This window comes from Bacteroides sp. ET489 (assembly GCF_030518095.1).
Lineage (GTDB): Bacteria > Bacteroidota > Bacteroidia > Bacteroidales > Bacteroidaceae > Bacteroides > Bacteroides ndongoniae.
In genome coordinates, this window is record NZ_JAULLJ010000019.1 from 1 (window position 1) to 57671 (window position 57671).

Here is a 57671-nt window from a genome sequence, read left to right on the forward strand (position 1 = left end):
GATGCCAGTTTTGCAAGTTTTTTTCCCAGTTAGGAAAAAATTATTTCCCAGTTAGAAAAAAAATTTTTCCTAACTAGGGAAAAACAGGCCGTTTCTACAGCCGTGATGAGTGCAAGAGCCTGTCGGGTGAAGTTTCACCGCAAGCATCTGAATATAAACGAATTGTGGTGAATGATGGATACGCGGACTACACGGACGAGGCGGATGAACGCGGATTTAATTATTAATTTTCCCTTTTCTCCTTTTTATCCATGCTTATCCGTGTTCGTCCGTCCCTCTCCGCGTCGTCCGCGTATCCATCCTTCACCCGTTTTTCATTTTTCATTATTCACTTTTCATTCGTAACTACCTACTTTAGCAGTGTAACATCAATAGTAATTCAACGTAACAAGCAATGTTCACGAATAATACAAGTACGGCTCGCGAGCCGTGCAAGTGTTGCTCGCGAGCCATGCAAGTGTTGTTCGCAGTCGAAGCCTATTCCGCCCGAAGCAGGACTTCGGCTCCCTGAAGCAAAGGCGAAGTGAAACGGATGCGCACGTCGCCCTTCTGCCCCGTAGTCTGCACGTAAGCCAGCAGACGGCCTTGGAATACGCGGCGATGGCGGGCGGTGTAGTCGCTCATGTCGCTGTTGTTCGAGTTTTCAAGTCCCAGGAGACGTGCCGGACCCTCGATGGTGCAACGAATATCGTTGTCGGCCAGCTTCACCACGATGCCTTGTTCGTCGACCACTTCTACCGTCAGATGGGCCGTAGCACGGTCGGCCGACAGCGACGTGCGGTCGGCACTGACACGGATAGCATACGGACGACCAGACGAACGGATGCTATAGGACGACAGCACCTGGCCCGCCTCGTCGCAACCTTCGGCACGCAGTTCGCCTGCCTGATAGGGAATGTCCCAATGGATGATGCCGCTTTGCGGGTCGTAAGGTTTCAGGGCTCCCACTTCCTTGCCGTCGAGCAGCAGGCGTGCCTGCGGAGCGTTGGTGTAACACACCACGCGCACCATCTGCCCCGGTTCGTAGTTCCAGATGTCCCAGGCATCGGGCGACAGATAGTCGGCCTTGGGATAGGTGCCGATGTAGGTCACCGGATGTTCGCACCACAGCGAAGCACGATGATGTCCGCGGGGCTTCGGAAGACTGGAAAAATCAAGCAATCCGGTTCCCAATCCACGTGAAGGCCATGCACCGGCCTCACCCAGATAGTCGGTACCGGTCCAGATGAACTGACCGAATATGAAGTCTTTATTCTTCACAGCATACCAAGCATCAATGCCCGAACCCGTCTCGCTGCCGTAGATGACACGGTCGGGGTATGTGGCGTGGTCTTCATCATAACGGTTTTCGGTGTAGTTGTAGCCCACCACGTCGACAGCTTCGGGATAAGCCGTCTGGTTGGACATCACCACACCAGCCAAAGCACCTGTCACCGGACGGCTTGTGTCCACCGCCCTCACACAAGCAGCCAGCCGCTGCGCAATGACGCCGATACGCATGGCATCGGGAGCATCGGGCTTGTAGCCACCAAACATGGGCTGATTAATGGTACTTCCATCCAATATCGGATGTGAATAAGGATCGTTCGGATAGTCCACCTCATTACCTATGCTCCACAGGAAAACGGAAGGATGATTGCGGTCGCGCCGTACCATGTCCGTCACATCGCGCTCAATCCATTCTTCGAAGAAGTCGAACGAACCTTGGAAAACCGGTTCTCCCTTATTCCAACCTTTTACCCATTTCCGCTTGGGAAACTCCCACTCGTCCGAAGCCTCATCCATTACAAGCAGGCCTAGACGGTCGCACAAATCATACACAACAGGAGCCTGCGGGTTATGGCTCAGACGGATAGCATTGGCACCTAAATATTGCTTAATATTGAGCAGACGGCGTTCCCACACTTCGGGCGGTACTACGGCACCCAGCACACCGGCATCGTGATGCAGGCAGACGCCTTTCACCTTCATCCAACGACCATTCAGCGCAAATCCTTTGTCGGGGTCGAACTCCAGCGTACGCAGTCCGACTTTCGTTTCGCTGCCGTCCAGACGTTTGCCGTCAGACAGCAATTCCGTTTTCAACGTATATAAATAAGGTGTATCAAGGTTCCACCGATTAGGACGGTTCACCCGTAAGGTTAACGTCTGTTTGGAAAGCCCAATCTTACCGTCAGTCACACGTCCGGAAGTCTGAGCCACACAACGGCCTTCGGCATCAAACAAAGCCGTCCGCACTTCCATCCGTCCTGTGGCCTCCACATGCTTTTCCACCTCCACGTCAACGGCAATCACCGCCCTGCGATCGGTCAGCGAAACGGCATGCCAGCCAATGCCCCATTGTGCAAAATGAACCTCTGGAGCCGACACCATCCACACGTCGCGATAGATGCCCGAACCCGTGTACCAGCGCGAATCGGCCGACCGGCTGTGGTCCACGCGTACCGCCAGCACGTTGTCGCCTTCCTTCAGATAAGGAGTCAGGTCGTACATGAAGGAAATGTAACCGTTCGGACGCTTGCCCAGCAGATGCCCGTTCAGATAGACTTCGCTGCGGTTGTATACACCCTCGAAGTAGATGTAATGACGTGCCGCATCGTCGTCGATACGGAAATGCTTGCGATACCAGCCCACGCCGCCGGGCAGATAGCCGGTACAGCTGGCCAGCGAAGGTGACAAATGATGTTCAACCGACCAGTCGTGAGGCAAATCGAGCCTGCGCCAGCGGGCGTCATCGTAGTCGGTAGAGGACATCAACGAATCGTCGGAGAGCGTGAACAGCCATCCGTCGTTAAACTTACCGGCTTTGCCAAAGGATACCTGGGCAGCGGCCGGAATCACTGGAGCCCAAACAAAGAACAGCCCCAGCAGCAAAGTAATCAGCCTGTTTTTCATGATAAAGAAAAATCGTTTAATCGTATTCTATAATGCAAAGATATAAAAACTTCCATCGGCAAAATAAAAGAGGGTGAGTCAAAACAAAAGTATCTGAAACTCTCCTCCTTCCAGAAGGAGGGGAGTTTAAATAATACTTCTTAATTTTGACTCGCCCTCTGCTGTATACTCAGAGCCTTCCAGCAGAACGTCTGCCTTTAGAATCCGTAAGCGTAGATTTCGCTGAGCGAAGCATTGTTGCCACGGTAGCTGGCTTCGATTACGACCTTAAAGTAGCGTCCTTCGGTCGGAATCACACCAAACGTCTGGGCAGTCATTACCTGCTGCATGGAGAAGCTGCCTACTTCGGTCCACTCTTCCTTATCGGAGCTGACGTAGAACTTACCGTAAGCGGTATCCATATAGCTGTCGTGCTGGCGCTGAACCAAAGCAAACTGCGAGAAAGTATGCTCGGACTTCGTGTCAACAATGATTTCGTAAGGCATACCCGGATTGACTCCACTATTCCACATAGAATGCCAGTAAGTGCCTAAATCACCATCGAGAGCACAATCAGCTTTACCGCTTGGAAGCTCACCTACAAGCTCTTCCGTATTGGCTTCGGCAGTCCAACCGGTACGATCCAGTTCGGGAGCCATGATGCGGATAGCCAGCGGATAAACGGCATTGCTAGACGAAATAGAGAACTGCGAAACGCTTTCGATGCGGATAGGCAACATGTAGTCGCCCGGTTCCAATGCACTGGCGCTCACGGCAACCGAGATGCTCGAATTGGTGATACCTGCAGCCAGCGTTACCGACTCGGGAACGGTATAGGTTCCTTCGGGCAGCATCTGATAAACGGTACCGTTTTCTTCGTTGTACTCAGCTATGTAGGCTTCGTCTACCACCAACTGTCCTGTAATGTCCCACTTGTTGTCGGTATCGAGTCCGATACCAATGTTCTTGTTAAGATCCGGTGCCGAACCGTAATTGTATTGGTCGACAGTTACTGATGTACTGGTAAAGCCCAGTGCCGGCATAATAACATCCATAATCTGCAAGAACAGTTCATCCTTATTGGCATTGATAGAGTCGCTCTCACTGGTCACATGCAGAGGCAACACCCATACCGACTCAGGATCGGTCGCCATCAACGCTTTCACCTGTTGTGGCTTCAGCGCGATGTCTACCAGTTTGTAACGGTCGTCGACCGAGAAATCCAGATGAGTAGTGCCAAGCGAGTAGCAGTCGGTACTCAGCACTTTGTAGCTGACACCTTCCAACTGACTGTATTCGTTGTCCACTTCTTCCTGCGACAGGACATTGACATCGACCGAAGCCGTCTGATAAGGGTCACTGCCCGCCTTGAACACCGAGAAGGAGTACGTATTATCTTCCTCCGTATCGAACAGGGTAAGTTCCTGCTTGCCACTGTTGTTCACGTAAAGAATCTTATGATATTCCGCCGGAACCAGATTCTCCAGATCGTATTCCGACTCGTTGCAGGCTGCCAACAGAAGCAATCCGCCTGCCAACCATATATTTTTAATTTTCATAGAATGTGTTGTTTATAGTAAGACGATTAATATCCCGGAGCCTGTACCATCTGCGGGTTGCTGTAAAGTTCATCATAATCACTTCTCGACCATACAGGAAGCAGATATTGCTTGGTATCCCATTTGAAAGGCTGGTCGATGAGCATCGGAGTATTGAACTCCTCGAAAGTCGGATTCAGCGTCAGACCGTTCAGGGCAAAGCGTGTACCCGCTTTCAGTTTGTCGGGAGCAATCGCCCAACGACGCAGGTCGTAGTAACGGTGTCCTTCTTCAAACAGTTCCACGAAACGTTCGTTGCGAACCCAGTCCATCAGGCTCATTTCCAAAAGATCGGCCGACGTCAGGTCTCTGATACCGGCACGTTTGCGGATGATATTCAGATTGTTCAAAGCCTCACCTTCCTGATTCAGAGCAGCGTAGCATTCGGCCAGGTTCAAGTACAACTCAGCCATACGGATGTACGGACGACGGGCAGCAGCATGATTGGTCGAACCGCTCGTTGTGTAGTTGATAGCCGGATCGATGAACTTCTTCGAAAGGTAACCGGTTCCTGAGATATTACGCGAATCGGAAGCACGCCAACCATTGGTATTCGTGTTCTTAAAGTTCAACCACAGCGGGTTTCCGTTGTTAATCTTCTTGGCATATTCGCATCCGTCGTAGGCAATCCAGGCATAGAAACGGGCTTCGCGCTTGGCATTCAACTTGATAATATCGTTCTTGACATCTTCACCATCCAAATCGGTTGTAAGCGACGGGCTGGAAGCTCCTTCATAGAAACGCGTATACCACTCGCTCTGCGGGAAGAAGTCAGGATCGTCCTCGGGCAATTCACCATTCTCGGTATAGAAATGCTGTACAGTGTACAAAGTCGGTGCAAATCCAGACCAACCACCGTTCCAGCTTCCGTCACTTTTCTTCACTACACGGTTCGGCAGACGGGCTGTGGTAGCTTCACCACTGTTGGTTCCGTCAGAGTCGATACGTTGGCCCCAAATCAGTTCCTTGTTATTGTCGCCCTCGGTAGCAGTTACCAGATACTGGAACATACGGACACGCTGTTTGAACAGGATGTTCTCTTCCGTATCTTCTTCACGTCCCGGAATGAACGGCAAGTCGATGCCGTCACGTTCTGCCTTCTCATTGGCTGTTTCAATATCAAAAAGTTGGTAACCGGCAGCCTGAGCAGCACTCAAAGCTTCCTGACAGGCAGTCAGCGCACGCGTCCACTTCGTTTCATCATAAGAAGAGCTGACCAGTTCGTAACCGTAGCCCGGAGTCTCGTAATTGGTATTCTTCCAACTCGGTGTAGGGAATGAACCGTTCCATAACGGAGAAGCTGCATACAACAGTACACGAGCTTTCAGACACTTGGCGATGGTAGAAGTTGCACGTCCCAGGTCAGCCGTTTCGCGGACGGCGGGAAGTACGGCAGCTGCATCGTCCAGTTTCTGAACAATCCAGTCCACACAATAATCGAAGTGGGAACGTCCCGGAATCTCTTCGTTCGTAATGTTCGGATCTACTTTTTCAGGAATAATCGGACACGGACCAAAAGCCTGCAAGACACGGAAATGATAGTAAGCCTCCAGGAAGTAACACTCAGCCTTGTACTGGGCCTTATCCTCCTCGGTCACACCCGTCGGTTGCAGCTCGTCAATCAGACTGAGGAAATGATGAACATAACCAATCCAGTTGTAGCTGGGAGTCCAAATGTTGAAATCGTCCGAAGTCTGACTGCCGCTCCACACTTTATAATAAGAAGGCGATATTGTTCCCCAAGCCATTTGCTGACCGTACATGTCCCAATCCTTCGGGAAGATTACTTCATCGGCCGACAATTCGTAAGCCTTGAAGTCGTAAACCTGACAACGGGGTACATAACCGTAACAAGTGTACAGGAAGCTTAAGGTAGCAGCCTCATCTTTCATCGTATCGTCGAAGTCGGCCTGTGCAGGCGGAATGACATCCAGATAGTTGCACGAAGTGAGCAGGCAGCACGGTATCAGTAAAGCCTGCGTTATATGGGTTATTTTCTTTAGAAGTTTCATATCTTTATATACAATGTAAGTTAAACCAACTTTTTTAGAATGTAAACTGAACGCCTAAGTTAAATGTACGTTGCAACGGATAAGAGTTCCAGTCAAGTTCAGGATCCCACAACTTAAAGGGACTGAATACAGCCAGATTATCACCGCTGAAGTAAACACGACACATCGGGAACCGGTAACCGATTTCGAGTGTCTTAAAGCGCAGGAAGTTACCATTGCGCAACCAGTAAGAGCTAGGCTGAATGTTGTTGTTGATGTCGGCACTTGTGATACCCAGACGCGGATAAGCGGCATTCGGGTTGGGGTTGTCTACCGACCAATGATCATCAGCAATCCACTGCATCAGGTTTCGTTCCAGACTTTCTACGTTCGATCCGTCACCACCACCCGACAAGAAGGGAGCATAACCACTGTTGATCATAATCTTACGTTTAGCCGATCCGTTAAAGAATACGCCGAAATCGAACTTCTTATACGAAACGTTCAGTCCGAAACCGTACTGTATGCGGGGGATTTCATCGTAAGGCGACAACATAACCTGGTCTTCGGTCGTAATCTGTCCGTCGCCGTTCACGTCACGATACTTGATATCACCCGGCATGATGTTGGCACCCAGCTGTGACTGGTCGGCCCAGTTGTCTATTTCCTCCTGACTTGAGAACAAGCCTTCGGCAATGTAACCTGTCTGTACGTTCAGCGGTTTCCCAGTCTTAGTCTGCCATACATACGGATATTCAGGTTCGTCTACATACTTATATTCGTTCTGGTTATAAGTGAAGTTTCCACGGAAATCTACCGTCCAGTCTTTACCGAACTGTTTGGTCCAGTTGACGCTTAATTCCACACCTTGATTCACTACTTCACCAATATTACTCCAAGGTACCGAACCCCAATATCCCAACAGATTAGGCCATGAAGAACGAGCCATCAGAATACGGTCACGAAGGTCGTGGAAATAATCAAATGTGATGTTCACCTGATTCAGAATTGACATATCCACACCGATATCAAACTTCTTTACGTGTTCCCAACCGGCATTTTCAACAGCCAATACATAGAAGGCAGGACCGCTACGGAAAGTTTCGTTGGTAGGCAGACCCGTCCAGAAATTATGTCCGGCACCGATGCTGATGTTATTTTGGTACAAGAAGTGAGGAGCACTTCCGTTAAACTGGTCACTACCTACCAGACCGTAAGATGCTCTGATCTTGAAGTGATTGATATACTGAGAAATCGGTTCCCAGAATTTTTCTGCACTTGCCACCCAACCGATAGAAGCTGCAGGGAAGAACTCGAAACGCTCGCCGGCGGCCAGACGTTCGGAACCGTTGTAACCAAAGTTGAACTCAAACAGATACTTGTTGGCATAGTCGTAAGTCAGACGGCCGGAATAACCCTGATTACGGTTAGGCAATACATCACTACGATATTCACGCATCATGTACATCAACATCGCCGACAGGTTATGTTCACCGAAGCTGCGCTTCCAGTCGGCACGAACATCAAAGTAAAATGTCTGATCGGCCGATTTGGTGACTCCGGACTGGCTAACATAGTCAGTACCTGTTTGCAGCAGTTCCAGGTCATAAGTATCTGTAGCCGGATCATAAGAACCATCTTTTACTCTATAATAATAAGGTGTCAGTGAACGGGAATAATAAGACTGAGACCAGTTCTTAAAATTCACCAATGCCTTCACACTCAAACCTTCTGTAATAAAACTCAAATCTTGAGTCAAATTCAGCGAAGTGTTCAATGTGTTATAGTTGGTTTCCTTGAATGAACTCATCATATAAGCATAAGGGTTCGTACCATACACACCCGATTTTACTTCTGCATTACCAAAATAGATGTGCTCATCATCACCGGGGAAATAAGCAGGGAATGAAACGGGATTGGCAGACATAACAGCCTTATACAAATCGGAAGTTGAATAGTTAGGACCTTTTTGGTTACCGATCTGAGCCATCATGCGCAAGTCGACCGTCGTGGTATTGGTCAGCTTATATGAAATATTATTCTGGAAGTTATATTCCCAGTTATTAATGTTCGGATTGTAGTAATAATCAGTCGGAGCATCCAGCAAACCGGTATCGTGATTGGCCTGTAAACTTAAATAATAAGATACACGCGATCCACCACCCTGAACATTGATATTGGCACGCTGGTTATAGTTACCATCCCTGAACAGCAGGTCGTACCAGTCCACATCGGGATAGACATACGGATTCGTGCCGTTGGCCGTATTCTGTATTTGCTCTTCCGTATAACGGGGAGAAGTAATGGTTGTAGCACTTCTTGCCTGTGCAGCTTCGTTATAAGTACGCATATAAGTAGCACCGTCGGCAAATTCTACAACATTCATCGGCTTGAAATAAGAAGCTTCCAAAGATACGTTTACCGTAGCTTTCGTATTCTCAGCACCCTTCTTGGTGGTAACCAACATGACACCGTTCGCACCACGGTTACCATAAATAGCTGTAGCCGAAGCATCCTTCAACAAGGAGAAACTCTCGATAGACTCCGCCGGAATACGGTTCAGGTCAGTTGATGAAATTTCCACACCGTCCAACAGAATCAGCGGAGTAGCTACACCACCAAAGGTATTGATACCACGAATATAGAATTCAGAAGCAGATCCCGGCTCACCGCTATTGGTCATCGAAATGATACCCGACAACTTACCGGCCAAAGCATTGGTCAGTGAAGATGACGGAGCCTTCAGAGTAGCACCCTTAATGGTAGTAATAGAACCTGTAACTGATACTTTCTTCTGAGTACCTTGTCCTACAACAACAACTTCGTCCAGCACTTCGTTGTCCGACTCCATTTTAATGGTCATGACACCCAGATCGCCAACAACCAGTTCTTGCGATTTATAACCGATATAAGAAACCAAAAGTTCCGATTTGCTGGTAACTTCGATAGAGAACTTACCATCTATATCGGTAATGGTTCCCGTATCCGTTCCTTTCAACCGGATGTTTACACCAATCAACGCTTCACCGGTCGAAGCGTCGACTACAGTACCAAGCAGTGTACGCTTGGGATTTGTCGTACTCTGAGTGACCCCCTGTACGGAAAGATCACCCGAACCAGCAACTGCAACAAGAGGATTACCGCTAATGAAACCAGCACAAAGGAGCAGGCTCATTACCAGTTTTCGATTGTTTTTCATTAGTTCTGAATCCATTTGCTAATAGATTAAAGTTAATATAAAAATTGATATTATTTTGGAATACAAAATTATCCCACAGAGCACGAAAAAGCAACTCGAAATCGTGATTTGGACATATACAAATCATTCAATATATGTTCTAAACATGCCCTGTAGGCTATTCTGAGCGTTATAAGCTTCATTTTCCGACCAAGACAACGCCTCCTTGCGGAAGAATGTAGAGCTGGACTTTTTTATCAGCTTTTACTTTCAGTGACTCACACATCGGTTGCTGTTTTTTGTCATCCTTGTAGCAAGAAACTGTTTTGCCGGACAACATAGGCAAGTCTACCTTCAGCTTCAACGGCTCTTGGGTGGCATTGATACCAGCCACGTACCACGTATCACCATGACGGCGTGCCAGAACGACATACTTGCCCGGATAACCGTCGATGAAGCGGACTTCGTCCCACGTAGTAGGCACCTGCTTCATAAAGTCGATGCACAGCTGCGGAGCATCGGTCAGATTGTTGGGAGCCAGTGCAAAGTTCTGGATCGGATTCTGGAACAGTACGGCAGTAGCCAACTGGAAGACATCGGTCGTGCGACGGGTAGTGCCACCATCGTTACCACGATTCAGACGTTTGTTGAGGAACGTACCGCCAAACTCCATACAGCCCACCGTGTTGCGGATAAACGGATGCAGGCAGGCATTAAACGCCTCGTTGTCGCAGAAGTGTTGGTTGAAAATCAGGTTCTCGGAAGCCAGTACCGCTTCGCTACCCACATAGTTGGGATACATGCGTTCCCATCCGCGTGGCAAAGTACATCCGTGGAAGATAACCATCAGTCCGTGGTCGTCGGCGTCGCTCAATATATCTTCGTACAAGCGCATCGTTTCTTGCTTGTCACCACCAAAGAAGTCCACTTTAATACCTTTTACACCCAACTTCTGCATCCAGCTCATCTCCTGCTTACGGATAATGGCATTATCCATTTTGTTGATAGGGCTTTGTTCGATGTCGTTCCAATAACCGCTGGAACTATACCACAAGAAGATTCCTATTCCTTTGCTACGGGCATACTCCACCAGCTTTTCCATCTTCTGATATCCCATATTGTTATCCCACCAACTGTCTACCAATACGTACTCATATCCTAACGCCGCAGCCAAATCGACATATTTCACCTGATCGTCGAAGTTCGAGCTGTCATCCTGCCACAGAATCCAGCTCCACGTACTGCGTCCCATGCGATAATCTTGCTTCGTAGTGTAACGGGGTTCTACTAAGTCCCAAGAAACAGTTGTTTCAACGATAGGTTTCAGGCTTTCGCCTACAGTAATCGTACGCCAAGGGGTACTACCAGGTAAAGCAAACGCCGGCTCTACTGTACCATTGCCGTTGTTCTCCTCGGGCATAGGGAACGCTATACGGTATAAGCCGTTCTCGGCATCACTGAGGTGAGACGCACAATAGCGACTGTCCACACCGGTTTCGCTGACCAATACCCAACCTTCGTCGCCCACACGGAACAGACAGGGGAAAGTATATCCATGGCCATATTGCGAACGGTCGCTCATGGGCGCATCTACTTTATATTCTTCTTCGTAACTGGGTTTCGTCCGCTTCCAGCCAATCATGGCATCGCTTTGCGGACACAAGAATGTAGTAGTCTGTTCCGGAAAATGGAAGCCGGTGGCTTCGGACATGATACGCACACTTCCTGTGCCGTGCTGACGAGGTAAAGAATAACGAAGTGCTACATCATTGTTGCTGACACGAAAGGTGACAGCCATCTGCCTGCCTTCGGCATTCGTCAGATGACAAGTCAGTTCATTAGCTTGATAATGAATGCGCGACGCTTTGATACGCGACTGTTCGTAGACTGTATCAATAGAATGAATCTCGTGACGCTCCAGTTTCAGACCTTTCACAAAACTTCCCATGTTGGTTTCAAGTCCCAAAGGAGAATTCGCCAACATTGTTTTTCCATCGTACACGACCGAATAAGCAAGCCCACCGTCGGTCTGACAGTCAAAAGCAACTTGCAACCTCTGATCCGGTCCGCTTACCGTTACATCCTGAGCGGCAACCGAACAGGCATTCAGCAGTAATAATAATGCCAACTGATTTACATTTTTCATGGTAAACTATTTAATTAATTATGAATCGGGGTTAAAAGAAAGAATAAATCATATTCTTCAAATCGAATGCAAATATATCCTACAGCAAACGAATGAGACACTCGAAATCGTGCAATGAATGAATACAAATCGGTCAATGAACGATCCGTATACACGAACTAACGAATTTATTCGTATTTTTGGCTGACTGAACAAGAAGTGCATGTAACAATGAAAAAAGTCTTATTCACCTTATGTATCCTGCTGCCACTTACTGCAACAGCGCAGCCTTATATTATAAAACATCTAGGCATCAAGCAAGGATTGTCCAACAACCACGTCGTAAGCATCGCTCAGGATAAAAGGGGCGTATTATGGTTTGCGACGGAAGAAGGATTGAACCAATTTGACGGTGTCAACTTCTCTTCCTATTATAAAGAAGAAAACAACAGCCGACAAAGCCTTGCCGGCAACGAGTTGAACTGTGTACTTGACGATCCTCAGGATTCCATACTCTGGATAGGAACACAACGCAACGGACTGAATGCATACAATTATGCCCAAAACACCTTTACCGTCTACCAGCACGATCCCAACAATCCGGAAAGTCTTATCACAAACGACATAACCCGCATTATAGCTGCCAATGACAGCAATCTCTTCATCAGTACCTATTGGAGCGGCATTGAGTATCTGGATAAAAAGACCGGTAAATTCACCCACTACAATTCGCAAACCGTACCCGGCTTTCCCTGTAACGGTATTTGGGCCATTGAGAAAGGAGAAGATGGAATCCTTTATGTCGGCCATGCTGAAAACGGATTCAGTATCTTGTCTACCAAAGAGAAAACTATCAAAAACTTCACCCACGACCCCAACGACGCCAACAGTTTGCCTTCCAACGAAGTAGGAAGCATATGCAGAGACCGCAACGGAAACATCTGGGTAGGAACAGGAAAAGGACTTGCCTTATTCAATCCGGAAGCAGAAAAGTTCATCCGCTTCAACGATAAAGACAAAAACCTTTCGCACCGCATACACGACATAAAACAGCTGAACGACAACCAGCTGTGGATAGCCATGGAGTTCGGTGGAATTGCCATAATGGACCTCTCACAACACATGTTCCATGCACCCGATCACAGTAATCTGACAATTATCAAAGAAGAAAACAACGAGTATGGCTTGTCCAAAGCAACCATCCGCTGCCTGTTTCAAGATACATACAACAATGTATGGGCCGGCTCTTACGGCGGTGGAATCAACTTCATCAACCGCAGCCAGCCATTATTCTCCGTATACAAGTATTCTCCTTTCCCTTACACGGATAACCACCTGACCAGTAAAATTGTGTCAAGTGTCTGTGCCGATCGTCAAGGTAATCTATGGATAGGTATGGACGAAGGCGAAATCGACTTGTTCAGAAAGGGAAAACAGGTAGATTGCTATAACAGCCGGAACAAGAATTTGTCCGGTGCACCCATACAGGCATCTCTGTGCGATTCGAAAGGAGGACTATGGTTCGGCCTTTTTTATGGAGGCATCCTCTACTACGATGCACAAATCCGCAACTTCAAACAGATACTTCCGCCTGCACAAAGTCATGTCGATGTCAGAGCTTTCCACGAGGACAAAGAAGGGAATATATGGACCAGCACCAGCGAAGGCATTTACCAGATTGACCGCAATACACACAAGATAAAAGCACACTACGGCTCGACAAACGATCTGGTACGGTGCATTGTAAAGGACTCGGAAGGACAGCTTTGGGTAGGCTACTTCGGAGGCGGGCTAACAATATTTGACGAATCGTTCAATCCCATAGCTTCTTTCAACGTAGCCAGCCAGTTTCCGTCGAACACCCTCAATGCTCTTTACGAAGACAGTAAAGGCCGCATGTGGGCTGCCACCGGCGACGGACTGGTATGTTTCCCTTCACTGAAAAAGCGGGATTACAAAGTATACAGACGCGAAGACGGACTGGTTAATACACACATTCAGGCCATCAACGAAGACAAAGAGGGCAATATCTGGTTCAGCACCAACAAAGGCATCAGCTGCCTGTGCAACGATGGAGACACCCTGTACAATTACGACCAGCACGATAACCTGCCACTAGGCAACTTCAGCCATAACTGCACGGCAACCGATTCGGTAGGACGCCTGTACTTCGGCTCCATAGACGGATTGTGCTACTTCAACCCCGAACTGGTATTACAGAAACGTCAGTCGCCACCGGCATTCATCAATTATCTGGTTATCCACGAGCCCAGCGAAAACTTCGAAAACAAGCCTGTCATCATACCCTTAAACGGCAAAAAAAGCATAGAACTGGAACATTGGCAAAGCAGTTTCAGCGTAGCCTTCAACATTCAGAACTATGCCCTGACCGACCAGGTGGAGTATGCCTATATGCTAAAGGGACTCGAAAATGCATGGTACACCGTGACCGACATCCATAACCTGACTTTCCGCAACCTGTCGCCCGGAAAATACAAGTTGCAGATAAGAACACGTATGCGCAATCAGGAATGGGCCGACAACATGACTACGCTGGATATATACATCGACCCTCCCTTATGGCTTACCTGGTGGGCCAAAACGATTTATTTTGCCTTGGCCATCTCCATTCTGTCGGTGCTGCTCTACATCTACAAGAAAAGGTTGGATGCAGAAACCCTGTATAAACTGGAGAAACAGAACCTGCAACATGAACAGGAACTGAACAACGAACGTCTGCGTTTCTATACCAACATCACTCACGAATTGCGCACACCGCTCACCCTGATACTGGGACCGCTGGAGGATATGCAGAAAAACAATTCGCTTTCGGCCAAAGATGCTCAGAAACTGAGCGTCATACATCAGAGTGCCATACGCCTGCTCAACCTCATCAACCAGATTCTGGAATTCCGCAAGACCGAAACCCAAAACCGGAAACTTTGTGTCTGCCGGGGCAACATTGCCGCACTGGTACACGAAACCGGACTGAAATACAGAGAACTGAACCAAAAGCCAGATGTAGAAATCAAACTGGATATAGAGGAGGAAAACATAACGATGTATTTCGACAAAGAGATGATACAGTCCATATTGGACAATCTCATCTCGAATGCCATCAAATACACCGAAAAGGGCAGCATCACCATCGGAATACGCCTCGCCGAGCGTACCGGAATCTGCTACACCGAACTTTGGGTAAGCGATACCGGCTACGGCATTCATCCGGATGCCCTACCCCACATCTTCGAACGCTATTATCAGGAAGGTGGAAAGCACCAGGCATCGGGTACGGGCATCGGACTGGCACTGGTAAAGAACCTCGTCAAACTGCACGAAGGCGAAATCAGCGTCGAAAGCAAACTCAATCAAGGCAGCACGTTCCGCATCAGCTTGCTGACCGATAACTTCTACCCCAACGCCCTGCACACCGATATCCAGCAGAACGATGCAGAGAAAACCACGGAACAGGAGCCGGAACCGAATGCCGACGAACGTCCCATCCTGCTGGTCGTAGAAGACAACCAGGACATCCGCGACTACATTGCCGAATCGTTCAGCGAACACTTCGACGTACGTACGGCTGCCAACGGCAAGGAAGGAAGAGACATTGCACTGAAAATAATCCCCGACATCATTGTGAGCGACATCATGATGCCCGTGATGGACGGTAACGAAATGTGCCGTGCCCTGAAAAGCGATGTGCGCACCAGCCACATCCCCATCATCCTGCTTACAGCCAAAGACTCGCTACACGACAAGGAAGAAGGCTATGCCGTGGGTGCCGACTCGTACCTGACCAAGCCTTTCAGCGCCAGCCTGCTGCACAGCCGCATCGAGAACCTGATTCAGAACCGCCGCATCCTGTCGGAACACTTCCGCAGCAAGTCGGGTGAGGCGCCAAGCAAGTCGGCTGCTGTCATGGAGTCGCTCAACAAGCTCGACAACGAGTTTATCCATAAAATCAACGAACTGATAGAAGCCCGCCTGTCGTCGGACAAGATAGACGTAGGCTACCTTTCGGACAAGATGTGCATGAGCAGCTCTACCTTGTACCGCAAGATGAAGGCGCTGACCGGTATGTCGGCCAACGAGTACGTACGCAAGATGAAAATGAAATATGCCGAGCAATTCCTGCTTGAAGGGAAATACACCATCTCGGAGATAGCGGCCAAGGTTGGCATCAACAACCTGTTCTACTTCCGCCAATGCTTTAAGGAAGAGTACGGCGTAATACCGTCCGAATACCTGAAACAGCTGCGCGAAAAGGCCGGAGGCGAGCCATCCTAAGCGTCGCTTCCTCCGTCGATTAACGGTTCATTTCCAGTTCGATGCTTTTGATTTTCTCCAGCGTCTTTCCGGCCTCGGTCGAGGGGAACAGCTGGAGTACCTTCTGCAAGTAGGTACGGGCTTTGGAATAACTGTTCGAGAAGATGTCCGACAGGCTGTTACGGTAACGGGCATATTGCATCCGCGTAGGCGAAGCTATCTTTCGGTAGTCCTCGTTCAGCTTGTTTCGGGCACGCTCGGCCTGAAGGTAAAAATAATTGCCTAGAAAGATGTTGGCCTGAAGGTTCTCGGGATCGAGCGTCATCACTTGTTCGTAAATACGTTTTGCATCGTCCGACTCGCCCCGCATCAACTGTACCTCGGCACACGACACAAGAGTGGGCACATCCTGAGGATGCGCCTGCAACACTTCCCGATAGAAAAGATAGGCTTTATCGTAATTCCTGATTTTTTTGTAACGCACAGCCAGCTCCTGAGCCAGACGAGGAGCCACCGCAGCATTCTTGTTGACGTGGGTCCAGTAGAACATTTCCGTCTGCTCGGCATCGGCTACAGCCGACTGACGGAACAGGCTGACGGCATACTCATCGTTTCCCGAAGCAAGTGCCTCGGCAACCTTCTCCAGCAACACAGCGGCCGACTGGCCAAAGAGCGCCAAGGGGCAGCACAAAACAATAGATAGAAGCAAAGTTAAGGTTTTCATTGATGTAAGACTGATAGGTTTATATCCAGATTCCCCGTCTCGGGAAACCACCTACAAATGTAGATATTTCCATAACAACAAACAACGCGCCGAAGTTGAATTATTGTTAATCTTTCTGTCCGTTTTTTCCTTTTTTCTGTGTACTTTTGCCGCCCAAAGAAAAAAGAGGAAATTTCATGAAGCCCAGAGACCGCCAAATCCTGCAAATTGCCCTGCCGTCCATCGTGTCCAACATCACCGTGCCCCTGCTCGGCCTCATCGACGTGGCCATCGTGGGACACCTCGGCGCACCGGCCTACATCGGCGCCATCGCCGTGGGCGGAATGCTGTTCAACATCATCTACTGGATATTCGGTTTCCTGCGTATGGGCAGCAGCGGCATGACCTCGCAGGCACTGGGGCGGCGCGATCTGCCCGAGGTGGTTCGCATCCTGCTCCGCTCCGTAGGCATCGGCATGGCGGTGGCAGCGGTGCTCATCGCCCTGCAAGTGCCCATCCGTCAGGCGGCTTTCCTGCTGATACAGCCCACCGACGAAGTGCGCCGGATGGCGACCGTCTATTTTCATATCTGCATTTGGGGAGCTCCTGCCATGCTGGGGCTGTATGGACTGACGGGCTGGTTCATCGGCATGCAGAACTCGCGCACACCCATGTTTATCGCCATTACGCAAAACGTGGTCAACATCGTGGCCAGCCTCAGCCTGGTCTTCGGATGCGGCATGAAGGTCGAGGGCGTGGCACTGGGCACACTCATTGCGCAATATGCCGGCTTTGTCATGGGGCTGACACTATGGCTGCGCCAATATGGCAAACTGAAGAAGTATCTGCCCGGCAGACAAGGCGGTGGCTCGGATGCAGGTAGCAACGGATTGTGGGAACGCCAGGCGATGCGGCGCTTCTTCGCCGTCAACCGCGACATCTTTCTGCGCACGCTCTGCCTGGTAGCAGTCACCCTGTTCTTTACCTCGGCCGGTGCCGCTCAGGGAGAAATCATACTGGCGGTCAACACCTTGCTGATGCAGCTCTTCACCCTTTTCTCGTACGTGATGGACGGTTTTGCCTATGCGGGCGAGGCCATGAGCGGGCGTTACATCGGAGCGCGCAACCGTGCGGCATTCGGTGATACGGTGCGGCGGCTCTTCGTGTGGGGCTTCCTGATGGCGGTCCTCTTCACCCTGGCCTATGCCTTCGGGGGCAATGCCTTCCTGTGCCTGCTTACCGACGACCGACAGGTGACCGCCGCTGCCGACAGCTATTTCGGTTGGGCACTGGCCATTCCTGCTGCCGGCGTGGCGGCATTCATTTGGGACGGAGTGTTCATCGGTGCCACTGCCACCCGCGGCATGCTTCTTTCCATGGCTGCGGCTGCCGTCTGCTTCTTCGCCCTGCACTACGGGCTCCGGCCGGTACTGGGCAATCATGCGTTGTGGCTGGCTTTCATCGTTTACCTGTTTGTGCGCGGAGCCGTACAGACGGTGCTGAGCCGCGGAGTTGTGCGTCGTGCATTCGCCTCGCCGGCAGTAGGCTAAAGCCACCTTTGTTCCCCGTTTGCAGGACACTTGCACGGCTCGTGAGAGACACTTGTACGGCTCACGAGAGACACTTGCACGGCTCGCGAGCCACACTTGCACGGCTCAGCCCCCCTTCTCAGAGCCTTCCAGACGGGGGCTGACAGGCAGAACAACTCACATCTTTTAACAGCCACTCCCGACACAACGTCCTCCGTTTTCCGTATCTTTGCACCGCGAAAAGCCAAAAGAAGGATAACATGAGCAACAAGAATACCATTCAGAAAACCTTCCCTGTGATGGGCATGAGTTGTGCCGCCTGCGCAGCGCGGGTTGACAAGGCACTGAATCATCAGCCGGGTGTCCGGCACGCGGCAGTAAACTATGCCGCCGCCACGGCTACCGTCGAGTACGACTCCGATTGCTGCGACGAAGCATCCCTGCAACAGGCCGTACAGGCAGCCGGCTACGACCTGCTGATACACACCGACGAACATACAGCCGACGAAGTGGAGCAAGCTCACCGGCAGAAATACCAGGCACTGAAATTCCGCGCCACGTGGGCCATCGTCCTGTCGCTGCCCATCATCGTCATCAGCATGGTCTTCATGGACATGCCTTATGCCGGCTTGGTGACGGGCATACTGGCCACGCCGGTAGTATTCTGGTTAGGCCGAAGTTTCTACATCAATGCCTGGAAGCAACTGAAACACGGTGCAGCCAACATGGACACCCTCGTAGCCCTCAGCACCGGCATCGCCTACCTGTTCAGCGTCTTCAACTTGCTGTTTCCCGACTTCTGGCTGTCGCGGAGCATCGAGCCGCACGTCTATTTCGAAGCTTCCAGCGTCATCATCGCCTTCATTCTGCTGGGCCGTCTGCTCGAAGAGCGTGCCAAAGGCAACACTACCAGTGCCATCAAGAAGCTGATGGGGCTGCAGCCGAAGACGGTAACGCTTGTTGGGAATGAAGAACCCTATTTAAATGAAGAATTAAGAATGAAGAATGAAGAATTGGGCTGCGCAATGCCTGAACGTCCTCAAGAAGATTCTTCATTTTTCATTCCTCATTCTTCATTTTCCAAAGATTCTTCATTCTTCATTCTTAATTCTTCATTTAAATTGGAGCAGGTTCTTCCCGGCCATCTGCTGTTGGTAAAACCCGGCGAACGGGTACCGGTGGACGGAACAGTAGTCAGCGGCGAATCGTATGTGGACGAAAGCATGCTGAGTGGCGAGCCGGTGCCCGTCAGCAAAAAGGCGGGAGCTCACGTCTATGCCGGCACCATCAACCAGAAAGGCAGCTTCGTCTTCCGTGCCGAACAGGTGGGAAAGAACACGCTGCTGGCCAAAATCATCCACATGGTGCAGGACGCTCAGGGCAGCAAAGCTCCCGTACAGAAGCTGGCCGACCGCATAGCGGGCATCTTTGTGCCCGTCATCATGGGCATCGCCCTGCTGGCCTTTGCCGCATGGATGGTGTTCGACCCAGCCGGAGGCTTCACTCACGGCCTGCTGGCACTGGTCACCGTACTCATCATAGCCTGCCCCTGTGCTTTGGGACTTGCCACACCTACCGCCATCATGGTGGGTATCGGCAAAGGAGCCGAACGGGGCATCCTCATCAAGGACGCCGAAAGTCTGGAACGCGCCCGACGCGTGAATGCCGTCGTGCTGGACAAGACAGGCACCGTCACCGAAGGCCATCCGCAAGTGACGTCGCTCCGCTGGAAAAACGAGGACGAGCGTCTGGCCGCAGCCTTCTACGAACTGGAAAAACACTCCGAACATCCGCTGGCCGAAGCCATCGTCCGCTACTTGGAAAATATTTTTCCCCAGTTAGAGAAAAATATTTCTCCAGTTAGGCAATTTGAAAGCCTCACCGGACGGGGCATCCGCGGCACGGTGGGCACCACCCTCTACTACGCCGGCAACCGCCGTCTGCTGACCGAACAAGGTATCAGTGTCAGCCCGCAACTGAAGGAAGAAGCCGAACGACTGACGGCCGAAGCGCAGACCGTCATCTGGCTGGCCGACGAACACGAAGCACTGGCCATTGCCGCCATTGCCGACCGCATCAAGCCGACCTCGCGCCCAGCCATCGCCGCCCTGCAACGTCAGGGCATCGAAGTCCACCTGCTGACGGGCGACAACGAATCCACTGCCCGCGCCATCGCCGCCCAGGCAGGCATCCGCCACTACCACGCCGGCGTGCTGCCGCAAGAAAAGGCTTCGTTCATCGCCCGCCTGCAGCACGAGGGCAAAACCGTAGCCATGGTGGGCGACGGCATCAACGACAGTGCCGCCCTGGCACAGGCCGACCTCAGCATCGCCATGGGCACCGGTAGCGACATCGCCATGGACGTGGCAAGCATCACCCTGCTGACGGGCGACCTCGGCAAACTGCCCGAAGCCCTGCGCCTCTCGCACCTCACCGTGCGAACCATTCGCCAGAATCTCTTCTGGGCCTTCTTCTACAACCTGATAGGAGTGCCCATCGCCGCCGGTGTGCTCTACCCCGTCTGCGGTTTTCTACTCAATCCCATGATAGCCGGGGCAGCCATGGCCTTCAGCAGCGTCAGTGTGGTGACAAATAGTCTGAGGCTGAAAAACAAGAAAATAGGAATGAAAAACGATTCTGGCAAATACCCCGATAGCATCGAAACCGGGTTGTCAAACGAGATAGTTGAAACGGAAAGCAAAATAACAGAAACGAAAAACGAAGAAACGCCGAAAAAAGAACCTGCTGTATCGACTCCTGTTGTTTATAAAGTCGAAGGCATGATGTGCAACCACTGCCGCATGCACGTGGAGAAAGCCCTGAACAGTCTGGAAGGCATCCGTGCCACCGTCACCCTCGACCCGCCCGCAGCCACTATCGAATTCACCGACGGCAAAAGCTACACACTGGAAGAGCTACAGGCACAGATTACGAAGGAAGCCGGAGATTATCAGGTTCTGGCGGCTGAACAGGCCTAACTGTTCAGCCACAGCTTCAAGGCCGCTACCCGTTCCCGGCTCACCTGAATGCTGCCGTCGAAAGGAGGCGTAACGTGTACTACCTTTTTCCGTTGAAGTAAGGCTCCAGATCACGAATACAGTTGGCCGAAAGGATGAACTGGCGACTGACGCGGAAGAAGCGTTTCGGGTCGAGTTGTTCCTCCAGTTTGGCAAGTGGCAGGTCGATGATGTGCGTGCGGCGGTCGGCCGTCACGGCAAAGGTCACTTTCTCCTCCGAATAGAAGTAACATACCTCGTCCACAGCCAGGGTGTAAAGGTTGCGTGCACCGTTCACTAAGAAACGGGTACGATAGGCGCTTGCCTGATGTCCGGCAAGGGCACGAAGCAGTTCGGGCATATCGAGCAGACTGTTTTGCTGACGGATGCGGGGAGCCGTCAGGCGTTCAAACTTCAGGAGGGCATCGGCCAGACGCTCCCGATGGATAGGTTTCAGCAGATAATCGATGCTGTTCACGGTGAAGGCACGGACGGCGTACTCGTCGTAAGCGGTTGTGAACACAATCATGCTTTCGGGCTGTGCCTGCTCGATGAAGTAGAAAGACAACCCATCTGTCAGTTGTATATCCAGGAAAAGCAAGTCAGGATGAGGATTGGCAGCAAACCATTGTACTGACTCCTCTACCGTTCCGGGCAGCAGCAGGATGTCCCACTCGGGGCGCAGCTCTTTCAGCATGCCTTGCAGCAGCCGGGCGGCGGGCAGCTCGTCTTCGATGATGGCAGCCCTGATTGTCTTCTTGTTCATCAATTCATCCATCGGTATTCATTCATATAGTAAAGGAACTTTCACATCAAAACAATTCTCCTGCTTCTCCACAACAATCTCCTTACCACACAGCAGACGGTAGCGCTGCGCCAGGTTCTTCAGCCCATGTCCGCCTGAAACAGCTCCCAACTTGGGATGTACGGGATTCGACACACGCAGCCAGGCACTTTCTTCTCCGTCCGTCAGTGCCTCCACCGTCACAGTCATCGGGCGCGAAGGACTGATGACGTTGTGTTTCACAATGTTTTCGACCAGCAGTTGCAGCGTAAGGGGTGGCAGTTGGGCTTCCTCGCGAATGGCATCGGCCACTTGCCAGTCTACCGTCAGACAATCACCCAGACGGACACGGTGCAGCTGGACATACGTATCGACAAACCCCATTTCGTCGTGCAGACTCACCAGGCGCTTGTCCTGACACGTCAGGATATAACGGTAAACGTCGGACAGGTTCCGGGTGAAGCCGACTGCTCCCTGCGGATTGTATTCGATTTCGGCAATCAGCGTATTGAGGCTATTGAACAGAAAATGCGGATTGAGCTGACTTTGCAGTGCCATGTAGCGGGCCTGCAAGGCGCTTTCCTCCAGCTGTTGCGTACGGCGGTAAGCAAGCAGCAAGCAAGTCCCTGTAAAAACGGTTACTGACCGACTGACTGACAATGACCAGCTCCGTCAGCCACGTAATAAGCAACAGGCGTGTCCCCTTATACACCAACTGAAAAGGATGGGGAATGTCGAGCAGCAGTTTCACCGATACCAGCAGCAGATAGTTGAGGGCAAACAGAAACAAGGCCGACAGCACCAGAAAGAGCACCATCCGCCGCCGGTTGTCGAGAAAGGCCGGATAGCTGCTCCGCAACCGCAACCGGATATAACGCATTCCCAGTCCCACGCCGTTGAACAACAGCATCACAGCTACAAAGGCTTGGGGTGTCAGCAGCCGGTCCTGATGGCGCAAAGGAATGTCGGCAAAGCGCACCAGGAAGAAATAGGAAAAGCATCCCAATCCGGAATACAGCAAGATGTCCCAAATGTATGATTGTCTGGTCGGTCGCATACGAGTTCTGTTTTCGTTCATTGTACAAAGCCGGTAGCTTCGGCGTACAGTCCGCCTGCGCATCCGGATAATTTCCTGTACACCGGCGGCGGTACACCCGCAAATATAGCGATTTATCCTTCCCCACAAGCCCGCTGCAATGCACTTTTTGCCAGACAGGCGTTTAGTTTCGAACGGATATGGTTCTGCTGTGCCTCCAGATGATAGAGCTGTGCATTGATAACCTCTACAATGGAGACACTGCCTTCGCGATATTTATCCAGTGCCAACGTCTCACTTTCGGCCGCCTTGCGCAACGAACTTTCGGTCAGTCGCACCTGCTCCATCGCCTGCTGGTAGTTGCAACAGGCTGTTTCTACCTCCAGACGCAGCCCGTCGGCCACCTGCATACAGCGTTCACGGGCTATGTCTACCTGATAGCGGCCTTTGTTGCGGGTATGACGACGTTTGCCCCACTCAAAGATAGGCACACTGAGTTTGGCGTAAACCGAATAGTTGGGGTCGAGATCTGCCCGGAAGTCATAGCCCGGCGACGAGTAGTTACCATCCACTCCCACTGAAAGCGAAGGCAGATAACGGGCATTGGCCATGCGTGCGGCAGATTGCTGCACGCCGATGTTCGTCTCGGCCATCTGCATCTCGGGGCGACGCGACAGAGCATCCTCCACCTGAAAAGACAATCCGGCCAGAGAAGGAACTGCCACCAGCGTGTCTGTCAGTATCTGCTCCCCGGAGGGGATTCCGGCCAGAGCGTTGAGCGAGAGGCGAGCTACTTCGGCTTCGTTGCGGGCACGTTCCGACCGATAGTCGGCATCGTTCAGCCGTACTTCGGCCATCAGCAGGTCGTTACGGTCGGTATACTCCAGCTCCACCCGTTCGCGAACCACCGCAACCAACTGCGCTACCGACGTACGGTAACGGTCGGCTACAGACACCAGCTCGCACTGGGCCACACGGTTCCAATAACGTACGTCGGCCTCGTATCGCAGATCGTTCGTCACGCGACGCACTTCCTGACGGGCTATTTGGTCCTCGCCCCGTGCCTTGTCGTAACCTGCCTGCAAGGCACCGCCTGTATACAACGGTTGCGACAAGTTGAGCGAAGCGCCGTACTTCGTATTTCTTCCTTCGAAGGAAAGTACATCATCTGTGCCCGGCACGTTTACGTCCAGTTGCAACGGTTCTCCTGTATAGTTGAAGTTGGCCCCTCCCGAAAGCTTGGGCAGAAAGTCGGCACGTGCCATCTGCCGCGCTGCATCGCTTGCGCCCACGGCATGTTCGGCAGCCCGCAGGCCGGGACTGTAAGCCTGTACCTGGGCACGATAGGCATCGAGCAACGGATGTTCCTGTGCAAGTCCTTGCAGGGTACATGCCAACAAGGCACAACACATAGTGATAGAATATCTTGATTTCATACGATAATGGTTGTTAAATAAGTTAAGTCTTGCAACTGGCAGCCATAAGTCAAGGGGCTTACAAACACCTGACAAACAAGGCTGCATCAGTTTATCTTCTGTTTATCGGAAATAAACAGTCGGTTTATCCATAGTAAACTTCGAGTTTACCGGCTTTGAACTGTCGGTTTATCGGCAGTAAACTGAGAGTTTACCAAGGCTAAACTGACTGTTTAACCAGGCTAAAGCAGAACAATATCATCCGTAAAACTTGATTAAGGTGAATAATGTCTGATTAATGTTCTGTACAAAACAGCTCACTTCTTGGCTGCTTCCGGATAGAAAACTGCATAAAGAGCAGGTGTCACGAAGAGCGTAAGCAACGTGGCAAACGAAAGCCCGAAGACAATGGTAGCCGCCATACCGCCGAACACCACATCGAACAGCAACGGGATGCTGCCAAAGATGGTCGTGACGGCAGCCATCAGCACAGGCCGTGTACGCGACACCGTAGCCTCAACAATGGCATCCGAAGCTTTTACACCCGCCTTGCGTTGCAGGTTCACCTCGTCGACCAGCACAATGACGTTCTTGATAATCATACCCAGCAACCCCAGCCAGCCCGCAATGCAGAAGAAGCCAAACTGAAAACCTGTCACCAACATGCCTATCACCACCCCGATGACCGAAAGCGGCAGGATGAGGAAGATGAGCAACGGCTGGCGGAAATTGCCGAACAATGCCACGAGAATAAGTACCAGCAACACCAGTGCCAGGGGGAAATATTTCGTCAGTGCGGCCATAGCTTCTTTCTGGTCTTTGTATTGCGAGTCCCAGAAGAAGGTGTAACCCGGCGGCAACTGCATCTGTTCAATCTCGCTACGGATTTCGCCAAGCACTTCCTTCATCGTGTGACCGGGACGGACGTCGCACTGAGCCGCCATCGAAAGTTGCCGGTTGTAGGTCTTCACCAGCGGCCACTCCCAGGCAAGGGCAATGCTGTCGGTCAGCTGTGCCAGCGGGGCAGAGTTGCGTCCGTTCCATACAGCCAGGTCGCCCAAGCCGTCTTGCGACAGGTTGTTGCCACCCGCCGTGCGCAACAATACGGGTACCTGCTTGTCGCCATCGCGGTAGATGCCTACGGCTGTACCATCGCCCGTACTCTTTACGGCTGTCATCAGGTCGGCCTTGCCCAAACCCAGACGTCCAGCCTTTACAGGGTCGTAGGCTGCCCGAAACATCATGGCTTTGTTACCCCACTCGTTACGGGCATTCATTACTTTGGGATTGCGCCGCATCACGTCGATAGCTGCCTGCGTCAGCGAGTCGAGCACCCGCGGATCGTCTCCACAGAAACGTGCTTCGATGAGTGCCTGCGGAATGGAGTTCAGTTCGAAACGGTTGACACGTACCAGTGCGTCCGAGAAGCGTTGCGACAACTCATCCTGCAAGCCTGCCTGCATCTGCCGGGCTACAGAAGGACTTTCGGCCTCGACCAGACATTGGGCATAATTGCTCTGCGGACCATAAGCAGCGTTAGCCAGATAGTAACGCGGCGGTGTCTGCCCTACGAAAACCGATACATGTCTGACTCCCGCACGACGCATCAGCGTGTCGGCCAGTGCCTCGGCCTGACGGGCCGTCTCCTCCACGCGGGTACCCTCGGGCAGCCACATGTCTACAGAGAAATACTGTTTATTGAGCAAAGGCATGAACTGCTGGGGAATCATCCGGAAAGCCATGCCACTCAACAGAAGCAGTCCCAGCATACCCGCCAACACAGCATAACGACGACGGATGGTCCACCGTAAAGCACGGCGGAAACGGTCGTAAAGACGTCCCTGGAAGAGTTCACCTTTCAGCTCCTCCGGACGAGGACGGCGTACGAACTCCTGCACAAAGAATACATTCTGCGAAATGGCCAGTACCCAACTGAGCAACAGAGACACGGCAATCACAATGAAGAGTGATGAAAGCAGTTCGCCCGTGATGTGCGGCGAAAGGTAAACAGGCAGGAAAGTAAGTACGGCGATAAGCGTAGCTCCCAGCAAAGGCATAGCCGTAGTGCCTACAGCCGAAAGGATGGCTGTCCGCTTGCGCATGCCGCGCTGCATGTTGACCAACGTGGCATCGTAGACCACAATGGCATTGTCTACCAGCATACCCATTGCAATGATGATGGCTGCCAGCGACATGCGTTGCAGGGCGATGCCTGTACCATACATATATATCAGTGTACCGAAAATGGAGAATACCAGCCCGCTGCCTATCAGGATACCGTTCTTCATGCCGATGAAGAAAAGCAGCACAGCTACCACCGTCACCACCGAAATGATGAGGTTAAGAACAAAGCCATCGTTAGCAGCGGCAGATTCGCGGCCCTGATCGTAAACGACAGAGAGGTGATAACCCTCGGGCATTGCGTCGGCCAGCTTGCCGATGCGGGCAGCCACCCGTTCGGCCATATCCACCACATTGCCGTCGGCCACAGTCGAGATGGCAATGCCCACGGCCGGTACGCCGTCGGTCTGCATCAGGCTGCGTGCCGGGTGCAGATAGGCTTCGCTCACGGCAGCTATCTCGCCCAAACGGAAGTAAGCTCCGCTACGCGACACTACTGTCAGGTTCTCCAGTTCTTCCAATGTCGTGAAACTACCCGATGCCTCCACACGAAGGCGGTTGTGTGCCGTCTCTACCGCACCGGCATCTACTACACGGTTCTGGCGATCGAAGGCAGCAGCGATGTCGGCCATCGTTACCCCACTGGCAGCCAGCAACGCAGGATCGGCCTCTATCTCGATGGTACGGTTCTGCACACCAAAAAGTTCCACCCGGGCCACATCCTCCACATCCAGCAGTTCGTTCTTGATGCGTTCGGCCTGATCTTCCAGCTCGCGGTACGTACGTGTCGTGCTGCTCAGGGCATAGAACACGCCGAGCACATCGCCAAAGTCGTCGTTCACGACCGAAGTACCTGCTCCTGCAGGCAGCTTGCTTTGTGCATCGCCTACCTTGCGGCGCAATTTGTCCCAAAGCTGCTGCATGGCATCGGCACGTATCTCTTTCTTCACATAAACGGTAATCTTGGACAGACCGGCGCGGTTTTCCGTCTTCAGATAATAAAGCTCGCCCAGCGACTGTATGGCTTCTTCGAGCACATCGGTCACCTGCTGTTGCACTTCCAACGGCGAAGCACCGGGATAAGTCGTGGTCACTACGGCCTGCTTGATGGTGAACGGTGCGTCCTCCAGCTTACCCATACCGATGTACGAGATGATGCCTCCCAGCAATATCAGCCCCAGTAACAGCCGGCTCAGCGCTTTGTTCTTCAGGAAAAATTTAGCAATCGTCTTCATGCGATGTTCCCTCCTATTCTGCGGCATCAGCCTGTTCCACTACTACCTTTTCGCCTTCGTTCAGATAGGCCTGACGCGTCACGGCTACCTGCTGACCGGGCTTCAAGCCAGAAACAACTTCTACGCGGCTATCCTTCAGCAAACGGCCCAATGTAACCGGACAACGACTCACACTGCCGTCGGCCTGCACCGTCCAGACATAGCTGCCCCGGCGGTCGTCCTGACAGACAGCCGCCTGGGGAATGGCCAGAGAGGAGAGTGAAGCAGAAGTTGAGGAGAGAGATACAGAGAGACTCCCTGCCATTCCTCCAAGCAAGCTATTGTCCTGATTGTCCAGTAAAAGAGTGAGTCGGAAAGAGAGATTATTATCGGCTGCCGTCTGCGTCAGATAGGTTTCGGCAGGAGCAAACACCTGTCCAGGCAAACGGTCGAAGCGTACTTGAAACACTGAATCGGGCACCCCGCGGCGAAGCGATACGGCCATGTCCTCGGGCACGTAAGTTTCCAGTTTCACCTGCGAAAGGTCGATGAAAGTCAGCACGGGCTGCGAGGCTTTCACTTCCTGATGGCGTTCGATGTATACCTGCTGCACATAGCCATCAAAAGGGGCTATCAGCCGGGTATCGTTCAGTTCGTTCAGCGCCATGTCGTAATCGGCACGGGCGCGGGCATAGTCGGCACGGGCTTTCTCGTAAGCCGTGCCAGATACATTATTCTTCTCGTACAGGTTGAGTATAAGTCTAACTATTACGCAACACCAAAAGGTGCCAGATACATTATTCTTCTCGTACAGGCTGGCCGTACGGCGATAGTCGGCTTCGGCCTGACGGCAAAGGGCTTCGGCGCGCTCCTTGCGGACAAGGAAATCGCGCGGATCGATAGCGGCAATCAGTTGCCCCTTGCGGAAGAACTGACCGCTCTGTACTGTAAAGCTCTGCACAGGTCCGCCCACACGGAAGGCCAACTCAGTCGTGCGGCAGGGTTCGGAGATAAAGGTATAGTTGCGGCTGCCGCTGCCTGTCACGGCTTCGGCTTGCACCACGCTGACTACGGGCAATGCCCGGTTTTCTTCGGCCGGCCCTCCGCATGCTGTCAGCAGCAGAGCCAGACACACACCACAAAGTTCTGTTTTCATTTTCTTCTTCATAACTCGTTTACTTCTGCATATAATCACTGCTGCAAAAGTAAAGCGAAGCCGGAAGGATATGAGAGAATTCTTACCCAAGCGAAGTTTCGGGCGACTGAAACGGAGAAAATGCCAATCGAAAGAAGAACTTGCCTTTTTTCAGCACCGCCACGCAACAAATTCAGGAAGTCACTTACACCTGCTCTCGTTTTTTCTTCCTACCTTTGCCCCAAACCGAAAAACTGAATGAATTATGGCAATGTACAAAAGAATCTTACTGAAGCTCAGCGGCGAGAGCCTGATGGGCGAGAAGCAGTACGGCATCGACGAGAAGCGTCTGGCCGAATATGCAGCACAGATTAAGGAAATACACGCAATGGGCGTACAGATAGGAATCGTCATCGGCGGAGGAAACATCTTCCGCGGACTGAGCGGAGCCTCAAAAGGTTTCGACCGCGTGAAGGGCGACCAGATGGGTATGCTGGCTACAGTCATCAACAGCCTGGCGCTGAGCTCGGCACTGGTGGCCGCAGGTGTAAAGGCACGTGTACTGACAGCAGTACGCATGGAGCCCATCGGTGAGTTCTACAATAAATGGCGCGCCATCGAATGCATGGAAGCAGGCGAAGTAGTCATCATGTCTGCCGGAACGGGCAACCCCTTCTTCACCACGGACACAGGCTCTTCACTGCGCGGCATCGAGATTGAAGCCGACGTGATGCTGAAAGGTACGCGCGTGGACGGCATCTACACCGCCGACCCCGAAAAGGACCCGACAGCCACGAAGTTCCACGACATCACCTACGACGAAGTGCTGCGCCGCGGCCTCAAGGTGATGGACCTCACCGCCACCTGCATGTGCAAGGAAAACAACCTGCCCATCATCGTTTTCGACATGGATACCGTGGGCAACCTGAAGAAAGTCATCGCCGGCGAGGAAATAGGTACGCTGGTTCATAATTGACCATAAACAAGCTCTTACAGAATCTTTTTTAGGTACGGATTACAGGATATGCGAATATGTCACTTCATTCCCCCGACAGAAAACCAGCAATCCTGATAATCCGTACCTAAACTGTTTCTGTAGCTCCCATACAGGGACGTAATGAAACATAAACAGACCCTAAATCAATCTATATACCGAACATGAAAAGAGTCATATTCCTATGTATCTGTCTGCTGCTTTGCCTTACGAGTGTACAGGCAAAACGTACAGTGAAAATAGCCTGTGTCGGCAACAGCATTACTTACGGAGCCGGCATTGCCAACAGAGAAAAGAACAGCTATCCAGCTCAGTTACAATACTATTTAGGAGAAAACTACGAAATACGGAACTTCGGGCAAAACGGAACCACGGTCTTGACCCAAGGAGACCACCCTTACGTACAAACCAAAGTATACAAAGATTCTAAAGAATTTCTGCCGGACATCGTACTCATCAAATTGGGAACCAATGATACGAAACCCCAGAACTGGAAATACAAAGAGCAATTTGCGAAAGACTATCAAGCACTGATAGACACTTACCGGGCGCTTCCCTCTCATCCGCAAATTATTCTGCTCACACCTGTACGCTGTTTTCTGACCGCACAAAACACCATCAATCCACGCATCATCGAGAACGAAGTCAAGCCGGCCGTTGAACAGTTGGCCTATAAAAACGGACTTGGCATTATCAACCTATTCAACATCTTCGGCGATCAATGGGATCGTTCGCTGATGCCCGACCGCCTGCACCCTTCGTCTATCGGTGCAGGCATAATGGCACGAAAGATAGGCGATTATATTCTGAATGACGGTACAACCAGCCAAACAGATTTTATTCCAACCCAATCCACCCCCTTCAACTTTCACGGATATCAGGGATACGACTTCCGGACAGAGGGTATCTCCTGTAAGATAGTAAAGCCACGAAAAGAAGCCAAGGGGCGTCCTTGGGTGTGGCGAGCACGTTTCTGGGGACACGAACCGCAAACCGACATCGACTTATTGGAACACGGATTCCACATTGCCTATTGTGAAGTAGCCGATCTGTATGGTTCGGACAAGGCAATCGAACACTGGAACAAGTTCTACCAATTCATGACAGCTCACGGATTCCACCAGAAACCGGTGCTCGAAGGCATGAGTCGCGGAGGATTGATCGTATACAACTGGGCAGCCCGCAATACAGATAAAGTAGCATGTATCTATGCCGACGCACCGGTTATGGACATCAAAAGCTGGCCGATGGGAAAAGGAGCATATACCGGTTCGAAACAGGACATCGAACGGATGCTGAAGGCTTACGGCTTCGACAGTGAAGAAGAAGCGACCAACTGGAAAGGAAATCCGCTGGATCACGCCGCACGCATTGCGCAAGCCCGTATTCCCGTATTGCATGTAGTGGGAGACGCCGACGACGTAGTCCCAGTGGCAGAGAATACCGCTGTTTTCGAAGCTGAAATGCGACAGCTGAAATCGCCTATCACCGTGATTCACAAGCCCGGCATCGGCCACCATCCACACTCCTTAAACAATCCAGCACCTATTGTACGCTTCATTCTGAAGGCTACGGGACATTTTTCCAACCCTTGCACCCACGCCGTACCGGGCAACGAATATCGCTCGGCAGCTGGATGGGTAGAAGGTTCGGAATGGCACACAGTGGCACGCGACATCGAGACATCACTGGAAGGACGTAAACTGAAACTTCTGCTGCTTGGCAACTCCATCACACAAGGATGGGGAGGCAACCGGCAGCTGGTGACACATAAACCGGGCAAAGCAGCTATGGACCTTGCATGGGGCGAAGGCAACTGGGAAAGCGCAGGCATCTCTGGCGACCGCACTCAGAACCTGCTGTGGCGAGTAAAATACGGCAACTATAACAAATGCCATCCCGAATACGTGGTAATAGCCATCGGTATCAACAATCTGATAGCCGGACAAGACGAAGCCGACGACACGGCCGCAGGCATCATTGCCGTCACGGAAGAAGCATACCGCCAGTTCCCCGATTCGAGAATCATACTACTGGGACTCTTCCCCTCAGGAAAAGAAAAGAACAGCAATATACGGCAAAAGTGCGATCGCATCCACGAAGTGCTTCAGACGAGGACTTTCGGCGAAAGAGTAAAATACATCAATCCCACAGAATGGTTCCTGGATAAAAACGGAAGCATTCGCGACGGATTGTATGCCGGCGACTACATTCACCTGACCGGTAAAGGATACGAGTGTGTAGCCTCGCACCTGAAGAAAATAATCCAGACAGACCGCCAGCCGGAAACCGTCTGGTACAATCCGGCTACCGACTCCGTACTGCCCATCCAGGGACGCTGCTGGAATCAGGAAACGGGTGGACGCTACCAGCGACTGCCGCAAAGAGCCCAAGAAGTAGTCAGAAAACCAGTATGGAACTTATCTTTAGAGACAGCCGGACTGTACATCAAATTCTATACGAACGCAACTTCCATTCAGGTGAAATATCAGACAACAGGCGGACTGGCCATGCCCCACATGCCTGCAACGGGAGTAAGCGGAGTGGACCTTTACACCATGGACTGCGAAGGACGGCAATACTGGTGTGCCGGAAAATACCAGTTTGGCGACACCATACGCTACACATACGCCGATCTGACCTACCGCAATACACACAACAAAGGGAATGAATACACCCTGTATCTGCCGCTGTACAACGGAGTGAAATCGCTGCAGATAGGCGTACCCGCAGGCAGTCGTTTCGAGTTCGTACGTCCGTCGGCCGAAAAGCCGGTAATCGTATACGGTACTTCCATCGCCCAGGGGGCATGCGCCTCGCGTCCGGGCATGGCATGGACCAACATACTGCAACGCAAACTGGACATGCCGGTCGTCAACCTGGGCTTCTCGGGCAACGGACAACTGGATGAAGGCTTCTTCGGTCTGCTGGCCGAAACGGATGCAGCCTTGTACGTCATCGACTGCATGCCCAACATGACGGGCGAACGGACAGAACTGATACGTCCCCGCCTGGAAAAAGGAATCAGCATGATACGCAGCAAAAGCAACGCTCCCATTCTGCTGGTGGAACATGACGGATACATGGGCTACCGCGCCTCCGACAAGAAACGGGAAGCATTCGAACAGACGAACAAGCAACTGCGGGCCGTATACGAGAACATGAAGAAGGAGACCGACAACCTGTACTACCTCAGCTTCGACGAACTGGGTCTGAGCATGGACAGCCAGGTGGACGGCGTACACGCTACCGACCTGGGAATGCAACAGTATGCCGATGCCTACTACAAGAAGATTACCGGCATACTGTACGCCGGACTCGGCCCATCGTCGTTCGTACCGTGCCGGCAGCACCGCGACGCCAGCATATACCAATGGGGCAAGCGCCACGAAGAAGTGCTGGCTTACAACGCCCGGGTGCAGCCGCAGATTGTGATGTTGGGCAACTCCATCACCCACTACTGGGGAGGAGAACCTTTCGAAAAGCGTAAAGCTGCCGACGACGTATGGCAGAAGCTGTTCGAAGGAAAGACCGTCGTCAATATGGGCTACGGATGGGACCGCATCGAAAACGTGCAGTGGCGAATCATGCACGGCGAGCTGGACGGCTTTCGGGCACAGAAAGTCTTCATGATGCTGGGCACCAACAATCTGGACCTGAACACTAACGAAGAAATCGTCCGCGGCATAAAGAAAACAGTGGAATGGATCGGGAAGAAACAGCCGCTGGCCCAACTGTATGTTGTCAAGATTCTGCCGCGCCGGGGCTATGAAGAAAGACTGCAAAGGTTGAATACCCTCCTCGAAAAGGCCCTGTCGGCCAGTCCGAACGTCCGCGTGCTCGACCTGTCAGACACACTTGTCGGAAAGGATGGCAAGATAGACGAAAAGCTCTTCTCGGACGGTCTGCACCCCAACCGTGAGGGATACGAACGCATCGCCCGCAAGCTGAAGCGTTATGTGAAATAGCATCGCCTGCCTCAGGCACAAGACATGCCACTACCGGCGGGCAAAACTGCCCGCCAACGGCACCCCCTTAACGACGGGCGGGGCCGAAGCAGAAGTTGACTCCCAGACTGACATTCAGTTCGCGCCCGATGGTGCTGCTGCGGTAGACATACTCCTGAGCTTCGGCCTCGCCTTCTTTTTCGTACAGGTAGCTCTTGGCCGTGCTGAGCGGCTGTTGCCAGAATACGTCGAACAGCAAAGCCATCCGGGGCGTCAGGCGATATTGCGTGGATACACCGAAGTTCAGGCAGATGGCCGCCCCGTCGCAGTTCAGCAACAGTTCCTTCTCGCCCTCCTTAATGCTTTCTGCTTTGCGGTTGGTACCATAATAGCTCTGCCCGATTCCGAGACGGGGATAGCACTGCCAGCGGTCGCCCTCGATGCGGAACACACCGCCTATGCTGTAGGCCAGATGCAGATGGTCGATTCCCGGCAACAGCTTGTTCAGCAACGCTTCACCCAGCTGCGACCCCAGAGTTTCGTACACGTTGCGGCTCTTAAACAGTTTGAAACGCACGTCGGCATACCACCCGAAGCGCGGTGCAAACAGGTGCATCATCCGCAAGTCGAATGCGGGCACCGTCTCCGGACGTACCCCGAACAGCAGGGAAGCCGGATTGGGCGACGGTTCGCTCATATCTGTATTCGCCCCCACACCCACGCTAAAGTGCAGCTGGGGCTGATAACGCATCTCGTGATACTGAAGAGCCCTCGCATCATCTTGTTGGGCCAAGGCCGGAAGACAAGCACCGGCACACATCAGAAAGAAAAACAGCAAGCCTTTTTTCATCTATTTCGATATTTAACTTCGTTCGCCTGTTGGCGATGAGCAAAGATATGTATTTCCTCCAAATGCCGTACCGGCAATCAGGAGTTTTTTTTCAACCGCCCGCCGACAGCCATCCGCCCACCTTGCGCGCCGACAACCGACAGTCGACATTTTGACACTTTGCATCGCCAACCCGCCTAGAATCCGATATTTCCGTCCCACAGCCCGTCCGTCGAAAAAAACGGAAGCAATTTTTCGCATTCACCTCAGATACAGAGCGATAGCAAAATACGGACATTTGAAATAGAAAAAAGACAAGGTTTCCGAAGGCCGAAAACGCTGTTTTCCGAGCCGAAAAGCCCTGTTTTCCTCCGCAACAAGCATTCCCGACGAGCCGAACAAGCATTGTTCGCGAGCCACACAAGCGTTGTTCGCCAGCCGAACAAGCACGGAACACGAGCCGGACAAGCGTTTCTGCCCCCCGAAACAAGGCTTTTCGGGGGCAGAAACCGCATATTTATGCGCTTCCGATTCCTTTTTCGCTTCTATTTCGGCAGTAGCGAAAACAAGTCGTGTCAGCCAAACGAGCAAAAAAATCTCCACTTTGTTGCAAGAAAAGGAATAATACGCTACATTTGCTAAACTTAATCAAATCAACCATCCTATAACGAACGAAACGATATGAAAGACGTAAAAGACATCTTAGGCGAAGCGCAGGAGAAAATGGACATGGCAGTGATGTATCTGGACGACGCACTGGCCCACATCCGTGCCGGAAAGGCAGACATACGCCTGCTGGACGGTATCCGTGTTGACTCCTACGGCAGCATGGTGCCCATCAACAACGTGGCAGCCGTGACGACACCCGACGCACGCAGCATCGCCATCAAGCCGTGGGACAAGAGCATGTTCCGCGTCATCGAGAAAGCCATCATCGACTCTGCACTGGGCATCATGCCCGAAAACAACGGCGAAATCATCCGCATCGGCATACCGCCGCTGACCGAGGAACGGCGTAAGCAACTGGCCAAACAGTGTAAGGGCGAAGGCGAAACAGCCAAAGTAAGCGTGCGCAATGCCCGTCGCGACGCCATCGACCAACTGAAGAAAGCCGTCAAGGAAGGCCTGGCCGAAGACGCACAGAAGGGCGGCGAAGAGAAGCTGCAGAAGGTGCACGACAAGTACATCAAGCAGATCGACGAAATGCTGGCCGCTAAAGAGAAAGAAATCATGACGGTATAAACTGAATGAAGAATGAAAAATGAAGAATGAAGAATGAAGAATTTCCTTACGGGTGGCTGTTGCGCAGCCCAATTCTTCATTCTTCATTCATCGTTCTTCATTCCCTGATCCTCAATTCTCAATTTTCAATTAAATGAGAGGGCTTGTCATCAAAAATACAGGCAGCTGGTACCTCGTCAAGACCGACGAAGGCCAGTGCATTGAATGCAAGGTAAAAGGCAACTTCCGCCTGAGAGGCATTCGCAGCACCAATCCCGTGGCTGTGGGCGACTTCGTGCAGATTATCCAAAACAAAGAAGGTACCGCCTTCATCACCGAAATCGAGGACCGCAAGAACTACATCATCCGCCGCGCCTCGAACCTGTCGAAGCAATCGCACATCATCGCCTCCAACCTTGACCAGTGCATGCTCATCGTCACCGTCAACTATCCCGAAACCTCCACCACCTTCATCGATCGCTTTCTGGCCTCGGCCGAAGCCTACCGCGTACCCGTCAAAATCATCTTCAACAAGGTAGACGCCTACGATGAAGACGAGTTGCACTATCTGGACAGCCTCATCCACCTCTACACCACCATCGGCTACCCCTGCTTCAAGGTATCGGCCAAGCAAGGACTGGGCATCGACGCCATCAAGGCCGAACTGCGCGGACGCGTCACCCTGTTCTCGGGCCACTCGGGCGTAGGCAAGTCCACCCTCATCAACGCCATCCTGCCCGAAGCCGACGCACGGACGGGCGAGATATCTACCGTCCACAACAAGGGAATGCACACCACTACATTCTCCGAAATGTTCCCCGTCGAAGGCGACGGCTACATCATCGACACGCCGGGCATCAAAGGCTTCGGCACCTTCGACATGGAAGAAGAGGAAATAGGCCACTACTTCCCCGAAATCTTCCGCACCTCGGCCGACTGCCGCTACGGCAACTGCACCCACCGCCACGAGCCCGGTTGTGCCGTTCTCCGCGCCGTTGAAGAGCACTACATCAGCGAGTCGCGCTACCAGTCCTACCTCAGCATGCTCGAAGATAAGGAGGAGGGCAAATACCGTTCGGGGTATTAAATCTGACTGTTACCCCTCTGTCCGGCTACGTCTCGACAGAATTTCGTCCTGATGCTCTAACGCCCACGCCACCAGATTCTCAATATGGGGCATCAGGCTATAGCCGCTTCCCGTCAGTTCATATTCCACCCGCGGCGGCACCTCAGGATAAACCTGCCGGCTCACCAGCCCGTCTGCCTCCAAATGCCGCAGAGTGACGGTCAGCATCCGTTGCGACACATCACCTATAGACTTCGCGATATCGCTGAAACGCATCGTTCCGTTCGCTTTCAGCGTAATAAGTACCAGCATTGTCCACTTGTCTCCCAGCCTGTCCAGCACGTTGCGCACAGGACAGGCACCTACATGATGAAAGTTTTTCATTCTTTTTAACCTTTTACAATCCGTTCATATCCAGCAAAAGTTACATACGTGTAAGTATCTTACAATCAAGTGCCTTCTTGCCACGTAGCAAGTTTCCCGCTACCTTTGTCCGCACAAAAGTAAGAAAGTTACTTTGAATAACCAATGTACAATTTAAACATTTAAACTTATGAAAAAAAGAGTAGCAGTATTGGCCGTAAACCCTGTAAACGGCTCGGGCCTGTTCCAGTATCTGGAGGCATTTTACGAAAACGGCATTTCCTACAAAGTATATGCCGTATCTCCCACCAAAGACATTCGGACCAACTCGGGCATTGCCCTGCAAGCAGACGATGTTATAGCTAACCTGAAAGGGCACGAGGACGAATACGATGCACTGGTCTTTGCCTGCGGCGATGCCATTCCTGTCTTTGCCCAACATGCCGACGAGCCACATAACATCATGCTGATGGAAGTTCTGAAAACGTTTGGCGAAAAAGGAAAAATCATGATCGGACATTGCGCAGCCGCACTGATGTTCGAAAAAGCCGGCATCACAAAAGGCAGGAAATTGGCTGTGCATCCGTTGGCAAAACCCGCCATCGTGAACGGAACAGCCACCGATAACGCTACCGAGACGGACGGAAACTTTTACACCGCCCAAAACGAAAACAAGATCGCAGCATTGCTGCCCTCTGTCCTGACAGCTCTGAAAGGATAAACGCACTTTCGTTTTAGGACCTCTCTCATATATGGTTCTGCCCGGCATCGGTTTCCCGATGGCAGAACCATATTCTTTTATCTGCCCATGTCTGTGTTCATTAACCACCTCTGTTAATAAAGCATAATCTTCTTTCTTCGCTTTAAACCTTTGCGTAATTTAGAAGCCCAATCAAAAGGCTGAATTATACACTACTAATACTACGACAATAGAGCATGAAGAAGAGAGTTAAATGGGGCATCATCGCCGTGATAGGCGCCGGCCTGGCAGGCTGGGGAATTTATTCGCAAATGCCCAAACCAAACGAAGAGTTGGCCGAAGCCAACAAAGTGATGACTAATCAAAGTAAAGGGAAAAAGGCGCTCAACATCAACGCCGTCATTGTACGCCCACAAGTCCTTACCGACGAAATCCCCATCATCGGTAGTCTGATACCCGACGAAGAAGTAAACCTGTCGTTCGAAACATCGGGCAAAATCACCGAAATCAACTTCGAAGAAGGCACCGCCGTCAAGAAAGGGCAGCTGCTGGCCAAGGTAAACGACCGACCCTTGCAAGCACAGCTGCAACGCCTTGTGGCCCAACTGAAGCTGGCCGAAGACCGCGTGTTCCGTCAGGACGCCCTGCTGAAGCGCGACGCCGTCAGCCAGGAAGCCTACGAACAGGTGAAAACCGAACTGGCCACGCTGAACGCCGACATCGAAAGCGTCGAAGCCCAGATAGCACAGACCGAACTGCGTGCCCCCTTCGACGGTGTCATCGGTCTTCGTCAGGTCAGCGTAGGTGCCTATGCCTCACCAACGACCATCGTGGCCAAGCTGACCAAAATATCGCCTCTGAAGCTGGAGTTCTCGGTATCGGAAAGTTATGCCCGCGACATCAAGGTGGGTACCAACCTCACCTTCAACCTCGAAGGTTCGCTTGAGGACTATCACGCACAAGTCTACGCACGCGAGTCCAGCCTCGACATCAACACCCACACACTGACCGTACGCGCCCTCTACCCTAACCCCACAGGCATCATGCCGGGACGCTACGCCTCTATCACACTGAAGAAACAGGAGTTCAAGGACGCACTGGCCATTCCTTCGCAAGCCATCGTGCCCGAAATGGGTAAGGACAAGGTATTCCTGTACCGCTCGGGTAAAGCCGAACCGACCGAAATCGTCACCGGCATCCGCACCGAAGCACTTGTGCAGGTCGTAAAAGGACTGGCCGAAGGCGATACCGTCATCATCTCGGGTACGCAACAGTTGCGCACGGGAATGGCTGTGACCATTGATAGAATTAATAATTAAAAATTAATAATTAATAGTTAGGAACGGAGAGACGGCACCACGACCGCCGCTTCTGTAGAGCCTGTCAACGCCTTTCCCGTTTTTCATTATTAATTATTCCCTATTCACTGACTAACATGAACATATCCGAACTAAGCATACGCCGCCCCGTGTTGTCAACGGTACTAACCATCATCATTCTGCTCTTCGGCTTCATTGGTTATACCTACCTCGGTGTGCGCGAATATCCGTCGGTCGACAATCCCATTATCTCCGTGTCCTGCTCGTACACGGGTGCCAACGCCGACGTTATCGAAAACCAGATTACCGAGCCGCTGGAGCAGAACATCAACGGTATCCCCGGCATCCGTTCGCTAACCAGCGTCAGCCAACAGGGACAGAGCCGCATCACGGTAGAGTTTGAACTGTCCGTCGATCTGGAAACGGCCGCCAACGACGTACGCGACAAGGTATCGCGTGCCCAACGCTACCTGCCCCGCGACTGTGACCCTCCCACCGTGTCGAAAGCCGACGCCGACGCCGTGCCTATCCTGATGGTGGCCTTGCAAAGCAACAAGCGTTCGCTGCTGGAGCTGAGCGAGATTGCCGACCTGACCGTCAAGGAACAGTTGCAAACCATCTCCGACGTAAGTAGCGTCAGCATCTGGGGTGAGAAGAAGTACTCCATGCGTCTGTGGCTCGACCCGACCAAGATGTCGGGCTACGGCATCACGCCTGTCGATGTGAAGAACGCCATCGACCAGGAAAACATCGAACTCCCCTCGGGCAGTATCGAAGGTAATACAACCGAACTGACCATCCGCACATTAGGACTGATGCACACGCCTGAAGAGTTCAACAACCTCATCATCAAGGAAGACGCCAACCGTATCATCCGCTTCAGCGACATAGGCCGTGCCGAACTGGGTGCCGCCGACATCAAGAGCTATATGAAGATGAACGGCGTGCCCATGGTGGGCGTAGTCGTGGTGCCCCAGCCCGGTGCCAACCACATCCAGATAGCCGACGCCGTATACGACCGTATGGAACGCATGAAGAAAGACTTGCCCGAAGACGTCACCTACAGCTACGGTTTCGACAACACCAAGTTCATCCGCGCCTCTATCAGTGAAGTGGAAAACACCGTTTATGAGGCTTTCGTGCTGGTTATCATCATCATCTTCCTGTTTCTGCGCGACTGGCGCGTGACGCTGGTGCCTTGTATCGTAATTCCCGTATCATTGATTGGTGCCTTCTTCGTAATGTATGTAGCTGGCTTCTCCATCAATGTGCTGACGATGTTGGCTGTTGTCCTGTCCGTAGGTCTGGTAGTGGACGACGCCATTGTGATGACCGAGAATATCTATGTACGCATTGAGCGCGGCATGCCGCCGAAAGAGGCGGGCATCGAGGGTGCGAAGGAAATCTTCTTTGCCGTCATCTCCACTACCATCACGCTGGTAGCGGTGTTCTTCCCCATCGTCTTCATGGAGGGAACGACAGGTCGCCTGTTCCGCGAGTTCAGCTTCGTCATTTCAGGCTCCATCATCATTTCTTCGTTCGCCGCGCTTACGTTCACACCGATGCTGGCTACCAAGCTGCTGAAACGGCAGGAGCAGAAGAATTGGTTCTACCGCAAAACGGAACCTTTCTTCGAGGGTATGAACCGCCTGTACAGTCGTTCGCTGGCTGCCTTCTTACGTAAGCGGTGGATTGCGCTGGTATTCACGCTGGCCACGTTCTGCATCATCTTCGTCTTGTGGAACAGCATTCCTGCCGAAATGGCTCCATTGGAGGACCGTTCGCAAATCACGATCAGCACCATCGGCGCCGAGGGCGTCAGCTACGAATACATCCGCGACTACACGGAACGCATCAATGATGTAGTCGACTCTATTATCCCCGACGCTGCTGCGGTAACGGCACGTGTATCGAGCGGTAGCGGAAACGTACAGATCACCCTGAAAGACATACGCGAACGCGATTACACCCAGATGGACGTAGCCGAGAAGCTGACCCGCGCCCTGAAGCCCGAGACAGAAGCGCGCGCCTTCCTGCGCCAGCCTTCATCCTTTGGTGGACGGCGTGCCAGCATGCCCGTACAATACGTGTTGCAGGCCACCAACATCGAAAAGTTGCAGGAAGTGCTTCCCAAATTCATGGAGCGTGTCTACGAGAACGAGGTATTCCAGATGGCCGACGTCGACCTGAAGTTCAGCAAGCCCGAAGCCCGCATTCAGATCAATCGTGACAAAGCTGGAGTGATGGGAGTCAGTACGAAAAACATCGCGCAGACCTTACAGTATGGTTTGAGTGGACAGCGCATGGGCTATTTCTACATGAACGGCAAGCAGTACGAGATATTGGGTGAAATTAACCGCCAGCAACGCAACAAGCCCGCCTACCTGACGGGACTGTACATCCGCAACGATGCCGGCGAAATGATTCAGCTGGACAACCTTGTCGAACTGGTCTACGGAACGGCACCTCCGAAGCTGTATCGTTACAACCGTTTCGTGTCGGCTACTGTCTCGGCCGGATTGTCGGAAGGAAAGACTATCGGCGAGGGACTGGAGGAGATGGACAAGATAGCCGACGAAGTGCTGGACGAAACCTTCCGCACCGCACTGGCGGGCGACTCGAAGGACTACAGCGAAAGCGCATCGAGCCTGATGTTTGCCTTCATCCTGGCCATCTTCCTGATTTATCTGATTCTGGCCGCACAGTTCGAAAGCTTTAAAGACCCGCTTATCATCATGCTTACCGTGCCGCTGGCCATTGCCGGAGCGCTGATATTCATGTACTTCAGCGACATTACGATGAATATCTTCAGCCAGATCGGTATCATCATGCTTATCGGACTGGTGGCCAAGAACGGTATCTTGATTGTAGAGTTTGCCAACCAGAAACAGGAAGCAGGCGAAGACAAGATGCAAGCCATCAAAGATGCTTCGCTGCAACGTCTGCGCCCCATCCTGATGACCAGTGCTTCGACCATCATTGGTCTTATCCCCCTGGCCTTTGCCAGTGGCGAAGGAGCCAACCAACGTATCGCCATGGGTACGGCCGTCGTAGGCGGAATGCTCGTCTCAACGCTGCTGACGATGTACATCGTACCTGCTATTTACAGTTATATATCGACTAACCGAAGTAAACTAAAAGAGATATAATGAAACGCATGATATTATCGCTTGCTGCCGCCTGCATCCTGCTGGCGGCGCAGGCACAGAACATTGCCACGTACTCGCTGAAGTCGTGCCTCGAACAGGGATTGCTCAACAACTACTCGCTGCGCATCACCCACAACGAAGAGCAAATCAGCAAGAACAACGCCACACTGGCCAACGCCGGAGCACTGCCCACCATCGACCTGACGGGCGGCTACCAGGCCACACTGAACAACACCGACAGTCACCTGCGCGCCACGGGCGAGACGGAAAAGAGCCGAAACGTCTTCGACCAGACCGTAGACTTGGGCATCGACCTGAACTGGACGCTTTTCGACGGGTTCAACATCTCGACCACCTACCAGCAACTGAAACTGCTGCGCGAGCAGGGCGAGACGAACACACGCATCGCGCTGGAAGACTTCATCGCCTCGCTGGCTGCCGAATACTACAACTTCGTGCAGCAGAAGATACGTATGAAGAACCTGCTATACGCCGTGCAGCTGTCGAAGGAACGCCTGCGCATCGTCGAAGCTCGCTACCACATCGGAAACTTCTCGCGACTGGACTACCAGCAAGCCAAAGTGGACTTCAACGCCGACAGCGCCCAGTACATGAAGCAACAGGAACTGCTGCACACCTCGCGCATCAACCTGAACGAACTGATGGGCAACGAGAACGTGGACCAGCTCATCATGACGCGCGACAGCCTGATAGACGTCAACGCCTCACTCGACTTCAACGAACTGTGGAACGCCACACTGGCCGTGAACGCCTCGCTGCTGAAGGCCGACCAAAACACCGTGCTGGCACAGATGGACTATAAAAAGGTGAACTCGCGCAACTATCCCTACGTACGGCTGAACGCCGGCTACGGCTACACCTTCAACAAGTACGACGTGAACAACTACGACCGCCGCAACAACTTCGGCTTCAACGGCGGAGTGACCATTGGCTTCAACCTCTTCGACGGCAACCGCCGCCGCGAACGCCGCAACGCCGCCATCGCCGTGAAAAACGCCCGCCTGCAACGCGACGAACTGGAACTGGCCCTGCGTGCCGACCTGAGCAACCTGTGGCAAGCCTACCGCAATAACCTCGAAATGCTGAACCTGGAACGGCAGAACCTCATCGCTGCCAAGGACAACCACGACATCGCCATGGAGCGATACATGCTGGGCGACCTGTCCGGTATCGAAATGCGCGAGGCACAGAAGAGCCTGCTCGACGCCGAAGAACGCATACTGACTGCCGAGTACAACACGAAACTCTGCGAAATCTCGTTGCTGCAAATCAGTGGCAAGGTGACTAAGTATCTGGAATAAGCGAATACCCTCCCAAAGGTATCCGATAGTAATTTTCAGGCGCGGGTTACACGGAAGAACACGGAAGAAAGAAAGATAATCCGTGAATTCTCGCGTAATCCGCGCCTGAATTCAGATGGGCACGTCCTCTCCGGCACGTTCGCACCTTAGCCCAGCACCCACCGCGTCTTCCGCCCGAAGCACCGGTAAGCCAGCGAAACCAACAGCCACGACACTCCGAACGCCACAACCGAAGCCAGCGGTATCTGCAACGAGATGGGGACATCGAGCGTGCGCATCAACACCACCGAAGGGCCGGTAAAGAAATAGTGTATCATGTAAACGCCAAATCCACAGAGTGTAAGGTTGGCCAGTGCACGCTGCAAACGTTCTGAACGTATCCGAATCTGCTTGCAAAGCATGAAGACGGGGATGGTCATCAATGCCACGTTCAGCGAGCAGTAGGTAAAAAACAACTCCAGCATTTCGTCCGTATAGTCGGGCAAAGAAGTCATGTGCCTGAACCCGACGAACGTCACGGCATAGCCCACCGCAAACATCGGCACCCCGACCAGCAACAGCGTGCGTCCGCTCCAGTCGTGGTGGCGCAGGTAATGGCCTAAAAGCAGATAACCGTTGAATCCGGCAAAATAGTACAGCATGCCAAACGAATTCCACGAGCACGTGCCCCACAGATACCCGGCTACGAACTCATTATAATAAGGTAAAAGCAACGTCACGCCCCACAAGGCCAGGAAGCCCAGCTTGGCACGCTCCGAAGCCTGTGCCACCCAAGCCGAAAAGATGGGCAAATACAGATACAAGCCTATCAGCAAATAGATGTACCACATGTGTACATCCAATATGGGGAAGTTGAACGGAATGCCTCCAATGTACCCCAGACTGACGGCGAACGACTGACGCATCACATCCTCGCCTGCATAAGGAAAGAAGTCGAGAATCACCCGCGGCTCCACGCCCAGCAGTCCTGTCACCCACGGAAACAGGTTATAGATAACCGACCAGATGAGGAACGGAAAGAATACACGCCCGATGCGCTTCCGGTAGAAAGTTCCGCTACTGCCACTCACCGGAAGCAACAGGGCACCGGTAATCATCACAAACAGCGGCACACACGGACGCAACGCTGCCCCATAAACGGCTCCCCAGAACTTGATTTTACCGATATCGGGCGAAGTACCCGGAAAGAAATTGAAAGGATCGGTGCAATGACAGCACACAACGGTGAACATAGCCACCAGCCGGACCACGTCCAGCCACACAATACGACCAGTGTCTTGTCGTGAAAGAGATTGTTCCATAATGTCTATTCTTCATGATTTCAGCGCATAAAGATAGTAAACGATGGCGATATCTGCCAAACAGTCGCACACAAAAATCCGGCTGAAACCAACTTTCCCCGTCCGACAGTTCTCCCCCTTCCAGAAGCACTCTCACAGCCCTTCCGAGAGACACTTGCATTCCATTTATGAAACACTTGCACGGCTCGCGAGCCGTACAAGTGTTGCTCGCGAGCCGTGCAAGTGTCGCTCAAAGCCCTGTCAGGCACCCCCAAAAAGAGAGCCGCCGGAAGCCTGTCGCAATCAGCAACAGGACTTCCGGCGGCCATCCGTTTTATGGTTTGCATCAGGCAGACTTACCCACCGGAAAATCTGCCCGATGATTGTTATTACTTGCAGCAACGGGGCTTCAGTTGCTTGAAGAAGTCGTTACCCTTGTCATCTACGAGGATGAATGCCGGGAAGTCTTCTACTTCAATCTTCCAGATAGCCTCCATACCCAGTTCGGGATATTCTACGCACTCGATGCTCTTGATGTTGTTCTGTGCCAGGATGGCTGCAGGACCACCGATAGAACCGAGGTAGAAACCACCATGCTTCTTGCAGGCGTCGGTCACAGCCTGGCTGCGGTTACCCTTGGCCAGCATGATCATGCTACCACCGTGGCTCTGGAACAGGTCAACGTACGGGTCCATACGTCCGGCAGTCGTCGGTCCCATCGAACCGCAAGCCATGCCCTTCGGAGTCTTGGCAGGTCCGGCGTAGTAGATGGGGTGATCCTTGATGTATTGCGGCAGGTCTTCGCCACGGTCCAGACGCTCTTTCAGCTTAGCGTGAGCAATGTCGCGGCCTACGATGATCGTACCGTTCAGGCTCAGACGGGTAGCAACCGGATATTTGGTCAGTTCCTTCAGGATGTCGGCCATCGGCTGATTCAAGTCGATGCGTACAGCGTCGCCCTCGCCTGCCTGACGCAGTTCTTCGGGGATAAGTTCGCCCGGATGGCTGTCCAGCTTCTCAATCCAAATACCGTCTTTGTTGATTTTACAACGGATGTTGCGGTCGGCCGAGCACGATACGCCCAAACCAACGGGGCACGATGCGCCGTGACGCGGCAGACGGATGATACGTACGTCGTGAGCATAGTACTTACCACCGAATTGTGCACCCAAACCGATGTTGTGAGCCTCTTCGAGCACTTTCTTCTCCAGTTCCACGTCGCGGAAAGCACGACCGTACTCGTTGCCCGTAGTAGGCAGGTTGTCGTAGAAACGAGTAGAAGCCAGCTTCACAGTCAGCAGGTTCTTCTCGGCCGACGTACCACCGATGACGAAGGCAATGTGATAGGGCGGACAGGCAGCCGTACCCAGCGTCTTCATCTTCTCAACAAGGAAGGGAACGAGCGTTTCGGGGTTCAGGATAGCTTTCGTCTCCTGATACAGGTAAGTCTTGTTGGCCGAACCGCCACCCTTGGTGACGCACAGGAATTCGTATTCCATGCCTTCGGTAGCCTCGATGTCAATCTGTGCGGGGAGGTTGCACTTGGTGTTTACCTCTTCGTACATGGTGAGCGGAGCGTTCTGCGAGTAACGCAGGTTCTCCTCAGTATATGTCTTGTACACACCCAGTGAAAGGGCTTCTTCATCGCAGTAGCCCGTCCATACCTGCTGGCCTTTCTCGCCGTGGATGATGGCTGTACCGGTGTCCTGGCAGAAGGGAAGCAGTCCCTTGGCAGCCACTTCGGCATTGCGCAGGAAGGTCAGTGCTACATATTTGTCGTTGTCGCTGGCTTCGGGGTCGCTCAAGATCTTGGCCACCTGCTCGTTGTGCGAGCGGCGCAACATGAACGATACATCGCGGAAAGCGGCATTGGCCATGGCGGTCAGTCCTTCCTTTTCAATCTTCAGGATGGGTTTTCCTTCAAACTCGCTTACAGACACATAGTCCTTCGTAAGCAGATAATACTCAGTCGTATCCTTGCCCTTCTCGAACATGGGCTGATACTTGAACGGAGGTGTTGTTGCCATAATTACTACTTGCTATTTTAAGTTAATATTGAATTTTCCAGATTCCGCATGCCACCGATGCGATCCGCGCTTGACGATGGTGGATCATTTTAGGAGTCCATTCTGAGGCCTCTATCTTCCGTGACAAAGCATACTGGCTATTTGCATAAATTTCTTTTTTTTCTTCAAACGATTTTGCTGCTGCTTCCCGGTTATTTTTTTTCGACTCTAACAACGTCAAATTTCCTAAACGATAGCGATAATTCTCTGCTTCTTCTTCAGAAAAATCGGCACTCCAGTCTTCAGTGTAAGCTTCGGGTAAAATATGTTCTATTGTCCCGGTATCTATTTCAAAATCTGCATGAAGCCCATTAGGTAGGGCAGCTTCCACTTTATAAAGAATATATCGCACCAACTTGCGCGTAGCGCTATTATTGGTATTCATAACCTTATGTTCAAAATAACGTTTGAAATCTTCGTCATTCAAATAAATAGGTCGTATATCTTCTAATATTTGTCTTACGGTAATATCTTCCGACTTAAAGATTCTTACCGATGCACGGTTGTAAACCTTCTCCATATCATTCGTCTGCAATTTTGCAATTACATTATATCTGAACGATAAAGAAACAATCGCACGGAGCACTTTCTTGAAATCGGCAACAGAAAGTTTATCATAAGCTATCATAAGCAAAGAATTACATTGCGTCACCCGAAACAAAGTCAGTGCCCGAATATCTTCCCGAATTTCCTTGTCATTTTCCCATAACACATCGTCCGGAGTAAACAAAGCAATATAGACATATGCATTCTTTTCCAACTCATCCAGCAAAGCGAACACCTGTTCTCCATCTTGTACCATCTGCTTGACTGCTTTAAACAGATATTCTTTTGAAATCAAATTCATACGAGTATTCAGATACTGACGAAGGAAAATGGGGAAAGCCTTCAATCCTACAATATCAATAATCTTTTTCCACTGTGCTCGTACTTGCCTCAGATCAGTTTCACTTTTTGCTACCAATGAAAAAAGATAATTCTTCAACAAATCGGTAGAAGTCAGTTCCAGTCCCCTTGAATTCAGCGTTTCAAATACAGTATATGCATTTAGTTCATTCTCGACAACAATTTGAATGAACATCAGCCGTTCGCCAACAATCTCATTCAGGAAATAAGCAATTCTCTCCCCTGACAAATCTTGTTTGAACTGTTCATCAATAACCTTCGAGAAGAACAAATAAGCATTCCACAACAGTTTTTCCGAATCGGATAACTTCATCCGATTAACCGGCTCTTTAAATGCAACAAGACGCTGCTGATAAAATGCATCATTATTTTCATTCAACGATAATTTACTGGAATATCTCAACGATGTGGGGTCTTTTTGGCCAATATACTGATTCATTAAAATCTCCACTCTTTCCCTATTAGCTTCTTTGTCAACATCATTGTCTGCAAGTGTACGAATTTTATTTATCAATGCCAGAATCAGGATACTAAGAGTAGCAAAGCGCTGTTGTCCATCAATAATATAGTAATTCTTACCATCAATATTCTGAAGAACAACCGAACCCATATAATGTACACTGCCAGTTTGTTCTGAACTTAAAATATCATTCCACAAATCTTCCCAATTATCCTCATCCCAAGAATAATCTCTTTGAAACAATGGAACTTGCATTTTTTTTCCATTACCCAATACCTCATTCAAAGTGACAGTCTTAGTATCTAAAAGATTCGTAGCACCCATAGGCTTTATACATTATCAGTGAATACAGTACAAAGATAAGAAGTATTATCGAAATATTTCTTTAATCGAAAGCCTTTTCTTTGGCGGCAAAGGAGGTTTTTAGGAATAATTTATTAGCTTCCCTACCAATACATCGTTTCTTCGTACCTGCCTGTACAAGCCTATTTATTCTCCACCTTCTTCATTCTTCCTATCAACTCATCCCCCAGCGCGCTCTTCACCTCGATGTGCTTCAGCACGGCAGTGACAAAAGGATTGCTCTCGAAGTCGCCACGCACTTGTTCGAAGTCCATTTCCTTCTCCAGACGCGAGCCGTCGGCACCGAAACCGGTCATGGAGGCCATGGAGAACTCTTTTTTGGCATCCTCGTAAACCATGCGGTCGAGGCCGATGACAGACTCTTTCCACTTCTCGACGATGCGGATGATGTCGGCAGCCGTCATGGCTTCGGGCTTCACACCGTAAAACTCTTCCAGCTTCTCGTAAGCCCACGTCCACTCGTACGTATAATAGTTGAGGTGCATCCGTTCGAACTCGGCATTAATCTCTTTCAGCTTGTTGACAGAACCGTTTTCAATTCCGTCCATCAAGGCATCAATCTCACTCTTTGGTGCTATCAGGCCAGAGATATCTACCCATTCGCCCGTACCGATAGAGGTGTCGGGACGAAGGCGGGCACGGATTTCATCATCGTTGCGGAAGTCAATGCCTTCGAGCCGTTTGATGACCGAGTTGCCGAGGAACTTGTGGATGGCAATCTCGTAAAATTTGATGCCCTTGGCCAGCGACGAGTTGCGTATCTTGGCGCTGTGGAAAGAATAGATATCGGACAGTTCACCACTGGCATGACGCAGGTTGAGCAGCGTCTCACGCCCCTTGAACATCTTCTGCACGGTGTAAGGACTAAGCAGGTTATAATTGATGAAGTCCAGCTTGTTGGGATCTTTGCGGCCGTCGCGCTTGGGCCACTTCTGCGCATCACGAATCGTACCGACACTGCGCAGGTTGACGCCCGGCACCAGATACGTGGTGTTGTTCTGCTCGATGAGGTACGAGAACGGCAGGTTGGACGTATCCGAATGGTTGACATGGCGCCCCATGACGAGCGAGAAAGCACCCACACGGGCAGGCCACAGGATATAAGAGTCGGACGTAGTCTTGGCGCCACGCTCCAGCGTACCTTGGTGAATGGGGCCGAGCTTGTACATGTGATTGCTCTGGTTAGAGCCCGAACCGGCATTCATAAACGAGAACATACCGGCAATGAGCAGCGTCGACTTGTGGTGCGTCACAGTGAACGGTCCGGCAAAGATAGCACACGCCTCACCATTCTCTCCCTGGCAGTTGCTGAAGAACAACGAATCGCTGGCCGAATAGTTATGCCCCAACTTACAGGCCTGCCCCACGAAACAGCGGGTCAGCATCACTCCATCGTCGACGTGCGAGCCGCTGGAGATGATGAAGTCGTCGCAGATAACCCCATCTCCAATGTATACCGGAGCAGCCTCGTTACTGTTGATACTACCGTTATAGAGACGGCAAGTACCAACGATTCGGGCATGGCTGCCAATACGTATGTTCTTGATAGAACCTGTATTCATAATCGTCACATGGTCGCCTATCGTACCCATTGCAGAAGCGTGCTTATTGGCATAGAATTCTGTTATCTCTTTCAGCCGGGCAATGAGTTCGGGACGGTGGCGGTAAAGTGCCATGATATAAGCCAGATGCGCCGACAGCTTATCGTTGATAAGTACCTCGCGGCCTCCGGTTTCGTTAAGGACCGACACCTCGACACCGTTTCCGAAACGCGAAAGGCCGTCGACGAGGATGATATCCACATTCTCAATGAACGTGTCGTGCCCAATCTCGTAGTTAGCAATGTAGTTCTGCACGTTCTCGATGCAGCAGTTGTCACCCACAGTGACGTTGTGCAATGTCACATGACGCAGTCCCGAATGCTTGCGAATGCCGCCCGCCAGTGTAAATTCGGACTGGAACACACCCAGTCGCACCTCACCCGAAAAACGGGTATGATGTACAAATTCGGTCGAAAAGCCTTCCGACACACTTACTTTCTCCCAATCGTCGGCCAGACAAGACTGGCTCTTGAGCCGAAGCACTTCGTCTTCGGTCAGTTTTCTATACGTATTCATTCGATATTCATGGTTTATGCAGGTGTGCCCAATTAAGAAGATACTTTCTTCAGGCACGGATCACACGGAAATTCACAGATTATTCTGATATCCGTGTTTTCCACGTAATCCATAACAGAAAGTCCATAGCCTCTCATTTTAGCACACCTTCGTTATCTCATTCAGTTTGTTTATCCTTGTTTCAGGACGCCCCGGAAACACATGAAACGCAAGCAGAAGCCGCCTGTCTAGGGCCGCATCTGCTTACGTTTCATAGAGATTCAGTTTGTTTCTCTCCGGCAAGGCCGGAACAATGCGTATGCTTATACTTCTCCGTTTTCGTCGTAGTTCTGGTAAAGGAAATCGTTGTACGGATACTTCTGTACGTGCAGTTCCTTTACACGCTTATATACTGCGTTCTTCATTTCTTCCAGATTAATACGCTCGCGAGCTGAAATGAACAGACAGTTGTCTTCCATCTTGGCCATCCAAGTACGCATCAGTTCCTCCAGCGTCCAGTTCTCCTTGGTACGGGGAGTCAGGTCGTCTTCATCCTTCTGAACATAGGTATATGCATCTATCTTGTTAAACACAAGCATCATGGGCTTGCCGGCCGCACCGATGTCGGCCAATGTCTTGTTCACTACTTCTATCTGCTCTTCAAAGTCAGGATGCGAAATGTCTACCACATGCAGCAGCAAGTCAGCCTCACGCACCTCGTCTAGCGTCGACTTGAAAGAATCTACCAGATCGGTGGGCAACTTGCGGATGAAACCGACAGTATCACTCAGCAGGAACGGCAGGTTGTCGATGATGACCTTGCGCACCGTCGTATCAAGCGTGGCAAAGAGCTTGTTTTCGGCAAATACTTCACTCTTGGCCAGAAGATTCATCAGTGTAGACTTGCCGACGTTGGTATACCCCACCAGTGCTACACGGATCAGACGTCCACGGTTCTTGCGCTGCGTGGCCTTCTGCTTGTCTATCTCGACCAAGCGTTCCTTGAGCAGCGACATACGGTTCAAGATGATACGGCGGTCCATTTCGAGCTGTGTTTCACCCGGTCCACGAAGTCCCACAGAGCCCTTTCCACCACCGGCACCCGAGCCACCACCCTGACGTTCAAGGTGCGTCCAAAGGCGTTGAAGACGGGGCAACATGTACTTGTACTGTGCCAGTTCGACCTGCGTCTTGGCGTTGGCCGTCTGTGCACGCATGGCGAAGATGTCGAGGATGAGCGACGTACGGTCCAGAATCTTCACCTTCAGTTCGCCTTCGATGTTACGTATCTGTTTGGCCGACAGTTCGTCGTCGAAGATTACCATTCCGACTTCTCTCTCTGCCTCTTCTTCATCGTGGATGTATTGTTTGATTTCGTCCAGTTTACCTTTTCCGACGTAGGTCACCGAGTTAGCCTGGTCCAGCTTCTGCGTGAACCGCTTTACGACTTCCGCCCCGGCTGTCTCAGCCAGGAAGGCCAATTCGTCAAGGTACTCATTCGTCTTACGCTCGTCCTGCGTCTTCGTAATGAGTCCTACCAACACGGCTGTCTCTACCTGTGCTTCGGAAATTACAAATTCTTTCATTGCCATTTCTCTATACCTTATTTATATATATACTGTTCCGATGCTGTCCGTTCCTAGGGTAGCTGTGCGGACAACCGCCCAGTTCCAGCCCATACGCAGCATCATTGCGCGGCAAATATACTGATTTATCGGGAATAATTACTATAAAAAGCCGTCTTCGTGTTACCGGCGGACAGAAAAAGCAAGGCGGCAGAAAGTTGAGAAACAATCTGCCGCCCTATTCTATAATTGTTTTCGGAACGGTTCTCCGATATCTTCCGAGGTCGAACACCTAGTATTTATAACCTTAGCAAAGAGTTCGTTCCGTGCAGGTGTATACTAAATAACCATACATTCCATCAGTTATTTACAGTATAACTGTACAATAAGTAAAAAGCGGTTCTTCCCGTAAAAAGAGGAAAGAACCGCTTGATAAATACAAGATGCTTATGCACTCTTAAATTACTGTGGGATCTGTATCTGATCAATTGTTGTACCCAGCGCTCCGGCTGAACAATTATAGTCAACGGCCATAGTAATGACTCCTGTAGCAGGGTCGTACATGTTTGCTAAAATTCCTGCGCCACCGCTTACGTCTTGTCCGGTGTAAGAAGAATTCAGGCTGATATAAATCAATTCCGGGTCAGGCAAACCTACATTTGCCCAAGCAAGAGGTTGTTCACGCAGCCTTACTGTATTATCCTCGTTGACCTTAACAACTACAGAGTAGCTGTCATACGGAGTAACTACTCTGTACCAGTTCTGCCCATTGGCTTTCTGTACTTCGCAATATGTAGGTCCAAAATTACCACTGCTGTAAACTCCTTGTCCAAGCGATGTGTCCCAATTGGCTTCCGGCAAAACCGTTCCCGTGATACTTGTGATGTAATCTTGCGAGTAACTATCCACAGCCGATTCGTCTAAAGCTACGCTATAGGTATAAACCTCTTCAGCTTCTACTTCGGAAAAGGTAATATCAAAAGTGGCTGTAGCGGCACCTGCGGCAAAAGTTACACTGGCAGGTACTTGGAAGCAATCGTCCGTTTGCGGTAGAGTTTTCAAAGGTACGACAACCTCATTAGCTGTATTCTCGCGTGTTACAGTAACCGTCACTTTCTTTTCGTCCGTAGCCGATACAAAGGTTTCTTCACCATCTGTGGTAAAAGAAGCATAAATGCAATCTTCAGCCACCGGCAAGCCGGGGGTGTAATCCACATCCTCAGTACAAGCACTTGCTCCTAAAACCAGCACCGTACATATTACATAAATTATCTTTTTCATATTCATATTATCAATCTCTTTTTTCAATTTTTACTTATTGCAGTTCATACTTTCCACTCGGATCGGGGTTGTTATAACCACGCACAGCCTCATTACTATTTTCTTCGGTTTGCACAATCACGTAGTTCATCCAAGCAGGGCGAGTAGCAGTTACAAAACGGGTGGTAGATGACCAATTACTACCGCTGTAGGCTCGATTTACAGGACGGTTCAGTCGTTTGATGTCAAAGAAACTCAAACCTTCCCCCCATAACTCAATACTCTTCTGCGTAATAATCTCATCAATTACGTCTACATTTGTACAAGTATACGTGTAACCCTCAGCATCACTAGCAATACGGTAGTCGTTCATGAATTTTTCCAACAGTTGCTTACCATTTCCCGGAGCTACGTGTTCAGCTGCTTCAGCCTCGATAAAATACATCTCTTCAACACGCATTAAAGGATATGCCGTAGAGGCAGCCAAATTCACATCATCAGGATTACCTTCTCCCGGACGGAATTTCACAGATGCATATGCGGGCAAGAAATCACCGAAGTAACCATTCACAGTAGAAGTCAGAAAATCAGTCTTACCCTCCAATGGCGAACCCTTCGGAGCTTTCCACATGCGTTTACGAAAATCATTATCATCAGCCTTAGCATACAAACCTGCATCAATTAACGACCAAGGTGCACCACGCATACCACAATAACCGAAAGAAGTCTCATTACTCATCCATGACACCCAATTGATAATACCCGTCTGTACTACGTCGTTCTCTTTTACCACCTGTGAACCCAGCATCCAGCAATCAAGATCATTAAAACCTTTCGATGTACTTAAACATTCTTCTTCGGTCATAGGATATAAACCACGTTGTGCAGCCGCATTAATGGCCATTCGAGCATAATCACGTGCTTGAACATAATTGGCTACATTAGGCGTATCGTCAATATTCTGTCCTAACCAAAGATAGTAGCGAGCATACAAACCATAAACCACATCTAAGTGAGGCAGACAAGAAGATGATTCGGTTAGATTTCCAATATTTTCCTCAGCAGCCTGCAGATCACTTAAGATAAAAGCAGCCATCTCCTCGCGTGTAGCTCGGGGATTATTGTAACACTCTTCCTCTGTAGTTTCTTCTGTCACAATGGGTACAGTCAGGTTCGTTATGTCATTACCATACTGATCATCTTTGGGCACAGTGACATCCGTAGGCAGATACTCGTACAAACGAGCCAAATCCAAATAGAATAAAGCACGGTAAGCATGTGCAGCAGCAATATAGCCTTTCACTTCATCGCTAGCGGTTTCTAAAGGGAAGGCACCCAATAACTTATTGCAGTTCAGTACGCAACGATAATAATAGTTCCAAATTAACTGCGGATAGAGGTAAAGTTTACCTTGAGCTTGGTTTTCTTCCCATACCCAGAACTGATCGTAATTAGAATTATTAATAGGCATGTCACCAGTCTGTACATCGCGAATGTGCATCATTGAACCATAGCCAAAGTCAAAATGATAAGAATCGCCAAACACAGGAGTATTCAACTGAGCGTGCAAAGCCCACAGCATGGCTGATGCTGATTCGTCGGATGATGTCACCTGTTCTTCTGTAGCCCCGCTGGTAGGAAAGGTCTCCTCAATACAGCCAGTCATTAAGAAGGAGAATGCCATGCAGCCGACTGCCAAAACTTTTGTTATCTTTTTCATATATCTATATACTTCTTGGTTAATTAATAAATGAGGTTAGAAAGTCAGCGTCACACCACCAGACAGTGTACGCATCGGTGCATAGTAGGCAGATGTGGAATAACCGCTGATGCTTTGACGCGGATCTAATCCTTGACGCTTTGACCAAAGCCACAGATTCTCGCCTGCAAAATAGATGCGCACCTTGTCAATACCAGCCTTATTTGTCAAGCTAGTAGGCAGAGTATAACCGAAATTCAAATTCTGCAGACTCAGATAAGAAGCGCTGATCAAGAAACGATCAGAAGTAGAATTAGTGTACTGATCATTGTATTGCAGACGCGGAATATTCGTATTCGTATGTTCTGGTGTCCAAGCATTCAGCATATCAGCATGGAAATTACGTCCTCGGCTACCGCTGGAAGTTGTTCCCATCAGACTTGCATAATCACTATCATAAATCTGTCCTCCAATCTGATAATTGAAATCAACGCTTAAGTCAAAGCCTTTGTAAGTAAACGTTGTACCGAAACCTCCATAAGCATCGGGCAATGCCGTACCGCAATCATACAAACTAGCTTGCTCATATGCCGTAGTAGTTTTCTGGATAATATTACCATTTTCATCCTTGACATTCATATAATATAATGGCTGTCCATCCTCTGCTACCCCAGCATACTTCTGCAAACGGAAAGTATAGATAGGCAGTCCCTCGCCAAAGAACTGATTACTGCTACTGAATCCCCAATGTCCATCCAATTCCATTGTCTTACGTTCTTCCGGCAAATAAGTAATCTTATTCTTATAGTAAGTCAGATTAGCACGGATATCCCACACAAAATCATTGGTTTTAATAGGTGTAGCATTCAGTTCGATTTCCACACCTTGATTGCGCATATCACCCACATTAGCATAGTAAGTGCTATAACCAAATGATGGAGAAAGCGGGAAGCTAAAAAGCATATCTGTAGTCTTACGCATGAAATATTCGATACTACCATTTAAGCGAGTACCTAATAATTCAAATTCAACACCGGCGTTAAAGTTACCATTTGTTTCCCACGTAATACGTTCGTTACCCATCGCAGCAGGAACAGCAGCCGGATGACCGCCAGAATTTACGATATTATAAGTATTGACATACAGATAGTTTCCAATATTATCATTTCCTTGTTGGCCATAAGACGCTTTAATCTTCAGCAAATCAATCCAAGATACATTGAAGAAATCTTCTTTCGAAATAATCCAAGCGCCACCTGCTGACCAGAAATTTCCCCAACGGTGGTTTGGATGGAAACGACTGGAAGCATCGCGACGGTACGAACCTGAGAAGAAATACTTCTCATTGAAATCATATTGAACACGACCGAAATAACCTTCAGTGTTATAATCTGTAGTATATGAATTGTTACCGCTATCTGTAATTGCACCAGCTAATTCGTGATTGTTCGGATCGAACATATTTGTTTTGCTTGCATATAGATTATAATATTGAGAACGGTAAGATTCGTGACCCACCATCGCCTCTATATTATGCGAACCATATGAATGTTTCCAATTCAACAGCTGCTGGTGATTATAGGACAGCTGACGTGTATGATATTTATAGAGCATACCGTTTTGGCTAGCATACTGTCCGTAATATGGATTGGTATAAGCCGTCTGACGCGTTTCATCCAAATTTACACTACTAGTCCAAGTAAACTTGAAATCTTTTAAAAAGCGGATCTCAGCAAAGCCATTAGCTGTAATAGCATTACCTTCAGCATTGTTTTCGTCCAACATATTAGATGCATAAGCATTAGCATTCGACAAGAACGGACGTAACAAATATGTATTCTGATCAGCTTCAGTAAAACCGCTACCCCAGTCATACATCTTATAACCACGTGAATCGGTCATGATATTGCCCTGTCCGTCGCGCATATAGAAAGGATAGATTGGAGCAATGTAAGAAGCAATAGCAAAAACATTACCAGATGAGGAGGATGAACCATCTTCGCCCAGCGAATTAGAATTGAAATGCGTATACGCCATGTTAGCACCAACTTTCAGCCAATCTTTTACTTGATAATCGGCTTTCAAACGTCCTGTCAGA

Annotated in this window: 32 protein-coding genes and 1 pseudogene (1 of these 33 running past the window's edge); 11 read left to right on the forward strand and 22 right to left on the reverse strand. The window is 50.8% G+C overall.

Annotation, left to right across the window (positions count from 1 at the left end; genetic code table 11):
• Positions 1 to 477: 477 nt before the first annotated feature.
• From Q3C19_RS11320 to Q3C19_RS11340, 5 genes are all read right to left on the reverse strand, one after another.
• A complete protein-coding gene (locus Q3C19_RS11320; RefSeq protein WP_302729378.1) occupies positions 478 to 2895 on the reverse strand; it encodes a sugar-binding domain-containing protein in 2418 nt (805 codons plus the stop codon).
• 197 nt (positions 2896 to 3092) lie between these two features.
• Complete coding sequence (locus Q3C19_RS11325) at positions 3093 to 4433, reverse strand: DUF1735 domain-containing protein (RefSeq protein ID WP_071150575.1); 1341 nt, start codon at positions 4431 to 4433, stop codon at positions 3093 to 3095.
• Between the two features lie 26 nt (positions 4434 to 4459).
• On the reverse strand, positions 4460 to 6484 hold the full coding sequence (locus tag Q3C19_RS11330; RefSeq protein WP_302729381.1) for a RagB/SusD family nutrient uptake outer membrane protein: 2025 nt from the start codon (positions 6482 to 6484) through the stop codon (positions 4460 to 4462).
• A gap of 34 nt (positions 6485 to 6518) precedes the next feature.
• Positions 6519 to 9677: a TonB-dependent receptor gene (locus Q3C19_RS11335; protein ID WP_302729383.1), complete on the reverse strand. Its 3159-nt coding sequence runs from the start codon at positions 9675 to 9677 to the stop codon at positions 6519 to 6521.
• Positions 9678 to 9840: 163 nt separating this feature from the next.
• Positions 9841 to 11787: a glycoside hydrolase family 97 protein gene (locus Q3C19_RS11340; protein WP_302729385.1), complete on the reverse strand. Its 1947-nt coding sequence runs from the start codon at positions 11785 to 11787 to the stop codon at positions 9841 to 9843.
• A 210-nt stretch (positions 11788 to 11997) separates the two neighbouring features.
• Here Q3C19_RS11340 and Q3C19_RS11345 point away from each other — a divergent pair, with 210 nt between their 5' ends.
• Entirely contained in the window at positions 11998 to 16056 is a 4059-nt protein-coding gene (locus Q3C19_RS11345) for a hybrid sensor histidine kinase/response regulator transcription factor (protein WP_302729387.1), read from the forward strand.
• A 19-nt stretch (positions 16057 to 16075) separates the two neighbouring features.
• On the opposite strand, the gene Q3C19_RS11350 is transcribed toward Q3C19_RS11345, so the two are convergent.
• Positions 16076 to 16759: a tetratricopeptide repeat protein gene (locus tag Q3C19_RS11350; protein WP_302729389.1), complete on the reverse strand. Its 684-nt coding sequence runs from the start codon at positions 16757 to 16759 to the stop codon at positions 16076 to 16078.
• 176 nt (positions 16760 to 16935) lie between these two features.
• Between Q3C19_RS11350 and Q3C19_RS11355 the strand changes: the two genes are divergently transcribed.
• Positions 16936 to 18288 carry an MATE family efflux transporter gene (locus Q3C19_RS11355; protein WP_302729390.1) on the forward strand — a complete coding sequence of 451 codons (1353 nt, stop codon included), beginning with the start codon at positions 16936 to 16938 and terminating at the stop codon, positions 18286 to 18288.
• 239 nt (positions 18289 to 18527) lie between these two features.
• Positions 18528 to 21245, forward strand: coding sequence for a copper-translocating P-type ATPase (locus Q3C19_RS11360; protein ID WP_302729391.1), 2718 nt, complete (start codon positions 18528 to 18530; stop codon positions 21243 to 21245).
• Here the strand turns inward: Q3C19_RS11360 and Q3C19_RS11365 are convergent.
• The 6 genes and pseudogenes from Q3C19_RS11365 to Q3C19_RS11390 all read right to left on the reverse strand — a co-directional run bounded on the left by Q3C19_RS11365 (position 21242) and on the right by Q3C19_RS11390 (position 28989).
• Positions 21242 to 22029 (reverse strand): annotated as a pseudogene (locus Q3C19_RS11365) (LytR/AlgR family response regulator transcription factor). The gene Q3C19_RS11360 and the pseudogene Q3C19_RS11365 overlap by 4 nt on opposite strands.
• Before the next feature lie 18 nt (positions 22030 to 22047).
• Complete coding sequence (locus Q3C19_RS11370) at positions 22048 to 22605, reverse strand: sensor histidine kinase (RefSeq protein WP_277120845.1); 558 nt, start codon at positions 22603 to 22605, stop codon at positions 22048 to 22050.
• On the reverse strand, positions 22562 to 23104 hold the full coding sequence (locus Q3C19_RS11375) for a hypothetical protein (protein WP_277120846.1): 543 nt from the start codon (positions 23102 to 23104) through the stop codon (positions 22562 to 22564). Before Q3C19_RS11375 ends, Q3C19_RS11370 begins: the two co-directional genes overlap by 44 nt.
• A gap of 113 nt (positions 23105 to 23217) precedes the next feature.
• Positions 23218 to 24519 carry a TolC family protein gene (locus tag Q3C19_RS11380; protein WP_302729393.1) on the reverse strand — a complete coding sequence of 434 codons (1302 nt, stop codon included), beginning with the start codon at positions 24517 to 24519 and terminating at the stop codon, positions 23218 to 23220.
• 296 nt (positions 24520 to 24815) lie between these two features.
• Positions 24816 to 27854 carry an efflux RND transporter permease subunit gene (locus Q3C19_RS11385; RefSeq protein ID WP_302729395.1) on the reverse strand — a complete coding sequence of 1013 codons (3039 nt, stop codon included), beginning with the start codon at positions 27852 to 27854 and terminating at the stop codon, positions 24816 to 24818.
• A 13-nt stretch (positions 27855 to 27867) separates the two neighbouring features.
• Entirely contained in the window at positions 27868 to 28989 is a 1122-nt protein-coding gene (locus Q3C19_RS11390; RefSeq protein ID WP_302729397.1) for an efflux RND transporter periplasmic adaptor subunit, read from the reverse strand.
• Between the two features lie 244 nt (positions 28990 to 29233).
• Here Q3C19_RS11390 and pyrH point away from each other — a divergent pair, with 244 nt between their 5' ends.
• Together pyrH and Q3C19_RS11400 are read left to right on the forward strand one after the other, a co-directional pair.
• A complete protein-coding gene (pyrH, locus tag Q3C19_RS11395) occupies positions 29234 to 29944 on the forward strand; it encodes a UMP kinase (RefSeq protein ID WP_022162665.1) in 711 nt (236 codons plus the stop codon).
• 182 nt (positions 29945 to 30126) lie between these two features.
• Positions 30127 to 33930, forward strand: a complete 3804-nt coding sequence (locus Q3C19_RS11400) for a GDSL-type esterase/lipase family protein (protein WP_302729400.1) — start codon at positions 30127 to 30129, stop codon at positions 33928 to 33930.
• Between the two features lie 67 nt (positions 33931 to 33997).
• On the opposite strand, the gene Q3C19_RS11405 is transcribed toward Q3C19_RS11400, so the two are convergent.
• A complete protein-coding gene (locus Q3C19_RS11405; RefSeq protein WP_071150585.1) occupies positions 33998 to 34759 on the reverse strand; it encodes a hypothetical protein in 762 nt (253 codons plus the stop codon).
• Between the two features lie 660 nt (positions 34760 to 35419).
• Here Q3C19_RS11405 and frr point away from each other — a divergent pair.
• Positions 35420 to 35980, forward strand: coding sequence for a ribosome recycling factor (gene frr, locus Q3C19_RS11410; protein ID WP_302729403.1), 561 nt, complete (start codon positions 35420 to 35422; stop codon positions 35978 to 35980).
• A 133-nt stretch (positions 35981 to 36113) separates the two neighbouring features.
• The gene (rsgA, locus tag Q3C19_RS11415; protein ID WP_302729405.1) at positions 36114 to 37046 is read left to right on the forward strand and encodes a ribosome small subunit-dependent GTPase A; all 933 of its coding nucleotides are present in this window, start codon (positions 36114 to 36116) and stop codon (positions 37044 to 37046) included.
• Positions 37047 to 37055: 9 nt separating this feature from the next.
• Here rsgA and Q3C19_RS11420 read toward each other — a convergent pair whose 3' ends face one another.
• Positions 37056 to 37409 (reverse strand): helix-turn-helix domain-containing protein, encoded by a 354-nt coding sequence (locus Q3C19_RS11420; RefSeq protein ID WP_302729407.1) that lies wholly within the window; start codon positions 37407 to 37409, stop codon positions 37056 to 37058.
• 169 nt (positions 37410 to 37578) lie between these two features.
• On the opposite strand from Q3C19_RS11420, the gene Q3C19_RS11425 reads away from it, so the two are divergent.
• The 4 genes from Q3C19_RS11425 to Q3C19_RS11440 all read left to right on the forward strand — a co-directional run bounded on the left by Q3C19_RS11425 (position 37579) and on the right by Q3C19_RS11440 (position 43878).
• Complete coding sequence (locus tag Q3C19_RS11425; protein ID WP_302729409.1) at positions 37579 to 38109, forward strand: DJ-1/PfpI family protein; 531 nt, start codon at positions 37579 to 37581, stop codon at positions 38107 to 38109.
• A 215-nt stretch (positions 38110 to 38324) separates the two neighbouring features.
• Positions 38325 to 39407, forward strand: coding sequence for an efflux RND transporter periplasmic adaptor subunit (locus tag Q3C19_RS11430; RefSeq protein WP_022162673.1), 1083 nt, complete (start codon positions 38325 to 38327; stop codon positions 39405 to 39407).
• 116 nt (positions 39408 to 39523) lie between these two features.
• Positions 39524 to 42556, forward strand: a complete 3033-nt coding sequence (locus tag Q3C19_RS11435; protein ID WP_302729413.1) for an efflux RND transporter permease subunit — start codon at positions 39524 to 39526, stop codon at positions 42554 to 42556.
• On the forward strand, positions 42556 to 43878 hold the full coding sequence (locus Q3C19_RS11440) for a TolC family protein (RefSeq protein ID WP_302729415.1): 1323 nt from the start codon (positions 42556 to 42558) through the stop codon (positions 43876 to 43878). Before Q3C19_RS11435 ends, Q3C19_RS11440 begins: the two co-directional genes overlap by 1 nt.
• Positions 43879 to 44024: 146 nt before the next feature.
• Here the strand turns inward: Q3C19_RS11440 and Q3C19_RS11445 are convergent, their stop codons facing one another.
• The 8 genes from Q3C19_RS11445 to Q3C19_RS11480 form a co-directional block, all read right to left on the reverse strand.
• Positions 44025 to 45179, reverse strand: coding sequence for an acyltransferase (locus Q3C19_RS11445; protein WP_302729417.1), 1155 nt, complete (start codon positions 45177 to 45179; stop codon positions 44025 to 44027).
• A gap of 368 nt (positions 45180 to 45547) precedes the next feature.
• Positions 45548 to 47185, reverse strand: coding sequence for a fumarate hydratase (locus tag Q3C19_RS11450; protein ID WP_022162677.1), 1638 nt, complete (start codon positions 47183 to 47185; stop codon positions 45548 to 45550).
• 22 nt (positions 47186 to 47207) lie between these two features.
• On the reverse strand, positions 47208 to 48914 hold the full coding sequence (locus tag Q3C19_RS11455; RefSeq protein WP_302729420.1) for a DUF262 domain-containing HNH endonuclease family protein: 1707 nt from the start codon (positions 48912 to 48914) through the stop codon (positions 47208 to 47210).
• Positions 48915 to 49075: 161 nt separating this feature from the next.
• On the reverse strand, positions 49076 to 51070 hold the full coding sequence (locus Q3C19_RS11460; RefSeq protein ID WP_022162678.1) for a DUF4954 family protein: 1995 nt from the start codon (positions 51068 to 51070) through the stop codon (positions 49076 to 49078).
• Between the two features lie 302 nt (positions 51071 to 51372).
• The gene (gene hflX, locus Q3C19_RS11465) at positions 51373 to 52635 is read right to left on the reverse strand and encodes a GTPase HflX (RefSeq protein WP_071150593.1); all 1263 of its coding nucleotides are present in this window, start codon (positions 52633 to 52635) and stop codon (positions 51373 to 51375) included.
• Between the two features lie 441 nt (positions 52636 to 53076).
• Positions 53077 to 53895 (reverse strand): hypothetical protein, encoded by an 819-nt coding sequence (locus Q3C19_RS11470; protein ID WP_302729422.1) that lies wholly within the window; start codon positions 53893 to 53895, stop codon positions 53077 to 53079.
• A gap of 34 nt (positions 53896 to 53929) precedes the next feature.
• A complete protein-coding gene (locus tag Q3C19_RS11475) occupies positions 53930 to 55594 on the reverse strand; it encodes a RagB/SusD family nutrient uptake outer membrane protein (protein WP_302729424.1) in 1665 nt (554 codons plus the stop codon).
• 36 nt (positions 55595 to 55630) lie between these two features.
• A protein-coding gene (locus Q3C19_RS11480) for a TonB-dependent receptor (RefSeq protein WP_302729426.1) crosses the window boundary here: on the reverse strand, positions 55631 to 57671 show its 3' portion. It continues 1184 nt past the right edge of the window; 2041 of the gene's 3225 nt are visible here — the last part of the coding sequence; its start codon lies beyond the right edge, outside the window; it ends in the stop codon at positions 55631 to 55633.

Coding starts and splice junctions, on each gene's coding strand:
- Q3C19_RS11320 (WP_302729378.1), bottom strand. CDS start 2,895: ATGAAAAACAGGCTGATTACTTTGCTGCTGGGGCTGTTCTTTGTTTGG.
- Q3C19_RS11370 (WP_277120845.1), bottom strand. CDS start 22,605: ATGGCACTGCAAAGTCAGCTCAATCCGCATTTTCTGTTCAATAGCCTC.
- Q3C19_RS11335 (WP_302729383.1), bottom strand. CDS start 9,677: ATGGATTCAGAACTAATGAAAAACAATCGAAAACTGGTAATGAGCCTG.
- Q3C19_RS11420 (WP_302729407.1), bottom strand. CDS start 37,409: ATGAAAAACTTTCATCATGTAGGTGCCTGTCCTGTGCGCAACGTGCTG.
- Q3C19_RS11325 (WP_071150575.1), bottom strand. CDS start 4,433: ATGAAAATTAAAAATATATGGTTGGCAGGCGGATTGCTTCTGTTGGCA.
- Q3C19_RS11460 (WP_022162678.1), bottom strand. CDS start 51,070: ATGAATACGTATAGAAAACTGACCGAAGACGAAGTGCTTCGGCTCAAG.
- Q3C19_RS11375 (WP_277120846.1), bottom strand. CDS start 23,104: ATGCGACCGACCAGACAATCATACATTTGGGACATCTTGCTGTATTCC.
- Q3C19_RS11440 (WP_302729415.1), top strand. CDS start 42,556: ATGAAACGCATGATATTATCGCTTGCTGCCGCCTGCATCCTGCTGGCG.
- rsgA (WP_302729405.1), top strand. CDS start 36,114: ATGAGAGGGCTTGTCATCAAAAATACAGGCAGCTGGTACCTCGTCAAG.
- Q3C19_RS11450 (WP_022162677.1), bottom strand. CDS start 47,185: ATGGCAACAACACCTCCGTTCAAGTATCAGCCCATGTTCGAGAAGGGC.
- Q3C19_RS11390 (WP_302729397.1), bottom strand. CDS start 28,989: ATGAAAACAGAACTTTGTGGTGTGTGTCTGGCTCTGCTGCTGACAGCA.
- Q3C19_RS11445 (WP_302729417.1), bottom strand. CDS start 45,179: ATGGAACAATCTCTTTCACGACAAGACACTGGTCGTATTGTGTGGCTG.
- hflX (WP_071150593.1), bottom strand. CDS start 52,635: ATGAAAGAATTTGTAATTTCCGAAGCACAGGTAGAGACAGCCGTGTTG.
- Q3C19_RS11405 (WP_071150585.1), bottom strand. CDS start 34,759: ATGAAAAAAGGCTTGCTGTTTTTCTTTCTGATGTGTGCCGGTGCTTGT.
- Q3C19_RS11400 (WP_302729400.1), top strand. CDS start 30,127: ATGAAAAGAGTCATATTCCTATGTATCTGTCTGCTGCTTTGCCTTACG.
- Q3C19_RS11380 (WP_302729393.1), bottom strand. CDS start 24,519: ATGAAATCAAGATATTCTATCACTATGTGTTGTGCCTTGTTGGCATGT.
- frr (WP_302729403.1), top strand. CDS start 35,420: ATGAAAGACGTAAAAGACATCTTAGGCGAAGCGCAGGAGAAAATGGAC.
- Q3C19_RS11345 (WP_302729387.1), top strand. CDS start 11,998: ATGAAAAAAGTCTTATTCACCTTATGTATCCTGCTGCCACTTACTGCA.
- Q3C19_RS11350 (WP_302729389.1), bottom strand. CDS start 16,759: ATGAAAACCTTAACTTTGCTTCTATCTATTGTTTTGTGCTGCCCCTTG.
- pyrH (WP_022162665.1), top strand. CDS start 29,234: ATGGCAATGTACAAAAGAATCTTACTGAAGCTCAGCGGCGAGAGCCTG.
- Q3C19_RS11475 (WP_302729424.1), bottom strand. CDS start 55,594: ATGAAAAAGATAACAAAAGTTTTGGCAGTCGGCTGCATGGCATTCTCC.
- Q3C19_RS11430 (WP_022162673.1), top strand. CDS start 38,325: ATGAAGAAGAGAGTTAAATGGGGCATCATCGCCGTGATAGGCGCCGGC.
- Q3C19_RS11435 (WP_302729413.1), top strand. CDS start 39,524: ATGAACATATCCGAACTAAGCATACGCCGCCCCGTGTTGTCAACGGTA.
- Q3C19_RS11470 (WP_302729422.1), bottom strand. CDS start 53,895: ATGAAAAAGATAATTTATGTAATATGTACGGTGCTGGTTTTAGGAGCA.
- Q3C19_RS11330 (WP_302729381.1), bottom strand. CDS start 6,484: ATGAAACTTCTAAAGAAAATAACCCATATAACGCAGGCTTTACTGATA.
- Q3C19_RS11360 (WP_302729391.1), top strand. CDS start 18,528: ATGAGCAACAAGAATACCATTCAGAAAACCTTCCCTGTGATGGGCATG.
- Q3C19_RS11455 (WP_302729420.1), bottom strand. CDS start 48,914: ATGGGTGCTACGAATCTTTTAGATACTAAGACTGTCACTTTGAATGAG.
- Q3C19_RS11385 (WP_302729395.1), bottom strand. CDS start 27,854: ATGAAGACGATTGCTAAATTTTTCCTGAAGAACAAAGCGCTGAGCCGG.
- Q3C19_RS11355 (WP_302729390.1), top strand. CDS start 16,936: ATGAAGCCCAGAGACCGCCAAATCCTGCAAATTGCCCTGCCGTCCATC.
- Q3C19_RS11425 (WP_302729409.1), top strand. CDS start 37,579: ATGAAAAAAAGAGTAGCAGTATTGGCCGTAAACCCTGTAAACGGCTCG.
- Q3C19_RS11340 (WP_302729385.1), bottom strand. CDS start 11,787: ATGAAAAATGTAAATCAGTTGGCATTATTATTACTGCTGAATGCCTGT.